Raw genomic sequence first — 57,671 nt, forward strand, 5'->3', positions numbered from 1 at the left:
CTCTTGAGTGAACACTAACTGTAATTCAAATTGTTCATTATTTTTACGTTTCACTTTTGAAATGACAATCTTAGAGCCTTTGAGGTTCTTAATGTTTTCAACAACTTGAACAATACCAAATCCTTGAATTTTGATATGGTGTGCTGATTTTATTTCAATTTGACCGTTACTTGGTAATGAAACTGTCTTGAATGATGCTCTGTTACGTAAGAAATTCAATGAACCTTTACGATACCAAGAACGATTTTGGCGATTATTACTATGTTCATTGTTTTTATATGCTAATTTTTCGTCAATTGTCATTAAAGAAGCTTTATACAAAACTCGTCGATATTGTCCAAAATTAGTAAGCATTGTTTTTAATAGTTCATCGGCAGCTTGCGAATGTAAGCCAAGTTTAGGACTCCATTTTAACAATCCTTTATGTTGAGCAAACTTAACTTTAATAGCATTCAAAATATAACGTTTCTGGATAACGGTTGCTACAAATTTACGATTTAAATGTTTGTAACCGTAGGTTGCCTCAAGATACTTGTTAGCAAAATTCCATAATTCATTTTGAACATTAATACTTTGTTGATGATAATCAGTTAATTCTGGAGTTTCAACTAAACGAAATCGCCTTACGTATACTGATGTAGTTGTTTTAGACAATTTCATTTAGTAAGCTCCTTCTGGTATATAATTAGCTAATTATATCATGAGGTGGATTTACTATGATTGTTCATGAACGTGACTATGTATACAATTTTAACTTCCATCTTGTTTGGGTTACAAAATATCGTAGACCAATTTTTGTTAATCCAAAGTTAGTTCAAGATATGAAAGATGCATTATCGTATTTAGCAAATGAACACGATATTGAAATTCAAAAAATGGAAGTTATGCCAGATCACGTTCATTTACTTGTTTCTTTTAAGCCAAAGTATGCATCTTTCGAAATAGTACAAACACTAAAAGGTTCCAGTGCAAAACTTTGGTTCACAGCTCATCCAGAAACAAAGAAGCTGTTATGGGGTGGGCATCTGTGGTCACCAAGTTATTACATTGGAACACTAGGAGAAATGTCAAAATCAGTTGTAGAAAATTATATTGAAAGCCAGCGTTCTGAAGCTAGTTTAGCTAGATACGATAAGAAGAAACGTTAACTACTAGAAATTGACCTACGGTCTTTGGGTGGCTTTCATCTCGGCACTAAAGTACCGAGTTTTCAGCCTAATTGTGAACGAAGATTTGCATCGACACGTAATAAAATCTTAGGTTCTTTTGTGTCCAGAGATGTAACATGCAAGGTATCCTATATTAAAAAGAGGTAACTGGACTTGTTTTGAGAATACATTGAACCTTTAAGTGAAATTCGCGTGATATTTGATATTTGAATATCAATATATTCAAATTGCTGATATCCAAGCTTACTATTATACACATGGACATTCGGCGCATACAATTAGACCTGTAAAGAAAGCACAATATACAAAATTCTTTGGGGGTAAAATTATGACAGCCGATATTACTAGTGACATGGAATTCAGCCCTTCCTTTGACTACATTGATAATGGGGTCGAACATGGCGTACTAAGTCCATTCGAAACAAAAGAAGTAATCCTGAAAAAGGGTACTCAGATTGCTGAAGGTTTCAAACCACTTTCAGCCGATATCAGAATGTTAAAAGATATTCCCGTTGTTCTACGTGACGGAATAACTATTTATACTGATGTATATCTACCAGTTTCCACAGTAACGGCCCCAGCATTAATTGCATGGAGCCCTTATGGTAAAAGTGCTGGAACTGCACCCCGCTACAAAAATCTATTTAATATGTTGGGCATGGGGAATCATTGGAATTCTGGCTTAACGAAATTTGAGGCACCAGATCCAGCCTACTGGACTCAACATGGTTATGCGGTCGTTAATCCAGACATGCGTGGGATTGCCCATAGTGAAGGAAACACCACCATGCTCGGAACCCAAGAGGCGCAAGATGGTTATGACTTGATTGAATGGATTGCTACTCAAGACTGGTCTAATGGAAAAACTGCTCTGACGGGAACGTCGTATCTGGCATTTTCACAATGGTACATTGCGGCCGAAATGCCACCACACTTAACAGCTATCAATCCAACTGAAGGGCTGGCAGACGGTTACCGTGATTTAGCCTTTATTGGTGGAATTCCGGATAAGAACTTCATTGAACGGTTGGCAGTCAACCATGTGAGTGCAACAGGCGCTCAACGTGAAGACTTAACTAAGGAAATGGATACTAATCCACTTGCAAACGCTGCTATTTGGCAAGATAAGGTTGCAGACCCAAGTAAAATCACCGTGCCAGCCTTTGTGATTGCAAGCTATTCAAATACACTACACACAATGGGAACGTTCCGTTCATGGCGCTCATTGGGTTCGAAAGAAAAGTGGCTTAGAATTCATGATCGTCAAGAATGGCCATATTATTATGACGAAGCTAATGTTGAAGAGCTTCGGAGATTCTTTGATCACTATTTATTAGAAAAGGACAACGACTGGGAGCAGACTCCAACAGTCCGTTATTCGCTAATCGGATTCCAGGGGACCAATCAGACCGATATCCCATCAGAAAGTTTTCCACCTAAAAATGTGGAGAATAAGAAATTCTATCTAAACCCGATTTTCAGAACTCTGCAAGATCAGCCTGAAGAACGTGATATTCCAGTTAAATATGCGACAAATGTCGTTCCTGGTCGGACGTCTTTCCAGATGACATTTACAGAAGACACTCAACTTGTCGGCTATCCCAAAGCCAAGCTCTTTATGGAAGTAGAGGGCTATGACGATATGGATGTTTTCGTTTGGTTGCAAAAACTGGACTCATTCGGCAACGTTTTGAGCGAGTTTGTCGTACCAAACCATGGTGCGGCATTGCAAGACTTCACGCAAGAAGGGGCTTCAGCCTTAAGATATAAAGGAGCTTGGGGACGTCTGCGTGCTTCAATGCGCCATCTAGATGATCAACTTTCGACCGATGAGATTCCAGCGTATACATTCGATCGAGTTGAAAAGCTTGCGGAAAAGGAGCTTGCGGAGCTCGAGATTGTCCTTAGTCCAATCGGATTGACCTACAAAGCAGGTGAAACGCTCCGTATTATGATTAGCTCAAAAAACGAGCTAGGTTCAGTCATGCCTGGAACGCCTGGGGCAACACCTGACAATCAAGGAACGCATATTTTACACACCGGTGGGGAATACGCTTCATACATTCAACTTCCACTATTGGGGAAGTAGTCTGACTATCATTTGCCAAGAAAAAGCTTTATAGTTTAAATACTATAAAGCTTTTTTGTGGAGGGGCTATGAATCTAAGTACACTGAACTATTTTGTCCAAATTGCAACCGTTGGTAATCTAACAAAAGTGGCCGAACAACTATTTATTTCCCAGCCAACATTAAGTCGCCATATGAAAGAACTAGAGCAGGAAGTTGGAAGGCAGCTTTTTATCCGACAAAGCCATTCATTAAAATTATCAAACGATGGTCAAATTTTCCTGAAAGAGGCCATTAATGTTCTACAAGCCGTTGATACATTGGAGCATGTTTTTGATTCGAAAGAAGCCGTCCTGAATAAAGTTGAATATCTACGAATTGGTTATCTTGAGAACTTTAATATGCAAAACATGTATGACTTTTTGGGCAAATACAAAGCAAATAATGAAAATATCCAAATCGTCCTCACTCCTGATACCCCCGCAAATCTGAGCAAGGGACTAGAGAATGGGGAGTATGATGTGATATTCTCACTTTATCCATATATTAGGCAATATCCAAACTTTGAAAATAAAAAATTCATTGAAAATCATTTGCAAATTGCCTTGCCGAAAAATCATCCGCTCAGCCAGCACCAACATTTATCTTTTTCAGAACTTGCCAACGAAACCTTTATCTTACTTGATCGAAATCGGTCGCCAATTATTGTTGACTATGTTTTAAATAAGGGTATCGAAAACGGTTTTAATCTGAACGCCAATTACTATGTTAAGAGCTTGAGTGAGGGGCTATCAATGACAGCACTTGGTAACGGCTTAGCATTTTTGTATTCGGCAATGAACCAAGGCGAGCTGGCTAGTAAGTTTAATATCAAAATTGTCGATTTAGTCGATGCGAATGAAAGCCAGGACATCCATGTTGCAATTAATAGCGAAAGTTCGAATCCCGAGATTCAGAATTTCTTTAAACAACTAACCGTCGAATACAGCAACTAATTTATTATTTTAAGATGTCCCTTAGTTTGAAGGCGTATAAATGAATATACACATAGAAACACCCTAAATCTAGTTTAGAAGGAGGCTATATCATGACTAAAAAGGATAGAAAAAGCTCCTCCGGGCATAAGCGCAAGTCCCATAATGTGTTTCACGCGTGTCTACTGCTTTTAAGTATCCTAACTACCTTGAGCATATTCTCTTTGAAGAAGCGCCTGCAGTATTTGGAATTTCAAGATATTGATAATATAAAGAACAACCACTAGTTGTGGCCATCTTTACCTATCACAACAACATAGAGAAGCCACCTAGACCATAGGCGGCTTTTTATTTTATCGTCCGATTATTTCCATATGAGGTAACCAACAATTGTGGAATGCCTTCTCTCAATTCTTTATTTAGTATAAGTTTCCCCTTATAACTTACCTATTCACATAGTTTGGAAAAGAGTTCAAGAATTTCAAAAATAGGTTCGCTTGATTAGTATAGATGTTCTTCACAAAAATTTCACAAAAAAGGCACATTATAACGTTGACAATTCAATCGTGTGCGATATACTTTACTTATCAACTAATCGTTAACGGTGTTAAGTTGATGTAAGGCTTACAAGATTTTTGTCACATATAAGGGAGAATTATAATGGATAAGCAAGTAGTATTAGAGGACGCAGCTCAGGATTTCAGTAACGCCAACAAACCACACCCACGCATCTATGAGTTGGCTCCAAAGGATGGTCGCGCATTATTGGAAGAAGTACAATCTTCACCAGTTAATAAATATAATGTGGACATTGAAGATACGACATTTTCTGCTGGGGAGTGGGGAAATGTTCCAGTTCGTTTCATTCGTCCAGCCGGAAATTATAGTAAACTTCCGGTGATCTTTTACATTCATGGGGCTGGTTGGGTATTTGGTAGTGCGAAAACGCACGACAAGCTAGTTCGTGAATTGGCAGTCCGCACAAACTCAGTCGTAGTCTTCCCAGAATACACACTTTCTCCAGAAGCAAAATATCCAACCGCTATCGAACAAAATTATGCGGTCTTACAACAATTAGCAGACGTTGCTGCAGCAAAGAATCTTGATATTGAACGTCTAACCGTCGCTGGGGACTCAGTTGGTGGTAACATGGCAACTGTTATGACAATTATGACCAAGCAACGTCAAGGTCTCCCAATTTTGCAACAACTATTATATTACCCAGTAACGAATGCTGAATTCGATACTGAATCATATAACCAATTTGCAGAGAATTATTTCTTGACTAAAGAGGGAATGCAGTGGTTCTGGGATCAATATACAACTGACCCTAAGGAACGTGCAGAAATCACAGCATCACCACTACGAGCTTCAATTGATGAGCTGAAGGGCTTGCCAGCCGCAATGATCTTAAACGGTGAAGCTGATGTCCTACGTGACGAAGGCGAAGCATACGCTAACAAATTGCGTGAGGCTGATGTCGAAGTTACTCAACTCCAATTCCAAGGTATGATTCATGATTTTGTCATGGTTAACTCATTGGATCAAACAAAGGCAACTCGAGCAGCTATGGACGTTTCGACTTCATGGGTAATGAAGGGGAATCATAAGTAATCGAATTTTTATAAGTCCGTTAGCATAATAATATATTGGTCAGCTATTTTATAAATAAAAGGGAACGCACCTGCTGAATTGCAGTTGCGTTCCTTTTTTATGATGTGACAAATATCTCCATTCACACCACTTTGCTAATGGCCATTAACCCATTAGGAAAAATGCAGCAATATCTTTGTACAAAGGTTCACCACTCATTACAATCTGTCTGCAGAGGAACAGGGACAATTGGTTGGTGCTTATCTGAATTTCAACTAGGATTTCAAAAAACAGTTGTCATGAAAATTCAATAATACGTGCCGAAATATATTGTGTATAACCCTCGCAAAAAGAGATTCACACAAGAAAATTCTACAAGAATTCTTTTATTTATTCTGAAACATCCGGTACACATTTCACAAGTGTGTACACTTTTAATAGGACATAAGCCATTAAACTGTCTAGTAATGAATGCGCCAATCGTTACCTTAACGCTTTCTTAAATTTCCAATTCAAATATATAATGGGAATTCACAAGATATATCTATAGGATTTAACTCATTACGTGCAATCCTGTTAGTAAAATTAATATGTCCTAAAAACAGGACATTATTCACAAGACTTGTGAATAAAATAATTTTCAAGAGATTTTAAACTCATAAATTATGATACTATTTTCACGTAATAAATTTTATGATAAAGGTGTGAATAAAAGTGAATAAAAAAATTATCGCTTCGTTACTTATTTCCGGAATGTTGCTTGTTGGTGGTACTACTGCCAGTGCAACAAGCGTGCCTCAATCCACGACTTGGGTCAGTCAGACCATTGGAAAGTCATATGACTTTGATGGAGCTTTGGGTTATCAGTGTTTTGATTATGTAAATCAATATGCGCATGATTTATTTGGAACCTCTTTTCCAGGTGAAGGCGCCATTGACCTACTAACTACTGGGAACAGAAACGGCTTTAGAGTCATCCGTGCCGGTAATGGTACCCCACAACCTGGTGATATCTTTATCTTATCAACACCGGGTAATCCAAATGGTCACACTGGAGTTGTAATTTCCTCAGACTCAACGGGAATGATAGTTGCAGACCAAAATTATAATGGCAGGAGTTATGTAAGCCAACACCGGATCAACTATCAAGAACCATGGAGTCAATTAGTTGGTTGGGTTCGGCCACCGTTCGAAGCGAGTGGATGGACGACTATTAATGGGCAACAAGTATATATTAACTCTGACGGTCAGTATGCAACAGGCGAGCAGAAGATTGACGGACAATATTATTATTTTGATCCAAATTCACATTCAATTGTAAAAGGGTTTTTAACCTTACCTGATGGGCGGAAAGTATATTATGACGATCAAGGTCATATGGTTCATGGTGAGGCGCTTATTGATGGCAACTTCTATTTGTTCGAAAAATATAATGGCGGCATGCAGACTGGTCTACAGGATTTAACAACCTACGGCGCAAATAAAACGGTCTATTATGATCCCAAGACTGGACATATGCTTTATGGTGATATTATGATCGATGGAGTCATGCATACATTTGAAGGCGGGTCTGGTAAATTAATTGACGGAAATTGGCGAACCGTTGACGGACATCAAAGATATTTGCAAACAGATGGACAATATGCCTCTGGCGAACAAATAATCAACGGGAAGACTTATTATTTCGATGTCAATACACATGACTTGATTCTGGGTCTTACAACGTTGCCAGATGGACGAAAAGTGTACCTTGACGACCAAGGACAAGTATCTCATGGAGAAGTTAAAATTGGACAGTATTTCTATTTGTTTGATGCTCAAACTGGTGAGATGAAAACAGGACTACAGGACTTAACTTCTTATGGTGCGAACAAGACTGTCTATTATGATCCCGAGACTGGACATATGCTCTATGGTGATCAGATCATCGATGGTAAAACTTATTCATTCGAAGCAGGAACTGGAAAGTTAATTGCTAACGTATGGCGGACCGTTGGCAAAAACAAGCAATATCTTGGTGCTGATGGTCAATTGGCTTCTGGTGAACAATCAATCGACGGCAAGACATATTATTTTGATCCAAGCACACATAATTTAATGACTGGTCTTATCACACTAGCCAATGGTCAGAAGATTTATGCTGATGAACAAGGACAAGTAGCGCATGGAGAAGTTAAGATTGGGCAGTATTACTATTTGTTTGATGCTCAAACTGGTGAGATGAAAACAGGATTACAGGATTTAACTTCTTATGGTGCGAACAAGACTGTCTATTATGATCCCGAGACTGGACATATGCTCTATGGTGATCAGCTCATCGATGGTAAAACTTATTCATTCGAAGCAGGAACTGGAAAGTTAATTGCTAACGTATGGCGGACCGTTGGTGAAAACAAACAATATCTTGGTGCCGATGGTCAATTAGCTTCTGGTGAACAATCAATCGACGGCAAGACATATTATTTTGATCCAAGCACACATAATTTAATGACTGGTCTTATCACGTTAGCTAATGGTCAGAAGATTTATGCTGATGAACAAGGACAAGTAGCGCATGGAGAAGTTAAGATTGGGCAGTATTACTATTTGTTTGATGCTCAAACTGGTGAGATGAAAACAGGATTACAGGATTTAACTTCTTATGGTGCGAACAAGACTGTCTATTATGATCCCGAGACTGGACATATGCTCTATGGAAAACAAGTTATTGATGGCAAAACATATAATTTTGATAGTAACACTGGTGCCATGATCCCTGATGATATCCAACAACCGCAAAAGGACATTCAAGTTGGCGATGTTGTTTCGTTTAAGGGCGTATACAAAGTAACCAACGTGAGCGGTAACCTAGTTGGAAGTTCACAAATCTCTGGAGGCGATGTCGAGAGCTGGAATTATCTTGACCCAACACCTTTGACTGAAACCAATCAGGATGGACAAACTGCTGGTGACCAAGTTTTGCTAAAAGGGGATTACTTTATTTTGCCAGGCAGTTATAAAGTTGAAAAGATTGATATAGCAAGCAAAGGTGTATATATAACGGTAGGTAATCGAGGTGTTTGGCTGGATGGAGCGATTGCAACATTAAACTAATCATTGGGCTTTAGCCTGAAAGATTTGATTCAATTCGAAAGCATGCTTAAATTGTTTTTAACGATCATCCATTAGTTCAAGAGCAGAGGCACAATGTGCACCAGCAACAAAGATTAGAATCGATGGCAAAGAATCAGGATAATTAATTATTTAGATAACAATTAATATAAGATTGTGAGTATCGTAAAGGCAAAAAGCGCTGCTAACAGACCATTGGACAGATTATTATTAATAAAAACACGTCTCTACAAATATCTAGAGACGTGTTTTTACTATACCTTTTGTTTGGAGTCTTTGTGATAATATTTTTAATATCCAAGGTATTCATTAACATTTATACTTTAATGTTAATGAATACCTATAACAAATCGCCCAAGTCAGTAGCCAGAGTCCATGGCCTTGATCGTGACAGAATTTTACGTTCCACAAAATTGTACGAGAAATCCAATTCAAGTTTGAGGATACTAAATGACCATTCACTATCTTATGTAGAATAACAAAGAGTGCAGAATAAGAACAAGTTCGACTGCCGAAATCTAAAATAGGGGAAGTAAGGTAAGGACTGATTCACTACCGACACCGACTCATTTTACTATTTACATAATGTGTACTCCAACAGTTATGCAATTTCATTGGCATGTCCTGTCCACGCAGTAAAAAACAAATAAGTAGCGTGACAATTCAATATTGCACAATACAAGGTCAGCCATCCCAAAATCACTTTATTTTTACAATCCACTCTTTATTATGTTCCACAAAGTATCAAATCTATCCTGATAATCACTATCGAGCCACGTTTCTTTAAATGTTGGCAGACTAAATATTGCAAACGCTGATAGAATTGCTTCTGCTCTTTTTAACGAAGGATCATTGAAATCCATAATTCGATCAATCTCTTGGTAGGCTGGTTGAAGTACTTTTCTTAAAACCTTTGGATGATTATCAACATATTTAGTATTCAGTGTAAACATGGTTCGATCATTAATATAGGTATTTTTTTTCAAATTAGCAAATTGATATAACCAGCTATGTAATGTATCAACACGCGAATTAGTTTTATTGTCAAATTTTATTTTATCGATAATTTCTTCTTTAAACCAAGCGCTACTTACTTCCTCCCAGAGTACTTGCTTACTCTCAAAATATTTATATATTGCAGCATGTGTAACTCCAAGCCCATTAGCGATTTGAGACAAAGAAACTTCAGAGTTTTTTGTCTCGATAATAATTTCTTGTGCGGTTTTCAAGATAATTTTTCTAGATATCTTTTCCATAAGTAATACCTCCGGGGTTCACTATTATATTAACATAGTTATTTACAAAAATTTGATTTTGTTACTTAAATAGAGTATGTTAACACTAGTTACAAAAACATCTTTTTGTTACTCAGGAGGAATATATGAAAGCTGCGCAATTACATGCATATAATAAATCAGCAACACTTTTTGTTAATAATGTAGAAATACCCAACATTTCTCAAGATGAGGTCCTCATTAAAGTTAAGTCGGCGGCCGTAAACCCATTGGAAAACCTTATTGCTAGCGGTAGTTTGAAACTTATGAATCACTATGCCTTGCCGGTCACTCTTGGTAATGAAATAGCAGGTGAAATAGTTAAAGTTGGAAAAAATGTCCTAGATTTCAATGTCGGCGATTTCATTTATTCTCGTCTACCTGCTACAACAATGGGCGGTTTTGCTGAGTATATTGCTGTTAAGAGTGCAGCAATTGGTATGCTACCAAAAAACCTAGATTTTAAAAGTGGTGCATCAGCCCCATTAGGTGCTTTAACAGCTTATCAAATACTGTATGAGGAACTAAGTGTCCAGGCGGGGCAAAGCATCTTTATTCCAGGAATTTCTGGATCATTTGGCCAAATGGCTCTACCAATTGCAAAATCACTTGGTTTAACTGTATATGGGAGCGGTAATTCAAGGGATCGAGAACGCCTTCTCGAGTTAGGCATTGATAAATACTTAGATTATAAAACAGAAAATTATTGGGAGACTCTAACCGATGTTGATTTTGTAATTGATACCTTAGGACCAAGAGAATATAGTAATGAATTAAGTATTATTAAGCCAGGTGGTAAAATTGTGTCGCTTATTGATGGGCCAAACAAACTTTTTGCTGTGACACATCATTTCTCATTCTGGAAAACATTTCTATTCTCCATTGCTGGTATGAAATTTGATAAGCAGGCAAAGGCGAAAAATATTCAATATCGTTTTATCTTTGTCCGAAGTGATGGAAATCAATTAGAAGATATCACAAAGATCATTGAAACTAATAACATAGTTCCCATTTATGATCAAAAGACCTTCACAATAGATGAAATAAACAAGGCCATTACCTATATGAATAGTGGCAAGGCACACGGTAAAGTATTGATAAATTTTGAATAAAAACATCAAAGCACAAGAAGGCAGAGAGGATATTTTCTCTGCCTTTTTGTGTTTTCTTAATTATCAATTAAATCATTTCAATTTCCTGATTAACGAAATATAAAAACTCCTCATGAAGTGATGATAAAAATTGAGTGTGTTTCCACAATAAAGCTGCATGAGAAGGTATTTGAGGATTTACAGGGATAAATTTAACTGTATTTCCAACAGGTAAACCTTCAATCCCAAGCAATAATATTTCTTTGTTAAAGGCGGGATATAAACTTGCATTCCCGATTAAATTAAAATTCATCCGTATGTTGAGATCCTCTGTTGGCTTATTTGTGATGAGACTAAGGTAATCCAGCCATATTGGGCTTCGTGATGTAACAATCGGATAATTGGCAATTTCTTCACCAATAATTTCATCTTTAGTTGCAAGATCATGCTCTTTATTAAGATATATTCCTCTTGTATCAGTACTCTTCAAATCAATGAAATCATACTGTCCTTTTAAATTGAAATCTAGAGCAAACAGGAAATCAATTAATCCTTGATCGAGACTTTCTAACATATCATTTAAACTGCCCGAGATGAGCTGAATCGTCACATCTGGATATTGATCCTGTAACTTGCTAATACCCTTTAAAACTGTTGTAAAGAGCGACGTTTCAGCAGCTCCAATCGTAATCTGCCCAGCAATAATATTCCTTTGCTTCAAATTTTTACTAGTCTTCTCCGTCAGGTTCAAAATACTTTCAGCCTGTTTAGCAAGATATATTCCTTCGCCAGTAAGTTGCAACGGTTTTTTTGATCGATCAAGCAATTGCACTCCCAGTTCATCTTCTAAAGCTCGTATTTGTCTTGAAAGAGCTGGCTGGGTTAAATTCAATTTTCTTGCCGCCGCAGTAAGAGTGCCTGTAGTAGCTACTTCAAAAAAATATTTCAACATTCTAATTTCCATGAATCATTACCTCAGGTAATAGTCTACTATAACAACAAATGAATTGTAATAAGGAGTGGACTGTATTAAATTATAGACAATTAAAGGAAGGGGGACGATCGAATGATACACAACGAAGAAATCGAAAGATTCTCAACAGCCGATGACTTTTATGTTTCACCCTATTATCGAGATGGAACAACATTGGGTACACCCACTTGGATCTGGTCAGTAGTCGTCGAAAAAGAAATTTATATTAGAGCTTGGAACGGCCAAAACTCAAGGTGGTTTAAATCTGCGATAAATCAAGGTAAAGGTCAGATCCAAATCGATGGTCATAAATATGATGCAATCTTTAAGCATATACCCGTTATAGAGAATGCCAATCTGATTAAAAAGATTGATAATGCCTATAAAAATAAGTATCAAGACAGTGTGTATATGCCACCAATGATTTCTGAATCACCCCGTAATGCGACCGTCAGAGTGGATATTCAAAGATAGGAGACATTATGAACAATAAAGTAACAGCCGGACACGATCAGCTTGGATCGTTTGCTCCAAAATTTGCGGAGTTGAATGATACCGTACTTTTTGGAGAAATTTGGGCTAGGGAAGCAGAATTTTCTGCTAGAGATAGGAGTCTTATCACAATATCTGCACTTATTGCAGAGGGTGCTTTCGAGCAACTTTCTTTTCATATTCAAAAAGGAAAGGATAACGGGCTGACGGCTCAAGATATCTCAGAAGTTATAACTCATTTAGCATTTTATGTCGGTTGGCCCAAAGCGTGGTCTGCCTTTAATGTTGCAAAGAAGATCTTTGATGAAAAAGAGGGAAATAATGACTAAGTACGATGAGATCCAAAACGGGACTACTTTTGGCCCAGGTGTACCTAATCCATATGGACAATTCTTCACCGGAAATACGCTTTTAAACGGACTGATTTCATCGCCTGATGATTCTTTGTCTGTTGGTGTAGTAACTTTTGAACCAGGCTCACGAAATAATTGGCATATTCATCATAGTGGGTACCAAATATTACTAGTAACGGGCGGGGAAGGCTGGTATCAAGAAGAGGGAAAATCGGCGATCTCTTTAAAAAAGGGCGATAAAATTCTAACAAATAATGGTATAAAGCATTGGCACGGAGCCAAGAATGATAGTTGGTTTGAGCATATTGCAATTACAACCGGAACGCCTGAATGGTTAGAAGCTGTTACTGACAGTATTTACAATAATCTATAAAAAAGAACGGGATAAAATTATGACAATTCAAGATAAGGTAGTAGTAATTACCGGGGCATCATCAGGTATCGGTGAGGCAACTGCAAAATTATTAGCTAGTAAGGGAGCAAAGCTTGTTCTAGGTGCTCGTCGGGAAGATAAACTGGTTAGATTGACAGATGAGATTCGCAACGCTGGTGGTCAAGCAATTTATGCAATTACTGATGTTACAAAACCAGAGGACAATGAGAATTTAGTTAATTTGGCTAAAAGCGAGTTTGGCAAGTTTGATGTCATTTTCCTTAATGCCGGTTTGATGCCAAGTTCGAATCTATCAGAATTAAAGGTTGACGAATGGAATCAAATGGTCGATGTGAATTTAAAGGGCGTGTTGAACGGAATAGCAGCAGCCTTACCATCCTTCATTGGACAGAAAAGCGGCCAAGTTATCGCCACATCATCTGTTGCTGGGTTGAAAGCCTATCCTGGTGGCGCCGTTTACGGTGCGACCAAGTGGGCGGTTCGTGATTTAATGGAAACTCTACGTATGGAATCAGCACTCGAAGGAAATAACATTCGTACTGCAACTATCTACCCAGCTGCAGTCAATACTGAGTTATTAGATACGATTACGTCCAAGGAAGCTGCCGAAGGCATGAATGCAGTGTACGATCAATATGGCATCTCAGCGGATAGAATCGCAAATGTCATCGCTTTTGCGATTGACCAGCCAGAGGATACAAATGTCAGCGAATTTACCGTTGGTCCAACAGCACAACCTTGGTAGACTATTCTTACCGTTAAGTAATGTAAATATATTGTTGATCTTTTTCTCAGAAGCCGAATACAACTTTATGTGTTTTGAAACTACCTCTGCGTGAAGTTGACCACTAAGTGTTTTCTGCCACTAATTTAACAGCAGAATCAAAAGCAGAGAAAATCGGCCTTTTAATAGAACGATTTTCCCTGCTTTTTTTGTTAGATAGGAGCTCACTATCAGAATTTTTGCATCCTGAACATCACGTTGCACTTGTTAATTAATATCTTCTAAGCTACTGCCACAATTATTTCCTTGACTCCCAGATCCAGAGGGAAAGAGACATTAAACGATTCATCTAAGACTATTTTGATGATAATAGGCAAAAGGGATAGAAAATTAGCAGGTTCATCTACATACACCCTTAACCAGTGAGTTAAATGGCAACGTACATTCATTTAAAACAAACGGTAGAGCTAAAACGATCGAATGTTAAGTATTTTTATGCTGAACAAGGGAAAACGTTTATTCTTTGTTGTCTTTTACAGATCAAACAAATGGTTTTTAGTTTGCTTATGCAGAACAGACGACTTAGTTGTATTAAAACAAATCTTGTTCACTTAATTGAACATATTAGAATTGAAAGATCCTCATCAAATAAATCAATATAAAGGCTATATGCATTCCTTAATATTGTTTTAGCTTTTAAAAGCCTTAAACATTGATTTATAGGGATTTGTAACAGTTGCAATATTACTTAAATAAATTTTTAAATAAGTATTGACATTTGCCCTGACGTATTTAAAAATGAAATTTTAAACGTTGACAAAGTATTGGGGAACCACTCTATCGGAATCAAATAAATTTAAATTGAATTTGACCATAAATTTTTGAGTTTTTCAAAATGTATGAGAGTGAACAAAGTATAAAATGAGGGTGTCATGATAATTATTGATTTGTTAAAGAATATGTTTATCTTTATAGTTGTATTTTATCCCATAATTGGAGGCCTGTTATTTATATTCTTGAGTTTTTTCTATTGGCTATTTATGGAAAAAATAGATAAACCCCAATATTTGAAAGAGGAGCCACCGTTTATTTCAATACTTGTTGCGGCACATAACGAGGAACTTACAATAGAGTCAACGATAAATCATTTAGAAAGAAGAATGAATTATCCAACGGACAAGTATGAAGTAATTGTTGTTGATGACGGATCGACAGATCGTACTAAGGATATCTTATTACGCTTGCAAAAATTATATGCAAATCGATTACGAGTGATTAAGATCGTTAATAATCGTGGTAAAGCGGCGGGACTGAATATAGCTCTTGGGTTTGCCAAAGGAGAGTTTGTTCTTTCAAATGACGCCGATTCAAAGCCAGAAATTGATGCTCTCTGGAAATATATGTACTATTTTGAACGTAAAGGTGGCAAAAAATTAGGTGCGGTTACAGGAAATATGTTACCCATTAATAAGACAACCATCGTTTCTGAGGCCCAACAAAATGAGTTGAATTCAATCATCGGACTAATAAAGAGGGCACAACTTTCTTTTGGCGGATTATTTGCATTTTCTGGAGCAAATACAATGTATCGTAAGCAGGCCGTATTGGACGTTGGTGGATGGCAAGCAGAGCAACCAACGGAGGATATTGCAATTTCATGGGATATGCAGATTGCAGGATGGAAAGCTTTTTTCGCCCCACATATTCGCTTCTACATGGACGTACCAGAAACACTTAGGGACCTGATTAAGCAAAGAAAACGTTGGACATCTGGGGGGCTATATGTTTTATTAACAAAGTCGTTTTCTGTTTTCCGATCACCAAGGAGAAATTTTGCGTTAATTCCTATTATTATTGATTACGCTCTCAGTATTGTTTGGTCATTCTTTTTCTGGATAAGCTTACTTGTATATGTAATTATTCAAATTACCTGCTTACTCAACAATGATTGGTCCATATTTACTTCTAACTTATATTTTGCGAGCATGATAGTAATAATTGAGATCATTGTTGGATTAGTTCAATTAATGATGGCATCGTACTTTAATGACGGTGGTAAATCATTAAAATATATTATATTTGCGCCTTGGTACATATTAATATATTGGATGGTTAATGCGTATACAGTCCTAACTGAAACCATTCCGACAATTAAGAAAATAATTGAAGGTGAAAACGGCGGCGTCTGGACCTCACCAAAGAGATCGAAAGACAGGGGCTTAGAACAATAGAGGGGGGGAGAAATGAGTAAGCCAGATTATATAACACACTCTTTTAGTGAATCGGATATAACAATCGATTGGTTTTTCGCAAATAATGGTTCCGACCCTAAAAGGAAGATCAAACAATTCTTGTTGATTTTGGTCGGTTGGCTAATGGTCTTGCTGCCAATTTTTGTAGTAGTTATTATTAAATATACATCTGTGCTTCCGAGCACTGGAGGTCATCACACTAGACTTTTGCTAAAGTATGACCTCAAGCAAGCCATACTCTACTTTAGTTTATTTATCATTTATCTTTTTATACTCTTAGCAGTAAATCTCTACCATATCAAGGGAAGCGGTGGTCGCGCAGAAATTAATTATGGTTTGTTGGAGCGGCACTTATATTTGGCGGAAAAACTATATACTTCAAAGTATGGTTTCGAAACATTGCGAAAAGACCAACAATACATTGAGATAGCCGATTACGCTGATATAAGCACATTTGAGTTGCGTCAAAGATTTAATTATTTTTTGGAGGATGACGATGCTATCTGAAAAAGATAACTTTATTGTGCAGGACATGATAACTCGCGAAGAGAATATGAAAAGAAGACAAAACGTTATTGAAAACATGATACATAAGCGAAAAGTTTTCAAGCGGCGCTTATTATTCTACCTGACGTTGTCAACGACTATAATATTATTCATTGCTTTTGAGCATTTAATTGAGTACGAAAAAATTAGTCTTTTCCGAATAATGGAAGTTAATTTCTTAATCGCGATAGTCTTATTCGTAATTTCTTTGGCCTTTTGGCAAAAACTGATAAAATTTTATCCATTAAAAGCGATTGTGAAAGGGTATGATAATCGATTACGTATTAAAAATGCTGGAACGCTATTAGCTTCAAAGAGATGGTTACAATTTTATTATTCTGGAAAAGAAATATCTGCGCAAATCCCTCAGATTTTACATTATTTGCAGGTAAACGAGAATTTGAATTCCATAGACGAAGCTCTTGCATACATTAATGAGCATACCTTACCGGAATCCGACCGTGAAATAAAAATTAAAATGGAGAGTTTTCAAAAGTTTGTTTCTAAAACGAACGAAATGATCCTAAGTACTGCAAATGAAGACGGTCAACCTTCCATCAGGAAAATGCGATTTATAGTTTTAGATAAAGCTAATGTTTGGTATTTCGGGACGGCTCCTAATACTCCGAAGGTGAGCGAATTAGACTTGCATAAAGCTGCAATTTACACAATGCCCACAGCCGAGGGGATGGCGATATCTAGTAACCGTTTAAAAATATGCAAAACTGAATATAACCTTAATGATTTAAAGGAATATTATGAGGAGCAGGTCCCCGGTTTTATGGATAGCCTTTCAGAGAAGGACCGCGAGAGCGAGCTTATATATAAGATCGAATTGCAAAGCGTCCGTTTAGATAGCTGGACGCAACATGAGGAAATTTCTTTTTATTGATGACCATGAATCTGAACTGTTCTTACAAGCTTATTGCTCTTTTGTTGGCAGTAAACTGAATCCATAAAGGTTAGTTCTATTCTTGATAATCATTCACATAGTTTGTAACGAAGTGCATTTTATTCTGATAGTTGAAACAGAGATATAACAGGGCTATACAATGGCCTGTTATATCTCTGTTTTTTTATCCCAACAACTAATTTCTCACTCATATCCTCATCAATACAAATTAAAAAGACTTCTGCTAACTAAACTATCAACATCCTAATTAATTTAAACGAAATAAGGCGAAAATCATCAGCAAAATCAAAAAGATTGAAAGGTTTTAAAAGTATGTTGGGTAGAGACAATAACAAATTCAAAAATGGAATTTTGATTTAACAAGTAATTAAAAATGATGGAGACCATAATTCACAAAACTGCACTGTTTCTGTACTAAAAGCAAAGAATGCGAATTACTTGTTAGACGGCGTAAGGTAGCGAAGAAGATTTTCTTTCCAAGATAAGGTACGATATGAAAACCCTTAAAATAATAGTTAAATTAGCCTAAGTAAAAAGACAGTAGGCCCGTTCAAAGGACTTAACATCATTTTAAAAATTCACTAATTAAAAGTTAGCATTACTCATTGGAATTGATTATACTAAACATGATAATTCAAATTAGAGGGGAGTTTGAGATGATGACAGCACGTAAGCGAAACATTGTTATTACTTTGGGATCTTTTTCATTTATTACAGCAATCGCTGGAACTAGTGTTACTCTGGCTTTGCCAAGAATCGGGACGACGTTCCACGTCGGCTCGGCCGTAGCAACGCTGGCTTTGCAAGTTGGTTTGATTACGGCAATCATATTTCTAGTTTTGTTTGGGCATAGTGGGGACATCTTTTCCAAGAGTCTGGTTTTTAAATACGGTGGATGGATCTTCACAGCTGGAACATTATTCACAGGCCTGGCGCCAAGTTTCGCGCTACTTTTGGGTGGTCGAGTGATCCAGGCGATTGGGATTGCTATGATTATGGCCAACACCATGGGAATTATCAACGAGTTCTTTGATGATCAAGAACGTGCAGCAGTGTTAGCATATAATTCGATGTTTATCTCGGTTGGTGCAATAATGGGACCCGCACTTGGTGGAATTATTACATCTGTGCTTTCATGGCGCTGGACCTTTTTAATTTTTGTACCATTTTCCTTAGTAACGATGTGGCTAGGTGACCACAATTTGCCGACACTAAAATTAAATCGGCAAATTGTAATAAAAGAGATCAAAGCTAGTAATTGGTTGGGACAAGCGCTTTTCACGGTTGGTATCATTACAATCTTTATGAGTCAATTTATGAGCCTACCCGGATTGTCACAAATTGAAAATTACTTCTTCTGGTTGGTTCTTGGTGGCATCATTACACTTAGTTCGTTTGTCCAAGATTCACGGGCCAAGTCTCCATGGATTGCTCCCATAATCTTGAAGAACAGAACTTTTATGGCGTCCGTATTTGTACTTTTTATAATGATGTTTGTAAATTCGATATCAAATATTCTACTTCCATTTTATTTCCAAGACTTCTTAGGTTTCTCGGCCGGTAAGAGTGGTTTGTTGGTTGCAACACAGTCATTGGTGGTGATGAGCATGTCACCATTTATTGGACGTTTTGCCAATAATAAGCAACGGCGATTACGTTTAACAGCGATAGGCTTGACTATTTTAACGCTTGCTCAAATTGGCTATATTTTGTACGACGGCACACCGAACGTTCTGCTATTGGGCTTGCCAATTGTCGCAAATGGAATTGGTATGGGACTAGCTATGACGCCCAACAATGCTTTGACGATGTCCTTTGTGGGCAATCAATTAGCAGGTGTTGGCGGATCAATGAACTCACTGTTCAGAAACTTGGGGATTGCCCTCGGAACTAGTTTTGCAACATCAATGCTGTATACACAATTACCAGGTGTAAAAGTGATTTCATCAAGTTTGGGAAGGCTTTATTTGTCGGCAAGTGCGAACGTTTTCATTATCGGTATGATTATGGCGGCGTTTGGGATTATTTTAAACTTCGTTCGTCCTAAGGATTAAAAAAAAACGACTAAGATAGATTCTTGATCTTAGTCGTTTTTTTAATTAATTTTATTTTTTGAATGATGCATCAATTTCTTGAAAACGTTGAAAGATATTAATTTGGTCTTGATAATGTTGAACAACTGTAGCGGCAACATTGATGCCAAGTGGTAGATGCAAGGGCAGCGTCGCATAATGATTTTGGACCTGATCAATTAAGAATGCAATTGCTTTCGTCGGGTTACCAGTACTGTGATTACTGCTTTGAGCGTTTAACCTGGCCTTCTTTGCAAGTTCTTTGTAATCAGAGATTGTCGTTGTAACAACTTTCGCAGATGGAGTTTGTTCATTTGCGCGTAAGCCAGCCGCCTCTACAATGAGCACCTTGATCCCGAATGGGCTAACTTCTTGGGCCAAGGCACTACTGTAGCCTTCCACTGCGAATTTAGAAGCATTGTAGACCGAAAGCGTGGGCGCCGATATTAAACCACCAATCGAAGATTGATTGATGATTAGTCCAGTATGATTCTTCCGCATAATTGGTAGAACTGCCTGTGTGAGGTTAATACCGGCCCAAAGATTGACTTCAAAAATGGCTCTTGCCTCATTAAGATCACTTTCTTCAAAGCTACCAAAATAGGCGAGTGATGCATTATTTACCAGTACATCAACACTGCCAAATGTTTTCACGGCTGCATCGACGGCCGTTTTGATTTCACGAGTATTCGTAACATCCAAACTAAGTGTTAGAATTCGTGCAGATTCCTCCTGACTAAGATAGGATAGATCTGCCATTTCCCGAGCAGTTGCAACAATATTTACATTATTTTGTGAGAGCAACTGTTGAACAAGTTCCTTTCCCAGACCACGCGATGCACCAGTTATGAACCAAGTTTTGTTCGCCATATGATTTACCTCCTGATTTTGATACACATTATACAACGATCGAGGTTTATTGGCATAAACAATTAAATTGCTTGGCGAACCAACTACTTTTGTCTTGGTTTAGTTTAAATTAAGTATTGACCTTATTAAAAGTAAGCGATAACATGATGTTGTAGAAATGGTTATTGCAAATTCGAGAGGGGAAATCATTATGACTTCAGAAGTACGTCGTAATCCGGAGACGGATCGTTTGTTAACTGCAGATAATAGCGTTTTCTTATTAATTGACTACCAACCATTGCAGGTTAGTGGAGTGAACTCGATGAACCGAGCGGAATTAATTCAGCGAACGGAAGCTACTATTAATTTGATCAAGAGCTTTGGAATACCGATTATTACTTCAACGGTTAATGTTGAAAATGGTCGAAATAAAGATCTTGTGCCGGGAATAAAGAAATTGCTGAAGGATGTTCCTTCATTTGACCGAACGAGTATCAATGCCTGGGAAGATACGGAATTTAAGCAAGCAGTCAAAGAAACTGGGCGTAAGAAATTAATAATTGGTGCTTTGTGGACTGAGGCATGCCTAACCTTCCCAACACTGGATGCCTTGGCTGAGGGGTTTGAGGTATATCCGGTTGTTGACATTGTCGGAGGGACTTCGAAATTGGCTCATGAAACAGCTCTACGTCGAGTTGAACAGGCCGGTGCTCAGTTAACCACGTTCGCTCAACTGGCATTGGAGCTACAACGAGACTGGTCGCATACAGAGACAGTCGACGAGTTCGTTCATTCAATGTATGAGGGCGGGTTGTTCTTGGAACTAGAGTAATTATTGTAGGAGAGGGGTATAAAAATGAAGATCGCATTTATTGGAATTGGCGACATGGGTCTTGAAATGGTGCCTCATTTGGTTAAGGGGCAGCACGATGTAATCATTTGGGATCGTAATTCAGAAAATTTGGCGAAAATAATTGATCCAGAGATCAAGATTGCAAAATCGTTGGCAGAGGCTGTTGAAAACGCGGAGCTGGTGATTACTTCCGTCATGGCAGTTGATGTCGATGATTTACATCTTGGTGTCGAGGGCAATCAGGGTATAATCGAGCATCTAAAGTCAGGCAGTACGTTGGTTGTGACGTCAACGTTAAATCCTGAAAAGATATTTGCCATTCGGGATGCTCTGCCAGCTGAGGTTAATCTCCTTGACGTACCCGTAATAGGAGGTGTCAAATACGCACGTGAGGCGAAGCTAACATTGTTAGCAGGAGGCGATCGTGATGTGGTTGAGCGATTTACGCCAGTCTTGAATTTATTTGGGACAACCAAGTATGTTGGCAAACTAGGCGACGGCGCTAAGCTCAAATTAATCACAAATGTATCAATTATGGCGGCGGAAGCTGGCTTGCGTGAGACATTGGACTTAGCTGATCAATATGAAATTGATTATGGCCTGGTACTGGAGTTAATTCAAATGGGTCCATTGAAACCAGTGATTGTTCGGGCTCTTGATGAAACCAATCCACGACCATTGGAGAAATCAGTTGATGACATGGATGAGCTGCTTACAGCAACGGAACCTTTGATTGACTTGCCAATGGTCGAAGCAGCACGGACACGGCTGCGTAAGGCGGTTGATGATGCAGGAGGAACTGCGAAGTTTATCGATATCACTAATAAGGTCACAGCACTGCCTCGTTTTAAAAACCGGTAATTGTTCGTGATCAGGTTTATAAATATTGAGATGAACTCCTATAATAAGAATATGGACAGGTTTAGTCCGTTTCTGTTGCCCAGTACCGATTTAATAAGTATATGAAACAAGAAGGACGTAGAGATAAAGTATCTCTGCGTTCTTTTTATAAACATGAGATTCTTTCTATTATTAATGACTTCAAATTATTATGAAAAATGTGAAGTTAGACTAAAGCCAATCATGAAAATGAGAAACAACACTTATTGATTTGTAACTATACTGTTTAAAATTCCGTTCTGGCTTGTTTTAAAACTTAATTCACCAGCTTGAAACTAATAAAAGCGTGAAAGATCATGTGTGATTCTGATGTAGCTGAGAGAAGTTCGTAAAATAATGCTGATTGATTCAAAAGCCCTTTACACATTTTGTTGGGTCTTAATCCAATAAAAACCGTTGCTAGTCATAAAATTGGTCAACAAGCTAACACTAATGGTAGCCTTGTCATGCTGCATCTTAAAAAGTGTTGAGGTAAATGATGGTGACTAAAAATCCGTATTTGATAATCATTAAGCTACGAATAATCTTTTATATTGCCATGAATAAAAGGATTAACAATATTTCTCGACAAGACATTGTTGAGGACGGTTTTCAACTATATTCAATCGACGTGAGTCAAACTTCGGATAATTTGCCTATGAACTAAAGAAAAGGTATCATTATACTTGTATATACAAGTATAAATTTAGGAGCTCTAGTAATGAAATTTGTTGATGAAGAGACAAAATCCCAGCTATTTTTCGAGAAGCATGGTGACGGACGACATAAGTTAATGGTCATCCATGGTTATGGTATGGATCACAGAAGTATGGAATGGGCCGTTCAAATGGCTTTGGGCGATCAAGATAATGTACAAATAATTTACGTTGATCTGCCCGGAATGGGGAAGAGTACCGATGTTGAGCTTAGCCTAAATGCTGACAAAGTAGTTGATATTCTATTAAGATTACTTGATTATATTGCTGATGGCGATTCAACTGTAGATCTGCTAGGGTTTTCGTATGGTGGTTACCTTGTACAAGGAATGCTCAGTAAGGCGTCAGAACGAATCGGTCAATTTATGTTATTAGCACCTGCATACTATGGAGACTTCTCACAAAGGTCATTACCAGAACAGGTAAACTTCGACTTGGAAATAACTGATCCAATTCATACGCAGGAATATGGAGATCATTACTTACAACTTACAGGAATTCCAAGTTTAAATGGGTATTCAAAATTTGCGGAGAATGTGCAAGTCGGTTTTAACGATGCCAATAATGAATATCTTGACGTCTATTCCAAAACCGGTTATGTATTCAAAGATGAACATAGAGTTCATCATACATTGGTAGATAATAAAGGCATTATTGTACTTTCGATGGCGGATCATATCGTTGGATACAAAGATATTTTAAGCGCGGCAAGTAACTATCCTGAGACTGACTACATTCTCCTGAGAAATGCTGGACATATAATTCATGTTGATGTGGCCGATAAGGTAGTCCAGATTATTCAGAGCTTTTTCAATTACTAAACATTTCAATCAGAATTATTACAAAATAAAAGGCGAGTAAACTAAATGTTTTACTCGCTTTTTATATGTACTGAACAAAATTTTTTGGGAATCATTTCAGCACTTAAAAACAACATGTGTTTCATTGCATTACAGTGGGGTCACTTAACTCAATTAAATCGGCGATTCTTGTTGTTAGCTCAATCAATTCTTTTCTTTCTTCAGCGCCACCAATCATTTCATCGACTTTTTGAAACAGAGTGTCATAACACTCGTATGCCATTTTAAGCATATCATCGGAGCTTGAAGTTAGAGCTATGGACACCTTTCTTCCAGAATGTCTCTTCTCGACTAGGCCCTTTGCCTCAAGTGTACTAACAAATCTCGACATAGTGGATACTGAATAACTTAATAACTCAGAAAGATCAGTGAGCGTAACGGACTCATCGTCGTTTTCATTAATAGTCATAAGTATATAGGAATATACAGGCGCCATACCTGTTGGTAAATAGATTCTGTTAGCAATTTTTTCAGTGTATCTTGCTAGACGATTTGTTGCAAAGTATGTACAAACATCCTTTGAAAAGTTCATGATCTTAAGTTCCTCTCTGCGTTATTCATATATTTTAGCGATTCACATACCTGATTACATAAACTGTATATTACCATGTTTTAGCTCGTAAAGAACTGCATAATTATTAACCGCGTCAGGACGCTCGTTGATACTATATAGTTTTGCCAGTCCTTTTTTGGTGTGTTGGTCTTTGATTTCTTTGAATAATTAAAATACCCAGAATCAATAAATTTTGATTCTGGGTATTTTTTAGATCTTTAAGAAAAGGGTTTATGAGGTTTTGTGCGCATTCGTGTAAATTTAATTTTTATCTTCGCGTAACTTTTCCAGTACATCCATCACCATTTCAATTTTAATCGTTGATGAATTTAAAATATTTTGGGTATGAAGCAAATCTTCTCTAATCTGATTAGCTACTTTTTCTCCATTATCAGTTAACGATAAATGAAAAGTTCGTTTATCACCTGGATCTTGATGAGTGATAACGTAGCCTAATTTTTCAAAATGATTAATTGCTCGAGTAATTGTTGTTTGATGAACGAATATAATTCTTTTGAAATCCTTTTGACTAATCCCCGGATTGTCCTGAACCTTTAGCAGGTAAAAATAGTTAGTAGCGTTAATATTTGGATTACGAAAATTCGAATTAAGCTTTTGGTTGAGCGCATCATTAAGCATATGAATATTCGCAATTAGATCAAGGTCTGGCATAATGTTCTCCTTCGTACTTAGACTATTTTAGATTTATCTGAGAAAAATGTAAAATCAGTTAAATATATACATGCGCACGCATTCAAATTGAAGTATAATAATTTTGGAGGTTGAGTTATGAGAAAATGGGTTGTTGTTTTGACGCTGGGAATCTTTTTTTTCATGGTAATTGTTGATGGCACAATCGTAAATATTGCAATTCCAGAAATCTCGAGAGATATGGGTGTTCCAACGTTTTCAGTCACTCGGTTAGTATTGATATACTTATTAGTTATTTCTACTTTTTTGTTGTTCTTTGGACAATTAGCGGATCAGAAAGGCAAGGTGAGAATATTTCAAATTGGAGCTTTTATTTTTACCGTGGGCTCCTTAATATCCGGTTATACAGTAAATTTTGAGACTATAATCATCGGAAGAATCGTTCAAGCTTTAGGCGCCAGTATGACAATGGCTACCAGCTACGCAATTGTTACTGACACATTTCCAGTGGAAAAGCTTGGTCGTGCACTGGCAGTTGAATCATTATTTATATCATTAGGTGCATTAGCTGGTCCAGGATTAGGTGGATTAGTGTTGAAATACTTACCATGGGGCTATATCTTTTGGATGAATATACCAATTGGTGTAATAGCGTTAGTACTTTCATTTTTTGCCTTTAAAAATGACTATAAACGAACCAATGCTAAACTTGATTTTCGAGGACTAAGTACATTAATTTTAATTGGAACCACATTCTATTTATTTGACTCCTTGCTCTCAAGTAATAGGTTACTTAGCTTAACAACTTTTGTAGTAATGATAATTTTAATTCAATATTTCTATAAATCTGAAAAAGTTTCTAAAGTGCCTCTTTGGAATTTTGATCTTTTTACAACTAAAGGGGTAGGAAACAATTTAATTGCTAGCTTTGCCTTTTATATAGGCTCGTATTTTTATCCCCTCTTAGCACCGTTGTATTTACAAATAGTTTTAAGAATCAATGTTTCAACTACTGGTCTATTTCTAATGGTCATGCCCATAGTCACGCTATTAGTTAGTCCATATATAGGCTTTTTGACAGATAAATATGACAAAACACTCTTAATGCAAATAGGTTTGGCAACCATTAGTGCCACAACAGTTGGCCTTATCGTAACAAATAAAGCTGAAAAAGCTTCATTATTTTTTGTTATTTGGTCAGCTGTAATGGCAATTGGAACAGCGATGTTCACTAATCCCAATAATACGATGATCATGGCTCGAGCAAAAAACGAAGTGAGAGGGGTGACGGGTGCAACGAATTCTATGATGCGTGAATTAGGAATGATGTTAGGCAGTTTTTTGGGACCAGAAATTTTCTATAAAACTATTTCTATCTTGGAACATAAATCCACACAGAACTTAACAGATATCCCCAACAACTTCATTATATTAGGACAAACTACTGCTTATTTTGTAACATTGTTGATCTTTTTTATTGTTTTAATCTTTGTAAGAAGAGACAGAAAGATATCTTGAAGGAGATTATTATGAGTTTGGACAGAATTATTAATACACTACCAATGCCAAAAGAATTTTTTGAAGTTGCCTCTAGTACTGAGACACGTAACCGAGTTAACGTAGACATTATACGTTATCAACCAAATAACAAAATTTCACCAAACAATGAACATATTACTATCGTTATGGATAGTGGTGAAAATCTTATTAGTTATAATAACTATTCGTTCAAAGAAGGTGGGAATCTACCTGATGATCAAAGTGCAATTGAAACTGCGGTAAATATCTTGAATCAAATTCTGCCTGATTATTCTAAGTATTTATCATATATGCGCACAGATTATCAGTATCGGAGTTATACAAACGTTGAAGGAAAACAAGTTGAAATTCCAGTTATGTGGATTAAATTTGCTCACAACAATGGAACATATAACTGGGTTACACTAGGTCCAAATTCGGCCATCATTGAAATTGAAATTGAATCCGAGTGGGATTATATGCACGGACGTCGCTCTACTGAAATGTGGAATAACGATGATTGGGTTTTAGCTCGAAGAGGGGAAGGTCCACAGCTACAGGCACCTAGTGCATTGGCTTAAAGCGGATGGGAGCATTGATATGTCTACAGACCATGATGAGAATTCGGAACAGTTACTTGCTCGTTCAAGTGAATTAAATGATTACCTACAACGACTCGAAAACAGCGAGTATATATCGGTAAAGTATAAAGGCTACAGTTCCGCAGGATTGACATTAGCTGAGGTAATGGAAGAAATAGAAAATGTTCAAGTAGAATTAGAGAAAATCTCTAATGAGTTAGATAATCAGAAATACTGGAGTTAAAAAATCAAATTATTTTTAAATATTATTGATTAAATTTCAGTTTAGAGGGGCTGAATCGTGGTGTACCTCGGTTATATTTCATACTGAAATTTAATCAAAAAATCGCAAGTAAGATATTGTTTATGAGGTGTACCCAAAAAGTTAAACTAAAATAGTTTATATGTTTTCCCGTTTGAAATAAATTTCAAACGGTTTTTTGTTGTCTTGATTGTTTTATCGGAATTAGGAGTTCTTGTGCTTAAGCTTGCATCATCTGATGAAGAAAATGTTTATATATCGGATAGAGGAGTCAACTTAACCGGCCTATTATGGAGCAGTTATTCTGACATTTGAGACGGAAATATAAAGACGCTACAGAATAGCACTTTATATCTCCCTCTTTTATTTTAACAAATACACTAAATTTCATATTTTGTCTGTATCTCATTAATATGTATAAAGAAGCTTTTTAACTAAACAATTTAACAGTGAGTTGCTGTTAAATGATTATTTTCACAATATTTATGGTATTATTTTCTAAGGAAAGAATGAAAGAGTGCAAATTAGGAGAGAGCTTATGAAAAAGATTCCAGTATGGGGCTGGGCAATTCTAATTCTAGTAGTAATTGGTGGTGTAATTGGAGGGAAGACTTACATGGACAATCAGGCGTTTCAAAAGGAAATGATCAAAGTAGCTCATAGTGATGAAGCGAAACGTATTTATGAAGATGATTTAAAAGATATTGACCCAAATGCTTTAACTGAAAAAGGGGTCATTCGCTCGTATAAGATCGATACTGATAAAATCGAACATAATCCAATGGGCGGCATTACTGTTGTCTTGGTTATAAATGATGATGCAACTCTAACCGAAATAGTTGGATTAGACAAAGATAATGGTAAGCTTGAATATTCAAACGGTGGTACTTCAGCCGAGCTTTACGATTTAACTAAGAATGTAAAGAGATAATAAGTATGCTAACCGATAAAGAGAATGTTGAACTCGCTAGAGTTGAATACCAAAATATTAAGAAAAACGGGGCCGTTAAAATAAATGTTGATGGCAAACCTACAACCATTGGCTTTGTTGTTGACAAAATTGATGATGCAACTGGTCAGCAGGCGTATGTTGTTGCTGATAGCCAACTTCCTTCAAACCCCACAAACGAACAGCTTAATGCAATTAAACAGACAACGATACTATATCGTGGTTCTAGTTTCAATGTTTCCTTAGATGCTGCTAATGATTGGCTAGGTAATGATGCACCTATGGCTGGTCAGATTGCTGCAAATATGTTCGGAAATGGTGGCAAAGTTTCTAATAAGCCAACACCACAATTACTTGCAGCTGCAAGGACGTTACATAGCACTATGGATAAGTATCCGAATGCTTCCGTTTTTGTTTACGGTCAATCATTAGGTAGTATGAGCGGTCAATATGCAATTGCTGATCTTTCTGCTGAAGAGCAAAAACGATTGATTGTCGCGTATTTGTATGAAGGTCCGAATATCTTCCCAATCTTGACTAAAAAGCAACAGGACAATGCAAAAGCTCTTAATAAACTTAATAAGGCTTTTAACTTCATTGATACAAAAGACGTGGTCACTATGGGATCTTACGGTAGAGGAATCTCAGGATCTGTTGGTAATAAAGTCTTTCTTGATTCTAAACGGATCAAGAATCCCGTAGATCAACATATGTGGGGCGGATATCAATATGACAAGTCTGGAAATATCATTGTTAAAACAAAGTATGTTTCAGACTATGCTAAGCAAGTTACTCAAGCTGAGATATCCAGAATTGAAGATTTACGGAAGAAAATGACCAAAAGTAGTGGCGGGCTGAGCTCAAGTGAGAAATTGTTTCTCGATGCAATGGAAGCTCGCAGCGTGGTAAAAGGTATGCAACTAATTGTTGATACCGAGTTAGGCAACTTGAAGAAGAAATATTCGAATGCAATTACCGCGGCTGAGAATTTATGGCGTGATACCAAACAACAGGCAGCAATAATTGGACAGCATATTTCATCCAGTGAACAATTATCAGCATTGTCACGTGGTGGTGCCACGGAACATAATATCAAGACTCAGCAAGTTAACGATTATCAAGATTCAATTACAGAAATAAAAGGTATTTCCGATGATTACGGAACTTTAGTCGGACAGATCACGGCTGCAATTGAATCTCAAGTAAGCACAGATGCAGAACTCGCACATGAGATTGAAGGGCTACTATGATGGTTGAAGTTGATAAGAATGCAATGGGAATCTTGGAAGAGCAGTTTCAATCCAACAAGAAGAATATTTCTCGTGCCCTAGAAGAGGTCAATGGCATAGGGCAGAATTTTAATCGAATGATTGAAGAATAGTATAATTTAATTAGAACTAGTCCATTAAATAGAGAATATAGTGATCTGGCAGATTTATCTTTGTTAAATCATACTTTTTCGAACTTACAAGATGCAGGCAAAGTTGAGATCAATCGCAATTTAAGTAACTTACAATCTATTCAAGACGAAAATAAGACATTATATTCAAAAGAAATTAGCAGATTAGAAGGGACATAATCATGGGAAAATCTTTGTCTGAAGTAATGGGTACGTCTGCGCAAAGTGGAAAGGCCCTAGATGAGAATCTTAAAAAGATGCAGATCTCTCATGAAAAGAGTCTAATTGCTGCATTCACTGCACCAACTGGAAAGCGTGCTGCAGAAAATGCAAAAACTAAAATGCAGAGCACTAAAACAACCACGCTCGATAAACTCACGACTGACTTGAAAAAGCACCGTGAGGATTTTAAAAATTCTGCTAAAGGTGTTTGGGCTGATGCAGCTTCCACAAAGATGGACACAATTAGTGATCGGTTTAAAAATATTTAAATATCGTTCGTAAAGGAGATGTATTATGGCTGAAAAAAGTGGTTTCTCTGATGAAGAAAAGTTAGCAATGAGTGAACGTGCCGCTGAACTTAGACGCGAACAAGAAGGCAAGCGAAGCAAAAAACAACCTGAAGCTGATGTCCTTGAGGCAATATCTCAAATGTCTAATGAAAGTGCTGAAATTGCCCTTAATATTCATAATCTTGTGACTGAACTAACACCACAACTTAGTGCAAAGACGTACTACGGTATGCCAGCCTATGCAAATAAAGATGGGAAGGTAGTACTATTCTTTCAATCGAAGGATAAATTTAAAACGCGCTATTCAACATTAGGGTTCAATGATCTGGCACAATTAGACGATGGTGACATGTGGCCGACTGCTTTTGGTATTTTAAATTGGTCAAAGAAAGTTGAATCTAAAATACGAGAATTGTTAGCTAAAGCAGTTCAATAATCTATGAGGCCTATAAATATTTAGATAAGGTGTGAAATTACTATGTTGGTAGTGCTATTTATTATATTCATTGGTTTAGTAGTCAAAATAATATTAGATGTGCTCGGTTATATCAACGTAAATCTCTCAATGGGTATCAACTTTCTAATAATACTATCAGTGATCGCATTTATATGTTACGCAGTGGCAAATTCTTAAAATGAATTGTACGGAATATTTTATATTAGTAACAACGAATTAATGATCAATTTAAAAATCTAGCAGTCATTCAAAAAAGGAATGGTCTAGATCACAAGAGAAATTCGTAGAGCTACAACCGGCGATCCCGATGAAAGTACGCCGACTAAGTTTCTAAAGTTTATGTACACCGCACGAGAGGCACAATATATTGTAGATAAACATATTAGGAATTCCGGCCGCAGAAGCTCCTTAAACAACTATAAAGTAAAGGTGCTTCAGAAAGAAATACACGAACGGCACTATACACCTGTCCAAGTTGTTGAACGACATCCAAAGCTCTTCAAGAATTCAGCACTCATTTACACATGGATTAATCGCAAAAAAATACCTAATGTCAGCTATTATGATTTGCCAATGCAAGGAAAACGGTTTAAACGCAGCATTAATAAGAATTTCATCAAAGATCAACGTGCTAAAAGCCAAAAGAGGAAATTGGCAGAACTATATAGCATCAATGATCGCCCCGATTCAATCAATGATCGCTCAGAGTTTGGTCATTGGGAGATGGATGGAGTAGAGGGGAAGAAGGTAGGTAGTAAAGCCCTCCTCATCACCCTTGTCGAACGAAAAACGCGTTTTCAGGTTGCCGTAAAGGCCAAATCTAAAAGTGCACTCGATGTCCTCTCTGCCCTTGAATCTGTTAATGAACGTTTTGGAAAATACATTAAATCTATTACTTGCGATAATGGCCATGAATTTACCAATTCAATCGTTACAGGATTTGTGCTCAATAATTTTGGATCACTATACATAGCAAATTCTTATGCACCGTATGAACGTGGCACAAACGAACGAACTAACAGAAATCTTCGAGCTCCATGGTATTTTCCTAAAGGCACGTCATTTGGAAACGTCACGCAAGAACGCATTGATGAAGTCACTTCGGAAATCAATGAGAAGCCGTTGACACATGTATTTTCTCATGGACGTAGTCCAATACGCGAATTCAGGAAACACATTCGTAAGATCAATCTACAATTAAACTAGTGGTAAAAGATGATGCTGTCAGACGCATTCTAAGGCCAAAAATAATATATTCGTGGATAGTTATAGGTGTTTGATGCTCTAAACAAAGCAAGAAAGACTGAACACATTGTTAATATATGTTAAAAGACCTAGGTATTCGATCGAGGTTTATTTGTGCAGGATTGAAAGTGCATGGACGGTCAGGTATAATGGTTCTTACAAGTAATTCAGGTGAATACATTACTCAAACATTTGAGTCTAATGTTGCGAGTCCATATTTTTTTACGAAAAGCCAATTGTCTTATGGATTTAAAAAACGCAAATACCTTTAGATAGGCGTTTGCGCAGGGTATTCGAAAATCTTTTAATATTTGTTGTAACTAATACTTGACAATACCCTTTATCTTCTAGTTTACATAATATATATTATCGAGAGTAATGGTTTTACAGTTACATAGTTAAACGAATCGACTGGAGCTTCATTGTTAAACTTGTGATCAGCTAGATTAAATGTAGCAGACTCAAAAGCTGTTAAATCGTACTCCTTGGGTTTCCAGCCGTCACCGCGTTCACTCCTAATCTCATTCAGTAATTTGTTCTGCTCATTGTTGTCAGTGATGTTATCTAGAAACGCCATTAGCTTCTTTACTCCGCCACCCTCACTGTATTTAAATGAGTGCCACAAATCTTTTGAAGGTGTAATTACTAATGAATGGTGATCATCAACAGTAAATTGGCCCTGATGACCCAATGGCTTTAAAGTGTGACCCATGTGTTCCAAATATTCGACAATTCCCACAAAGTTCTTAGTATTTCTATCAACGGGTTTCCCTTTATGATAGGTGTTCGAATTTGTTTGATCTTCAGCCATGCCTATATGCTCCTTAGTTATTTTTGTTGAATATAACTAAAATGAGTCGGATCACAAAAACATGGTAATTTATTGATTACTTGGACATATTTCAAAATTGTTGCTTTATGGACAATCCACCATTACAAAAAAAAACAGAGCTATCTAAAACTCTGTCTACTTTTCTAAATAATTTGAACTTATTTAATTCTTATTTACTTTTAAAATCCATAAGGGCCTCTGCTAGTATTAACTGCTTCGGATTTCCCAGGAAGGGTCTCATTTTCAGCTTCGGATGTATCAATATTAATCGTTTCTGTTTCTGTATCATACGGTGTAAGTTCTTCCAAAATTTGGCTCAACTCATCTTGATAATGATCTTCCACATCATCGGAATATCCTTCAAACACTGTTTGATCAATATCTTCAGTATTAAAATAATAAGTTTTATCAACATCCAAACCTATTGGATATAAACTTGCTGCATAGTCAAAGGTAATCGTTTTTGTTTCTTCTGAGTCGTTAAACATAAGACCACGACCTATAATGACTAATTTTAATCCCCCACCTTTTAAGGTGACGACACTGCCTAATGGTAAAAATCTACGTGACATTCTAAAACCCCATCTATTTTTATAAATTCAATATTTTTATTCTATTATTTGTATCTTCAAGGTTTTCCGCATCGACAAAATTATTGTACGAGGTAATATTAACCACCATTGAAAACATGAACATTGCAAATATTTGGAAAGATCCCAATGGCAAGAGAGCAACAACTAACATACAGAGCATTAGTAACCTCACTCCAATAGATGGGTTATAAATGCTTGCCTCTATATTCGGTTTAAAATCTTGTATTAACTTATTTTGTTTTTTTATCTGGGCATCTGTAAAAGAAGCGTATAAATTAGCTGCTAAAAAACCTAGTATTATTGCAGTGATCAACAAATATACATGGCCTAGACCGCTATATTCCAAAAAACCGGCGTTCAATAGTATACCCGCAATCATTGCTAATCCAACCCTAGTTCCACTACCGTTCTCACGCTCGTCAGAATTTGGAATGTAAATCCACTGCTTAGCAATTTCAGCATCTATAATTTGTCCTTTACGTGCCACGCTGACACCAGGTATTAGATTTAAAAAACCATACCAAGGCGAGCGTAACTTGAATAAAATATATTTATCCTCTTCAGTATGCGCTATAAAATATGACTCTTTAGCATCTTTGACTCTAAAAACCTCAACGGGCTGTTTCATTAAGCTCTCCTTGTACAAATGCGAAATACCACAAATTTGGTAAGGTTCTATTTAAATGTTGATACATTACTTTGTCCTGATAGATTCCGATAAACGTCCATTGGATCGCCAGAATACTTGTTTAAGAGTGCTTTTTGATCCTCTGAAAGTTGTGTGTTGTTAGTGATATACTCATCATTTAGCTCGGCTCGTTTCTTAAAGCCGTCGTTCTCAAACTTTTTCCACTTTTTCATCGGTACGTCTTCAAAAAACTTGTCAATCGCAACTTGCGCGCCAACATTCCCAAGAAAAGCTACTCCTGTCGATGCAAATCCCGTAAATGGCCCTCCAATTATACCTAGACCGTCAATAACAGTTCCGGTAATCTGACTAACACCCGTATGTACAACAGCTTGTCCAAAATCATGACTTGTTGTTAAATCATCATAAAATGTCAACCCAGAACCAATAATTGGGACGTATTTTGATGCCTTTCCTGCTTTTGCACCAACTTTACCAACCTGCTCTGCATATTTCGATACTTGAACTAACCTTCCATTTGAAGCAAGTGCCACGGCGGCCAGATACTCACTTGAATCCTCTAAAACCTTTGACCCTTTTTCTGCTAGTTTCTCTAAGAACTTCAAAGTTCCATCAGTAAGTGCACCCTTCTTTAAAGAATCATACAACTTATTGTTTTTTCGTGATGCATTCTTTTTGAGAACGTACTTCCCAGTACTGCTACTCACGATTGCACTATTGAGTGAGGTAACAGATTTCATCGCTGATTCAAGCTCTTGCAAACTATTTTGAAAAAGTCCTTGAATACCAGTAGAAAATTTATGTAACTTCGTCAATTTCTTATCAATTTTTGTGATTTCATCTTGATAACTTTTTGCCACAGAATCCATTTGCTTCGACATATCATTAAACATGCCAGCTCCAAGTTCCAAAATTGGAATTTTTTCAACTGCCTTTGCTGTTTGTTTGTAATTTTCTGATCGCTGTTTAGCAGAATCTCGCATCATGCTTTTTATTTTACGTTCCGCATTAAGTCGATCTTCGTCCAATAGACTCTCACCGCTAACAATAGCTTCCTGTGACTCGTATTTTGTTAAGTCAGTTTGTACGTTCTCTAACGCTTTAGAAACGTTGCCAATTGCTGGAATAATCAAATCTGTGAATAATCCTTTACCCGCTGTATAGGCAGCCCCTGATAAAGTTCGTCCATCAATGGCACTAACCAAATGTTCACTACCTGATTTCAAATCTGCAATAGCTTGGTTACTTTGCTGTAAAGTTTTCTTCAAGTTACTTTTCATTCCAGAAGAATCTGAACTTAAATATCTTAATCCCATGGTAGATCCCCTCGTTCTTTTTCCAGCTCATCAATCTCGTTCAATGTTTGCTTCTTTACTTGTGCAAAGTACTCCTCAACTCTTGCATTTTGCTCATGAATTATCTTTTCCACTTCTGCGACTTTTCTTGAATCCAGCGAAATTTCCTTATCAAGCGTTCTGTCCCAGCGTCGATCTCTTTCTTGCAATTCTCGTAAATTACCATAACCTGCATTTAGAGTATCAATGTAGCTTACATCAGATTGTCCAAGTGATTTACGAAGCTTTTGAAAATCTTCCAAATCGCGTTCTTTACGCATTATTTTAGATTTATACTCAGCTCTTTGTTCACTGCTAATATCATTTTTATCTGGCATATAGTCTACTCACCGAATTTAGAAGCTTGATCATTATCTCGGGCTTCTATGATTTTGGCTATTTGTGGAAACTTGTCAGCCTGTTTTTTTACACTACTTGTTAATTTATTTATATTATCCAGTAGTTTATTACTAACTTTCACACCAGTCTCCATACCCTTCAAATTGCTACTAGAAAGGCTGAAGTTACCAAACTTCTCTTCTGAAACTCTTTGTAGACTAGTGATTGAAGAATTAGCGGCATTCAAGTTTGAAGCAATTTTCCCCATTTATTTGTACACTCTCTTAACATCAGATTTGTGATTCAATTAACACAACCTTTAAAAGTATACAATATCATGAAATATAAATAAAGTTTCATTTTGGTTATATCGCTCGCAAATATTATCAATAAAAAAGCCAGGATACAACCTGGCAGAAATAACTTATTCAAATGTACGTTCAATTCTAATGTTGCAGTGTATTCTTCACCATCTTTTTTCTTGAATTTTAGCTTTTTAATTTCGCCTGATGTAACCAACACCTTCAATTGCTTCTCATTCAATTCCTTAGAGTATTGCTTACCCCAGGTTTTAACGATTTCCGCTCCAACCTTATTTTCCAACGAAATAAATGAGAACTTACTATTTTTACTTTTCCTGATACATATTTCGGCGCTATATTTGCCATAAGGCGCTGTGATCAAATTTGTAAACTTTTTAACTGGTGAGTTCGTTTCACGGAGCTTTTCAGATGTAATATTTCCGAACGTGCCATGCTTCTGTGGTAATGATTTCAAAATGCTATTCAGCAAATCAATTAAGGTAAGTCCTTCAGGCTTAGGAAATCATTCACCACGTTTAGCATCTCGATTGATATAGGTCTGTTTTGTTTTTTCAATTGTTGGCGCACTCTGGAAGAGTTACATCTTTGTTTTCAACGTTAGCGTACTTTGACCACTCTAAGTCATTAATTGCTTTACCTTTTGCCTTAAAAGCATTTCCAGAATTTTCAACTATTACCTCAATTTCACCATATAGTATCATTAGAGCAAACATCAGCAACGTACGTTTAAGAATCATCAAATACATGTCCTTAGCTTTTTATCCCAATTTCCAAACGCTCCGGCTGAAGGTATTTGAGAACTTGGAATATCGGCAGAGTAATCAACAGCCTTGTCGATCACATATTTCTTTCGAGGTTAATGGTGGTCGACTGGTATGTTACTCATACCCGCTAAAAGATTATAGAACTCATGTGTAGCTTCAAGACCGCCATCAATTGGCCGAAAATCCGCCAACTTCTTCGACACATCTAAATGTAACTTTATTACTCTCGTCCCTTCAAAGACATCATATCTCTATACGCCCAGCTAATTGCGTATGATCCTTTTATCAACGATTGATAACATATTATCAAAATCGTACACAACCGCCTCGCCATTTTTAATTTCTAGTTCACTAATTGATGAGTCGTCCAATTTTTCTAAATATTTTCTAAATGCCCGAATTGAATTTCCATGAGCAACGATCAGAATATTTTGATTCTTGCTCAACCTGTCTGAAATCTCATTGAACCATAATGGCAACACTCGATCAACGGTCATCATTAGCGACTCACCAAGTGGCAAATCTCCAAACTTGACATCTGCATAGCGTTGATCAAATAGCGGATATTCCTGACCTTCTACTTCGATTACTTGCTGGTATTCCGAGTCTAATGGCGGTTGAACGTCATATGAACGTCGCCAAGCTTTCACCTGTTTCTCACCCCACTGATTAACAGCTTCCAATTTATTCATCCCTTGTAATGAACCATAATGACGTTCATTTAAACGCCATGATTTTGTCACCGGAATATATTCCGCATTAATCCCTTGTAAAAGTAGATTTGTTGATTCAATCGCACGAGTGAGCATTGAGGTATAGGCGTAGTCAAAGTGAATTTGAGCATCTTTGAGCGACAAAGCGGTATCTTGTATTTCCAAACGTCCTCTATCCGACAGCGGAGTGTCGACCCAACCATTAAAGAGGTTAAGAGCATTCCAAGTACTTTCGCCATGCCTAACTAAAACTAATTTTGCCATGATTCTTACGCTCCTTTAACAAGTGTATCAGTCTCCGAGCTCTTCCTCGATCCGCATAAACTGGTTATATTTTTCAACGCGTTCACCACGGGCAATCGAACCTGACTTAATTTGTCCAACGTTCATTGCGACTGCGAAGTCTGCGATGAAAGAATCGACCGTTTCTCCTGAGCGATGCGAAAGCATGGTCTTATATCCGTTTGCCCGGGCAAGTTTAATCGTTTCGATGGTCTCGGTAACTGTTCCAATCTGATTTAATTTGATCAAGATGGCATTAGCGACCCCAGCCTTAATACCTTCTGTAAAGATTGCGGGATTAGTAACGAAAATATCATCGCCGACCAACTGAATGTTTTGACCCATCGTATCTGTTTGCTTTTTGAAACCAGCCCAGTCATGCTCTGAAAAACCATCTTCAATCGAAACAATCGCAGGATATTTTGCGACAAGTTTTGTATAATATTCCAATAGTTCTGCTGATGTTAAATCTTTATCTTCAAAATGGTATAAGGCACTATCGTCATCATAGAATTCACTTGATGCTGGGTCAATTGCGATTGCAATCTCCGCACCTGGTTGATATCCAGCATCACGAATTGACTGATAAAGCATCTCAATTGCGGCCTCGGTATTAGCTAACTTTGGTGCAAAGCCACCCTCATCACCAACTGCTGTTTCAAATCCTTGCTTGGCGAGATTCTTTTTTAGAGTGTGATAAACATTTGCAATTTTTTCAACGCCATCACGGAAACTAGTCCGCTTGACCGGCGTAATCAGAAATTCCTGAACATCAATTCCAGAATCAGCATGAACACCACCATTGATTACGTTGAAGAAAGGTTGCGGTAATTGTAAGTCAATTCCACCAAGGTAACGGTAAAGTGGAACATGTTTGCTATTGGCTGCTGCACGTGCCACGGCCATTGATACACCTAAAATCGCATTTGCACCTAAACGTTGTTTGTTATTTGTACCATCTAGTTCAATCATTTTCCCATCAATCATTGCCTGATTAAATGGCGATAAGTGGTGTAATGCTTCATTAATTGCAGTGTTGACATTATCTACGGCTTTCAGAACCCCTTTGCCTTGTAACCGTTCTGTTCCATCCCGTAGCTCAACGGCTTCTCGATCACCAGTTGATGCACCAGAAGGAACTGCTGCTCTTCCTAATACACCGTCTGTCAGGATCACGTCTACCTCAACTGTGGGGTTACCGCGTGAGTCAAAGATTTCACGAGCGTGGATGTTTTCAATAAGTACAATCATGATTTTCTCCTTATTATACAAAAAAGACACCTACTTAAAGACGCCACAATTAATGTGGTCTTTAAGTAGGTGTCGTCAGCAATTTGCAGTTTTAATAGGAAACACCATCCCTATGCGAAAAGAATAGCATAACTGAAAAAGAATGTCTACTATTACATTGAATTAGCTTAATGACCATCTTCTGGTACACATCTTAACTTCTCAACCGGCTATATTTGACCCTCCTTCCAGCAAGGTTTTGATTGAAATAATGGAATCATATAGTATAGAAAAAAGTCTAGAGTAGGTGTACTCCAGACTTCGTTAGCAAATAATAATTATTCAACTTCTAGTTCATTTTTGCGATATACATCAAGGTACGAATCATATTCGATGTAAAGCCATATTCGTTATCATACCAAGAGGCAGTTTGAACTAATTGCTTATCTCCAGCCGTAATTACCTTAGTCAAAGTTGGATCAAAGACTCCTCCGTGAGTATCACCAATAATATCGGAAGACACAATTTCGTCACCATTGTACCCAAATGATTCATCGGTATACTTCTTCATAGCCTCATTAATTTCAGCAGCTGTAACGTTCTTAGATAAGACAGTTGTCAATTCAGTAATTGACCCATCAATCACTGCAACACGTTGTGCATGACCATCTAGCTTACCCTCTACAGATGGAACTACTAAGCCAATGGCTTTGGCGGCTCCAGTAGAATGTGGAATAGTATTTGCCGATGCGGTACGATTTGATCGCATCTTATTGCCTTTTGGCCCGTCAAGAATCATTTGAGTTGACGTAAATGCGTGGATAGTAGTCATCAGTCCAAGTTCAACCCCAAACTCCTTGTCTAATGCGTCAACCATTGGGGCCAGCGACTGGGTCGTGCACGAACCTGCTGAAATGATTTGTTCACTACCATCTAGGCTATTCTGATTTACACCATAAACAACAGTAGGAATGTTACCTGCCGGTGCAGAAATCAGAACCTTTTTAACGCCTGCGTCGATATGAACTTGTGACTTCTCCTTTGAGGTGTAGAATCCTGTAGCTTCAAGCACTACCTCTACGCCATCATTCTTTACCCACTCTAAATCACCAGCATTTCGCTCTGCATATACAGTATAGTGTTTACCATCCACAATTAATCCAGTCTCATCAGCAGACACGTCGTTTTTTAATGTACCATGTGTAGTGTCGTACTTTAACAAGTATGCTAACATCGATGGATTTGTTAAGTCATTAATTGCCACAACTTCGATATCATTAGATATTTGTGATCCAGATTCTTGTAACTCAAGAATCCGACGAAAAGCTAATCGTCCAATTCGTCCGAAACCATTAATTCCCACTTTTACTGTCATAATGCACCCCTTTTTATTAGAAATTACCTAAATTCTAACGCTAACCATAAATAAGTGCAAATATAAGAATCAGCACCCATAAAATCTGCTGTAGCTACGAAAAAAATTCGCAAATAATTTTGATTCACTCTAGCTCCCCGGCGACAAGGTTACAACGAGCTCATGCGTATTTCGATCTACTTTTGCAGAGTATTCTACAAGACCCTTTGAAACATATAATTTGCCAGGATTATTCCTAGCATTTATGAAACTGGATATATATGACGGATTGCCCTTCCAGTGCATTCCAAATTCAAAGCCTTGAAAGGTTCCAGGATAGGTCGGGTTATACATATCCGTGACATTAAACTTAATTCGAGTAATTTCCTCATCCTTTGTATCAACGAAAAGCTTCAACCCATTGCCATCAATTAGTAGATGAGTACCATCTTCAGAAATTGATTCAGGAATCTGATAACTAATCGTGTTTACTCCGTTGTAGCTTCGTGCAACATCGCTATACTTCCCCAAAGTCGGCATTATTGAATCCTCCAAAACAAACTGTTTAACTTAGGCAAAATGATCATCAAAAAATGCTAGCGTAGCCTGCTGAGTATGTGCCATGTATATTTCTCCATGCCCATGACCACTCACAGTTTGGAATACACTTTCAATTGCTAAGTCCGTAAGCCTTTGTTGTAACTTTAGAACGCCATCCATTGGTACCAGTTCATCTAATGAATTTGCAATGAACATTGGCCCAGCCTTTGAATCAATCCGATTTAAAAGCGACGCTTCCTTAAGTAAATTCATGTCACCGTTTACATAATTTAGAACAAACCACTTATAGTATTCGTCATTACTTCCGACCTGATTTATTTCACCAACCGGTGTACCCGGTATTGGGGCTGTTGCATTCGACGCTTTAACTTTGGGATGGTTTTCAATCCAACTATCTAGGTCAACGATACCGGACCAAGAAGCAATTGGAATACCGGTGCGTAAACTTAACTCGATTGCCAAATTTCCACCTGAGGACATTCCGACCGCTCCGATCTTGTTGCGGTCAAACCTATAGTCTGAGTCTTTAATCCAGCCATATAGGTTAACTAAATCTTCAATTGCCGCAGGGTATACATAATCCGGGGCCAACCGGTAATTAGGTACAAAAACGATATAACCCGCCTCAGCAAACTCTGTCGCCCACTCGGTCTCTTCTTCCTTGTACCCTAACCACCAGCCACCACCATGGATATCAATAATTGCTCGACGTTGGTCAGAGATTTGGCTTGGATCTTGATACACATCCATTTTAAGACCAAACTTGTTGTTGTACTCAATATCTGTTTCTACTTTAATATTTGCCATAATACCCTCTCCTAAAGCATTAAAAGAATTGTTTACATGTTTGAGCACCTGTCCCGTTGCGCTTATGTAAACGCCTTAATTATAGGATTCTACTTTGAAAAAGTAAATGTTTTAAAAGTTATCTAGATCATAAAGGTACGTATTTGATAATTTATTCTGCCACTAATACGTCATAAGATTCCAACCGGATAAGATTACAGATTCGCCTTGATTCAGTATTTTCTTCAAATAACACTTCAAGGAATTCTGGGGTAAATTCTTCAACTGCAAGTTTATTTGAATTTCTTTTGAGAACATAATTAAGCCTCATATGTCAGATCTGATCCAACATATGAGGTCCAATTTATCCTGCTATATTCGCTTTAGCTTATTACTTTCAGCAATAGTTATCCAATATGATCGATAATTAATCTTTCTATCTCTTCAGTATTAAACTCTGTTAGCCAGTGACCAGCATCTATTTCAACAAACCTATATTGCCCTGACATATATTGCTCATTCCTTTCTACAGAGGCTCTACTGATTGCCAAATCTTGATTTCCCCAAATCAGTTCCGTGTTAGTTTCTATACCATCATACTCAATGTTATTTTTAGTCTGGAATAAAGCTCTATACCAATTAATCACGCCAGTTAGAACACCGGGTTGAGAAAACATCTTAATATATTTCTTAACTATGTCATCATTAAAGCCATTCCAAAGAGTTCTCAATACTTCAAAATCATTTGCGGCGACAACCTGCTCGGGCTTATCTGGCTCTTGAAAACGATGTACATATGCACCCTTTCCTTTTTGTGCTGGATCGTTTTCTAGCGACCATAGATACGCTGGCCAATTTGGAACAGACAGCGCCGTCCAAGATTTCACCTGCTTAGGATGTTTTGCGACAACTGTCCAACCGACCACAGCTCCGATATCGTGTCCCACCAAATGAAAACTCTGATATCCGAGGACTTTCGCCAATTCAGTTACGTCACTTGCTAGTTTCTCCATTGAATATTCACTTATGCCATTAGGGATTGCCCCCAACGAATACCCTCGTTGATCAAATGCTACAGCGTAATAGCCTTTATCAGCCAATTCCGACAATGTATGTTCCCACATTAATGAACTTTCTGGGAACCCATGAAGAAATATAACTAAATCACCATCATTTTGCTTTCCCGCTTCTCTTACAGTAAAATCTAAGTTGTTAATTTTCAAAGTTTTTATGTTTACGACTGACATATATATATGCTCCTATCTTTATTAATACAGAGTTTATCAGCCTAAATGAACAGTACACGGGACAAAAAAGGGATAATGTCTATCTATGCTAACAAGAGAAGAAGAAAAACAATTAATCTTTGATTCATTAAAAGACGCATTGCTAATTTTGATGGAATATAAAGATTTTTCAAAAATTACAATCCAGGAACTAGTCGATAAAGCTGGTGTCGCTCGATCAACATTCTATCGGCACTTCAGAAATAAATTAGATTTAGTTAGGTATTTAATCACCGATACGTTAATTAATTTTGACAAGATTTACGCACCAAAAACCATCTCTGAACGTTTTGAAGATTCATATATGCGTGAAGTTAGGCGATATGTGCGACAGTATCATAATCAAATTAAAAGTATTTATGTATCAGGATTATCCTATTTATATCTTGAGCAATTAAATTTACATCTGCTTAAGTGCAAGCCTCAGAGATTATCTATTGAAGAAAAGATCGAACTATATGGCCTAGCAGGAGCCCAATATAATATCATTTTTAATGGATTTATCAAAGAAGCATAAAATAAACCCCGATTAATCAGTAACTCACTGACTTAATCGGGGTTATTTTGTTATTCTTAAACTTTAATCTTCTATTTTATACATTCGCCTGCATATGTTCGAATTTATTAACTTAACAGTAGCTGGTAAAACTAGATCAACTATTAGAAATAATGTACATGGTAAATCGTAACACCTAAAAGAATATTACTATTGTCTCGAGCTCAATAGTTGCACCATTTGGTAAGTTATTCATAACCCTTCTCCTTCATGGTTATATGCGCCTGTTCACTAAGTATTCTTCCGCGAACAAATACTAGATAACTCGTAATTATCATGAGAACGCCCGTTGCAATTATGCTTATCCAAGCAACACTAGTAACTAACATCGTATTAGGCAATAGTTTTTGATCATAATACGAACCTTTCGTTAGTCCAATTAAGACCACAGATCCGAAGGCTAATGTAAAGTAATATCCAATTTTATAAAATGTTGTGGTTAGTCTATTCCCTTCTGGACTCTTAGTCCAACTTGGAGCAGACAGAGCGGACTTATTTAGCACAGCTAATATTTTTAAGTCAAAATCATATTTTGAAAAATTTAAAAAAATGCATAAAGCATTGATTGAACAAGAAGTAAAAATGCTGGAACCAAAAAGAAAGACACTGTTATTAAATCGTTGTTCTGCATGATCAAGGAAATGATAATCAAAGCTATTTCTTGAATTAAAAATCCAATCATTGTTAATATAATTATTTTCTTCATCAGTAATTCCACACTATCACAGGATGTTTCACTGTGCCCTTAAAATCAGCAAGCCAAGATATATTGAACATCTTTCACTTGTATACCGCCTAAAATTATAATTGATAGTAGCAGAGAATAATTGATAGACTCTTTCGCAACATAATATGGAAAAACAGTTCTACTGCTTAAAATCAAACACCAAAAGGCCCAGTTAACTACTTAATTTCGTCGGTTTCTCAGTGTTAATTTCTTGAACAAATTCAGTGTTTTCCTTCATTCATTTCCATTCTCCCTTTTTTTAAATTTTCTGTATTTATAATACACATACACGATACAAAAATCGAAGACAAAAATACCCGTAACCATAAAAATGTTATTCCAAATATTGTCATCATAGAAAATCGAATCAAAGTTTTTACCATCATAGTAAACCATTATTGTACTGCCTTTGGCAAAGTTACTATTTGTGGTTATTACCTGGTTACCTTTTTTACCATCGATCTCAATAAATATGTCCGTATTAAAATGGATCCCCGATTTAACTGTATTAATTCTTTCGGAAGACTGAACCACTACAGGAATCTCGTTCCATGTTGCCATACTATAAATGACTGTACTACCTAAAAAACCAAATAGAAAAAAGAATACTATCGCCATTGCTAAAAAGAAACTAGCTGCCTTTCCATGCTCACTTTCTATAGTTTTTAGTCCTGCATTAAGCCCTGCATTAAGTCGTGACTTCCAGGATTTCTCCATCTAATTTACCAACTTTCGTACTGTTCCGTCATACCAACTATCAAACCCGACATCCGCTTTAGTAGAAAATATTAATCCAGTTGTAAATCCCTAATGTACGTCCATCAATTGCTCACTACCTGAATTCAAACCCGTAATCGACCGATTGGCCTGTTTCAAGACTTTTTTAAATTGCTTTTCATTCCAGATGAATCGGAACTTGAATATCTTAATCCCATGGGTGCTCTCTCCGTGCTTTCTCTAATTCATCAATCTTATTCAGTGCTTGTTTTTTTTGATTAAAATATTGCTTAACCCGCTATTCTGAACACAAATCATTTTCACTGCCTCTGCGGCCCTGAAAATCAAGCGTAATCTGCTTATCAATTGTATTTAACCCAACGACGATTGCTTTCGTTCAACTCACGTAACCGACTATATGCCGTGTTTAAAGTATCATTGAGAGCAATATCCGACTGCTCAAAAGATCTTTGTTGCTTCAGAAAATCTTCTAGGTCACGTTCCCGATACCTAATCTTAGATTTATTCTCTTCTCTCACTATTAATATCTTTATTATCTAACATGATATTTACTTTCAAAGATTATCTAACATGATATTTACTTTCAAAGATTTGAGGTTTCTTTGTTATCACGAGTTTCAATAATTTTAGCAATTTGTGGAAACTTATCTGCCTTTTTTAACACTACTAGTTAATTTATTAATACCATTCATTAAGCTGATTACTAACTTTGGTAGCGTTTCCCATATCTATTAAATTACTATTCGATAAACTAAAGCTGCCAAACGTTTCTTCGGTGGTCCGTTGTAAACTACTTATCGATTAATTAGCAGCATCCAAATTTGATGCAATCTTCCCATTTATCAATACACTCTCTTAATTCCAATTTTGTGATTCAATTAACACAACCTTTAAAATCATACAATATCATCGGATATAAATAAAGTTATATTTTCGCAGTGAAAGCTATTTATATTTAAGATTTAAGAGACCTCATACCCGTTCTCGATTAATACAACCTATTCAACTCTAAAATCGGACATTATATTGACCATCATCATGTTTGCGATAGACCTCCTTCTGAAAATCTCACATCACTCTTATCATTAATTGGTTTTCGGCTCTTCAAATTAATTTTCAATCGAACCAATGAATTCTCACTTACAAAAGCTCCTATAATGCCCCTATTAATCGGAAGTATTTTCTTGCCGACTATTCCGGCAACAAATTCTGCATAAACAAAAAAACGAGCCTCCAAAACCAGGAAATCCGTTTCTAAACTTCAAAAATATCTTAGCTTATTTCAATTTAATTAAAAGATACGTGATTTAACAGTTGCTCAAGATCAATTCTCAATTCACGTATTTTATCTAAGTTTGTTGCAAAATTGTAATCGCTGAAATTAAAGTGCACGATAAACTTTCCATTTACCTGTTTCTTTATCATTAACGACGCACGTATCTGTTCATCCAAGGTATCTTCACTAACCTCTTCATCATAAAAATACCATAGAACCTCTCCAGAATTCATGGCATCTTTGTAAATTAAATCAACTATCTCTTTTTTCAAGTTCGCATCTAAACCAACAATGGGCCCATATTCCCCAATTGACGATAGAGACACTCCTTCATACCAAATATGCCGACTTGCACCATCATCCTTAGTAGCTGGGAACGTCTGATCAAATAATAATTTCATTAGTATGTACCTCTTTTTTAATGGCAGGTGGAAATGCGTAAAAATCCATGAATGGTTACTCCTCACCCTTTTTCAAAACGAATGTTCCAGGAAACTACTCTTCATCAACAACTGTTACCTCCGCCAAAGGCAAGAATTCGGCTAACTCCTGAACGTCACCTCTTTCAGTCAGAAAGTGGATATACTCTTCCTCTAATATTTTATCATCTTTAATTTGATCACTTTTCTCAACCAGATGAATAGATTCTGTGCCAGCCTCAATTGAGGTCATAAAATACCACTTTTTGAATTTCATATAAGCTAGCGTGACTTTAATCTCTTCTAACTTTTCCTTTAAGTTGTTCTCCTGTGCAAGTAGAATATCAAAGCGTTCTTGAAGTGAATTATCTCCGTCATCTTGTCGAAGGTTTACGAACTCAGAAATCTTAGCTACCGATAATCCTGACAGTTTTAGATACATGATCATTCGTAATAAGTGCATATCATTGGATGAAAACTTTCTTCTGCCAGCGTCATCACGACCAACAAACGGTAAAAGCCCCTCTTTATCGTAATAGCGTAAAGTTTCAACACTTACACCCAATTTTCGAGCAACTTGGCCGATCGAATAATAAGTTCTGTCCATATTTACACACTCCGCATTTTTAAAACTTCCAAATGGTATTATCTTTCATTAATTTACTTTACAGTAGACTTCGCCTTCTTTACAAGCCCATCCAACCAAGCCTGATGCCCATTAAGCATTGGATTTGGTTTTTCCTCAGCCATTTCAGTAGCCGGCTTACCGATTTGTGATTCCTGCGTTAACAGGCGAATTCTATCACCAGGTAACTGTTCAAGCAAAAAAGCATGATAAACGTCGAGTGCGGTCTCAGCATCCCCATTCTGCCATCCATGCCATGCAATACGAGCAACGCCATTAAGCGGCTCGGCAAGTTCCATAATCTGAGCGTCAATTGGGAAGCCAAATGTATCAAAGTGGAACTTGATGCCATGACTGAGCAATTTCTGATCACTAAAGTTTATGACAATATTTGCGGCGTTGTCATAATAACTTTCCCATTGACTTGTATCCACCAAGTTTGTCCAAACTTCCTCGATAGTTGTTCCACTTGTGATAACCTCATTTGAGACAAAATTATCAGTAGTACCTGGGAGATATTTTGTTGGCCAATTAATTTCATGTAACATATTTGCTTCCTCCAAGATTTTTGCTTATCTTTAATAAGATAACTTCATCTTAGAACCTCGTGTCGACTTGAGGTCAATACTTTTTATAAGTTAATTTTTAGAATTTGTGTCATTTTTCAATTCACAACGTTGATTCAGAAAACTTTTCTAGCTTACAAGAACATCCGATGCTCATATAAAATAAACAGCCGTAGGAATGATAAATCATTTCTCACAGCTGTTTATTTACAAACTCATCCTTGGCTATCATATAGTACGAACTATGTGTTGTCTCTTTATATCACACCTAAATATTGGAACATGATTAATAAACTAACTGTTAAAAGCCTACGGTTATAGCTTCCTTACTATCTTTCCCACTTTAAATCATTCATTGGTTAGAGTCCAACTTGACTATTCCGTTATTCGATCTATGCTCTACTATTGATGTATACAAACAGACGAGCCAAAAATATATATTATAAAACGCTAAATCTTTGTAAATAATTTTTCTTTGTCGTTCATATTGTCAACTGCGGCGGTTGCCCAAGCACCCTTTGCAGAGTTTTTAAATTCTTCCTCAAAGGACTTCAAACTACTTTTCACTTCGGAAATTACTTGTCCCTTTTTCGAATTCGTTTTACTTTGTAAATCCTTCATCGAAGTTTTTGCGGCCCCAGCTGTAATCATAGCAATCAAATTTTTCTCATGTGACATGGTCATTTTTTTCAAATTCTCATCGAGAGCTTTAGAGCTTTGCGCAGATTCCCCCGTTACTTCTGATAATGACTTTCCCATTATTTTTATTCCTCTTCAAAAGCCTTCAAGCTATTTTTGTAAATTGACTTATTCTCTTCTTGCATTGCTTGCAACGTTTTCACGTGACGGTTGATTTCCTTACTAGATTCATCCTGCAACAAAGAAAATGCTCGATTAAGCGCCCCTAAATCAACATTATCATTATTACGAATTAAGGCACTATGCCGAATCTGTTCATAAGATTCATCCACATAGTGTTTAAAACCAGCGCTGATTGCATCAATTTCCTCAAAACTTCTTGAAATAAACTTTTGGTTATTTGCGTATTGCTCCTCCAAGACAAGCATTGCCTGCTTTTCTTCACCCATCATGCTAACAACCCCGCAATTTCATTTGCTAAGTCAGTATCAGTCTGTACTTGTGCATCAATGGTCGTATTAATGTTTTTCACGATAGCTGTATACTCTTCAACGAGCGACTTAACTTGCATAATAGAATCTTGATAATCCTTAATTGGTTGAGTTTTTATGTTATTTTCAGTTGCTCCACCATTGGCCAACGCCGTCGTTTCTTCACCAGCTGATAAATGTTGACCAATGATTGAAGCTTGCGCCTTGGTATCTTGCCAAAGCTGATTGGTCTTCGTGATAGCATTCTTATATTCAAGCGTCAAATCACCAAATTTGCTCTCAACAATTAGTAGCATCCCTTTAGCAATGCTACGTGCCTCTAATTGATCTAATAAAATCTTTTCACCACTGCTCAAGCCACCACCATTGGCAGTCATTCGCTTTTTTAGATCAGCAATTATGTTCATATCATTCTTTGTAGTCTCTTCAGCTAATTTTGCAACATAATCCGATTTGACAATAATACTGCCATTTTCATTATATTGATAGCCACCCCACATATGCTGCTTACCAACATTGGCGGTCCACTTTGAATTGATGAAAACAGTATTTCCAACCGCATTCGATCCATTATTACGATAAGACTTCATTGTGACTATGTCATTGGTGTCGATGTAATTAAATGCCTTATTCAATTTATTTAATGCAGCTACATTTTTCTTTTGCCCGTCAGTTAGAACTGAATATATGTTAGGACCTTCGTATAAATAAGCTGATATTAAACGTTTCTGTTCCTTTGCAGATAAATCAGCAATTGCATACTGTCCGTCCATACTCCCAAGAGAATGACCATATACAGCAAATAAGGCATTCGGGTATTTATCCATGGCTTTGTGTAGCGTATTGGCTGAGGTAACTAATTGAGGTGTCCCTACGTTTGGAATTGTTAATTTTTTATTTGGTGGAAGTAATTTATTTATAGCGTTTCCACCAATTTGTTCAGCCATCGGGATATCATTTACAAGCCAATCATTAACTGCATCCAAGCTTGCATCCGTACTCGAACCACGATATATAACTGAAACGTTTTTTACAGAATCAAGTTGATCCTTTGAAGGATTTGCCGGCAATTTCTGATCTGCAATAATATACGCTTGCTGTCCTGAAGCATCATCAATCTTTTCTATAACATACCCAACTTGCTCTCTTTTCCCATTAACTCGAATAGCAACCGAATCTCCAACATCGTAACTTGCATATCCCTGCTGAGCGATCTTCTGATTTTCTAGATCTGTAGGCTGAGTCATTTTTGCGCACCTGTCTTCAACAAAGTGTCAAGTTTGCTAGAGTACCCTGCACCGTCGTCCACAAGCTTGCCATTTTTATCCTTATCTAAAATGAACAGGGCATATAATTTGGAGTCATTATTTATTGTTACTTTTACATTGATCCCCCCCATTTGGTTATGATTTATACTAGATTTTTCTATAGAATACTCTTTGATAATCCCGTTCTCGGTAAATGCGGTACTATCCAATTCTTTTAACTCTTGTTCATAAATAGACTTTGCTTCGGAACTTTCCGCCACCTTAATCATTATCGCTTGTTGTTCTTTATTGCTCATATATCTCTCCCCGAAAAAACCTCCGACCACAATCAATGCTGTAATAATCCAGACCCAAACTGGAACTCTTTTCATAAAATATCTCCAAAATTCTCCATATTATTGCTGAATGATATCATTTTCCTTACCTGCAGGTTCCAAATCATTTTTCAGTTGCAAACCAAAAAAGCAATGATCTAGAAGAGCACTGTCTTTTCATTGACTTCGAGAACATGTCGATTACCCAGCTTTAACAAGACCTACGTCAACTTCATCAATATAGACACGCTTTCTGTCTATTCGTGCGAAAGCACTAATTTATTTTTCTTTTCAAAAGCACATCAAGCCTACCAGAAAAGCCACCGCCATCATCGACAAGTTTACCGTCTGAATCTTTATTTAAGGTATAAAATACATATAGTTTTGAATCATTATTCACCCAAATTGTGACGTCAATCCCTCCCATCGGATTATGACCGACCTCATCTATATCAATTGTGTAAGTTTTAATAATACCATTTTCTTTAAAAGCGTTTTCATCCATTACTTTCAGCTTGGTTTCATAAATCACCTTGGCCTTGTCACTTTTAGCAATTTGGATCATCATTTTCTGTTGCTCTTGATTATTCATATATATTTCCAAAAAAATAAAACCGATAATCACAATCAACGCAGCAATAACCCAGCTCCAAACCGAAGCCTTCTTCATAATACTTCTCCCAAACTGCCTACTACATCCCATTTGACATACGTAGTATAGCTATTTATCTGGGAAACTTCCCCTCACAATCTCACCGAAAGCCAATCTACGACTAAATTAATCGCAAACTATCATTATCAGCAATAATAATAGTCATTTGTATTCCCAGTCCCTTCAAACAAATAGTTGTTTCAAACAATGGGCACATTGATCATAGCTCCACCTAGATCAATGGAATTAAATACATTGGCACTTATATCACCTTTAGCGACAATTGAACTATCACAACTCATTAATGATTCTGCATATCACTAAGCAGAATCTCCATTCCAAGATCTCAATCTCTTTTACGTCCTTTAGTTGCCCCTAAAGCCCCCATAGTCGAGAGTAAAGCAAATCCAGCAACAGAGAACATAGAACCCGCCTGCATCCCCGTCTCAGGCAAAACTCCTTGCTCAACGACCGTCAACTTCTGCACTACTGATTCTGATGGCGTTTCTACCTTGGGATCAACCGTTACTTTATAAGGGGTAACAGTGACTACTTGTGGTGTTGGTGTCTCTGCTTCTGGCAATTCGGTCACACTATAGCTGGTAACTTGTCCTTGAACTTTTTCTGGTTCCGTTGGTAATTGTTCATAATCAGGTAGTGCCACTTGCTCATTGGTATTTTGAAAATTGATGAATACATTTCCATGCGTATTGTAGACCCAATTATCATCAATCCTCAAAAACGCCAAATCGTCTGATTGTTGTCCTGGCACCAATGTAATTACGTTGTTCAAAGCAAACGTTTGACTAATATATCTTTCGAAAGATGTCTCACCATCATGTGCTACTGTGAATAATTCATTACCATTGCTGTCATAAACATGGAAATTGATGTTCTTATTCCTAGCCGTATTATGATTCAAATTCACATAACTATATTTGTAAAGTTCAATCCCCGTAACCGTGATTGTTTCAGTTCCATCACCATTAGATACAATATTGAAAATCACTCGTCCCGTTAATTCACCATTACCAATAACGGAAACACCATCATTCATATCATGCTTTAGCGTAAACTCCCCCGTTTGGGCGTTCACCTCAGCTGTCATCATCGTTTCATACTGACCACTCCCCATGTCTGTGTCAGTCCGTGCGGCCATGTTCGCATTAACGTTTAAACCATTTAAGTACTCGTTAAGTGCTTTATCATAAGCGGCTTGTTTATCAGCATTTTCCTTTTCAATACGCGTCTTTTCAGCTTGATACTGAATCATCTTGCTTTGATACGCATCCGTTAAATCTTTTAATTTTTCTGTGTCAGTATTTGTATTTGCAATCGCCTGATTCACTGCATCTTCGTACAATGCAATATTGTGTTGCATTGCATCCAATAACGCTTGCCCAGTTAGACCTGTCAAATCTTGATAGTCCGGCGCAACTATTTCATCAACATTGGTTGTATCTACACCAGCCTCCTTACTATCATCAACCTGTGTTTGCTGATCGTCCTTAGCATCATTCAAATCTTGTTCGCCTTGTGATAACGCGGCATCACGATCGGCAGTTGCCTGATCGTAAGCGTCCTGATTGGCTTGATTCAAGGAGTTAGCGGCATCTATAGCTGCTTGTTGTTTTGCTAGATCATCTTGCACCTGATCAGTTATTTCCTTGTAATTATCATCATTCAAATGCAATTCTGTTTCTTCATTTTGGTTAACAATAACTCCATTATCTTCCGCATTCGAAACACTCGTGTCGACTTGCGATTGACGATCATCAATGATTTGCTTTCCTTCATCAGGCGTTGTTGCAGTAACCGTTGTCGAAACTTGACTACTTACCTCTTGCGCAGAAGTAGTGCTCTGTAGTTCATTGGCACTAGCATTTGTACCGGCCTGAATTGCGACTACCCCAGCTACCACGGTTGCACTAATTGCCCATTTTTTACCATTTTTATACATCTTAAAACGTTGTAAATCTTCCATAAAAATCTCTATCCCCTATTCCCAAATAGATCATTTTTCAAAAAAATGACCAAACTAAAAGACAATTATTAAGTCCGTATGCTTAATAACCGCCATAAATTATATTTATAAAACCCTTAGAATATATTTCATAGTGGCTTCTGCTAATAACAACTATCATCAAATTGGAAATGTAAACTAATTCATAAATATTCCAAAGTCGTTTTTGACTATTGTTAACAACCTGCATCACCAATGCACCCAGTTCTTACTGGTTCGACAGTTCTTTTTTGCTCAGTCAAATTGAGTATGTAATTGTAATCTAGTATCAAACCATACTTCATTTTACAAAGACATCTATTCTTGTAATCTAAAACAAGATTCCAAACACCCGTCCATTGATCAGAAACCAGAGCAACCTAAAGACAAAGAATCTCTACTCATTAATCACTAAGTGCCTTTCACCACAACTCGTGCACTTGAAATTAATTAAGTCAAAATCTTAGGCATTTTTTCTATGTCATGCTATCATCTAATTGTTGAGGTTATTTGATTAGCTGACGTTTCTTCTGATTGAAGACTATAAGGTTATCAAAGAACTGGAAGCGACTAGTAACAGCTAGCCGCTTTTTTTATGTCCAACCTGATAGGATACTACCTCGTATCTTGATACTTGATCTGAATATTAAAATTCTCTCAGAGATTAAACAAGTAATATCAATTACCTGCTTACTTCAATTTATCCGTAATCAAAAATTTTAATTCAATATAAATTCATCTTTGGTATTTATTTCACTAGGGAAAAGATTGATTATTCATCTATTTGTTTAGCAAAAGGCTGTCTCAAAAGTATAAAATTTATCCCCATAATAAATTTCATTCTCATCTTTTTAAACCTCGGAATTAATTAACGAATATTTATGATTATACATGCTAATATAAAGGAAATCAATAAATATGTGTTATGATGAACACTTTTGACCGTTCCGACTAAATATATAATTCTATCCCTAACACCTGTCAAAACATCTTCCCCATGCCTCCTTATCTATTTATCAAGAAAATCGAATTATTTGTGACAAGCATAGTTAAATCCTCGGAAGAATCCTACATAAATATTCTTCCTGATTACCCTATGGCAAAACCTAACAGCCTTTGATTCGCTAATGTTAAAAAACGATAATTTATATTCAAGAAAAAATAGCAAGGATTCCAACTGAAGATGGAATCCTTGCTATTTTATTATCTAATCACTCACAGTGATTAGACTGAACCTTAACTTCAAATCAAAGCAATAATTAAGATCCTACTTAACCAATTGAACTGCTGGCGTCCCAAATACATCAGAATCGCCACCTTCCATTGAACGATTATTCCACACATCGTTAATGTTATGCCAACCACTAGTTGTACCCAATGGATCACTTACATAGACATTCCCGTTTGAATATTGTGACAGAACAATTTCATGTGTAACCCCACTTCCCCATGACCATGGGATAAATGGAGCTTGAACAGCAATCAACACTGGACGCCCATTTTCTAATGAGTTTTGAATGTCGCTTGCACTGTGTAATCCATTAACACTCATACCATAGTGATTTGCCACATCCTTCAACGTGGCTTGATCTGCACCGCTACCATACTTGTCAAAACCAGAATACGTATGTCCATACCATGCCGTATCCAAAGGTGTCACCGTATTACCATAGCCAGTTGAAACCATCGCAATGCTTGCCATTACACAGGCAGAAGAGGCCATTGAATATCCACCAAAATAAATATTTCCCCAACGTCCATCTTTCTGTGAATAGTAGGTAGGTGTAAAGTATAAGGCTCCAGTATTGTTATCAAAACGATAGGTAACACCATTAATAGTTTTGTCTCCGTGAACCATTGAGCCATCATTTTCATAATACACAGTTTTACTTTCACCATAACTATGCAAATCTTGGAAGCCAGTCTGCATTGCCCCCGAATACCGTTCAAACAAATAATACTTTCCGCTAATGTATTGTTGGCCATAAACCATTTCACCATAGCTATTGTAATAACCAATCTTGCTACCAAGATTCACAAAAGCATCGGTTTGCATAACACCATTATTGTCAAAGTAGTAGAAGTAATTACCGATATGCGTCTCGCCAATCGTTGGCATGCCTTGGTCATCATAATAATAGTGTTGGCCATCAATTGTCTGCCAACCACGGGCGTCTGTACTCTCAAGCGCACCTGTAGTCTCGTTAAAGTGATAGTTAAATCCGTTAATTACTTGATCACCAAATACTTGTTGCCCCGTGGTTGGATCATAATAAACCGTCTGTTTTTGACCATTGACACTGATTCGCAGAAAGCCTGTCTGCATATCTCCGTTTTGGTCATCAAATGAGTAATGTGCACCATCAATTTCCTGCTGGCCATAAAGCATTCGCCCTTGATCGCTATAGTAAACTTTCCGACCGTCAGATAGACTAATAAAACCTGTCTGCATAGTATGTGTTGTCGAATCAAAATAATACCAATACCCATCATCTTTTAATTCGCCTGACTTTAAAGACCCATCCGCGTTAACATAAACTTTACCATTGGTTGACGTCGACCACCCAGTAAGCAACTTTCCATTAGTCCATCCGTCACCATTATAGAAATTATAAGTAACACCGCCTACAACGACACTATCATGAACCATTGCACCGCCATTATTTGGATCGAGATAGACTAACTTATCTTGACCGTAATCCTTCAAACTTTGGAATCCGGTTAATAAAGCTCCTTCATTGTGACTAAATACGTAATATTGACCATTAATGTATTGTTGTCCATATAATGCCACTCCATTTTTATCGTAATACATCGTCTTGTTGACACCAATGGACTCCAAATTGACGAAACCAGTTTGCATTACTCCGCTATCATCGAAGAAATACCATTTCCCATCAATGTGTTGTTGACCTTTTGATGCTACGCCATTGCTCTGGACATAATACTTTTTGCCATTTTCAGTTTGCCAACCAGAAACCAGGCCACCATTGTGCCAACCACCATTGGTGTCGAAATGATAAGTAACACCGTCAACTGTGACACTATCATGAACCATTGCACCGCCATTATTTGGGTCGAGATAGACAACTTTATCCTGTCCATAGCTCTTCAAGTCTTGGAAACCAGTTAACAAGGCACCTTCATTACGGCTGAATACATAATATTGACCATTAATATATTGTTGTCCGTATAATGCCGCTCCATCTTTATCATAATACATCGTCTTATTAACGCCAATGGATGATAAATTGACGAAGCCAGTTTGCATTACTCCGTTATCATCAAAGAAATACCACTTGCCATTGATGTATTGCTGACCTTTTGATACTGCACCGTTATTTTGAATATAGTATTTTTCGCCATCTTTAGTTTGCCAACCAGAAATCAATCCACCATTATGCCAACCGCCATTGGTGTCAAAATGATAACTAATACCGTCGACTATGATGCTATCATGAACCATTGCGCCGCCGTTGTTTGGATCGAGATAGACAACCTTATCCTGACCATAGCTTTTCAGGTCTTGGAAACCAGTTAATAGTGCACCTTCATTATGACTAAACACATAATATTGGCCGTTGATGTACTGTTGACCATATACAGCTTTCCCATCTTGATCAAAATACATGGTTTTATTTGGGCCATAAGCCGACAAATCTTGGAATCCAGTTTGCATTACACCGTTATTATCAAACAGTCGCCAGCCACCATCGATATACTTTTGCCCCTTGACTAATGATCCGTCCGAATTAACGTAGACCTTACCAGCATTCGAACTTGCCCAACCGCTTTGTAATGCACCACTATACTGATCAATTTGATACGTTACGCCATCAACAACTGTGTCTCCATGAGCCATTGCTCCCGTTGTTGGATCGAAATAGCAAACTTTATCTTGACCATATGATTGCATACTCTGGAATCCGGTTTCCATCGCTCCAGTATCTTTGTTGAAAAGATAGAACTTCCCATCTATATCTTGTTGTCCTGTGGCCTTGACATTATCTTTATAATAATATTTTGCTCCACTCTCTGTCACCCAACCATTTTTCTGTTCATTTACGTC

The 57,671-nt window shown here is 37.1% G+C and carries 58 protein-coding genes, 1 pseudogene and 1 riboswitch (1 of these 60 running past the window's edge); of the genes and pseudogenes, 27 read left to right on the forward strand and 32 right to left on the reverse strand.

The window, feature by feature from the left end; all coding sequences use genetic code 11:
* Positions 1-660: pseudogene (locus tag ESZ50_RS10810) on the reverse strand (RNA-guided endonuclease TnpB family protein); the annotation flags it as partial.
* Between the two features lie 56 nt (positions 661-716).
* Between ESZ50_RS10810 and tnpA the strand changes: the two are divergent.
* The 5 genes from tnpA to ESZ50_RS10835 all read left to right on the forward strand — a co-directional run bounded on the left by tnpA (position 717) and on the right by ESZ50_RS10835 (position 8,897).
* Positions 717-1,148 (forward strand): IS200/IS605 family transposase, encoded by a 432-nt coding sequence (tnpA, locus tag ESZ50_RS10815; RefSeq protein ID WP_148623866.1) that lies wholly within the window; start codon positions 717-719, stop codon positions 1,146-1,148.
* 349 nt (positions 1,149-1,497) lie between these two features.
* A complete protein-coding gene (locus ESZ50_RS10820; RefSeq protein WP_148623868.1) occupies positions 1,498-3,258 on the forward strand; it encodes a CocE/NonD family hydrolase in 1,761 nt (586 codons plus the stop codon).
* Between the two features lie 68 nt (positions 3,259-3,326).
* Positions 3,327-4,232, forward strand: a complete 906-nt coding sequence (locus tag ESZ50_RS10825; protein WP_148623870.1) for a LysR family transcriptional regulator — start codon at positions 3,327-3,329, stop codon at positions 4,230-4,232.
* A 639-nt stretch (positions 4,233-4,871) separates the two neighbouring features.
* On the forward strand, positions 4,872-5,825 hold the full coding sequence (locus tag ESZ50_RS10830) for an alpha/beta hydrolase (protein WP_148623872.1): 954 nt from the start codon (positions 4,872-4,874) through the stop codon (positions 5,823-5,825).
* A 693-nt stretch (positions 5,826-6,518) separates the two neighbouring features.
* Positions 6,519-8,897, forward strand: a complete 2,379-nt coding sequence (locus tag ESZ50_RS10835; protein ID WP_148623874.1) for a CHAP domain-containing protein — start codon at positions 6,519-6,521, stop codon at positions 8,895-8,897.
* Positions 8,898-9,625: 728 nt separating this feature from the next.
* Here ESZ50_RS10835 and ESZ50_RS10840 read toward each other — a convergent pair.
* Positions 9,626-10,171 carry a TetR/AcrR family transcriptional regulator gene (locus ESZ50_RS10840; RefSeq protein ID WP_148623876.1) on the reverse strand — a complete coding sequence of 182 codons (546 nt, stop codon included), beginning with the start codon at positions 10,169-10,171 and terminating at the stop codon, positions 9,626-9,628.
* Between the two features lie 125 nt (positions 10,172-10,296).
* Here ESZ50_RS10840 and ESZ50_RS10845 point away from each other — a divergent pair, with 125 nt between their 5' ends.
* A complete protein-coding gene (locus ESZ50_RS10845; RefSeq protein WP_148623878.1) occupies positions 10,297-11,301 on the forward strand; it encodes an NADP-dependent oxidoreductase in 1,005 nt (334 codons plus the stop codon).
* 67 nt (positions 11,302-11,368) lie between these two features.
* On the opposite strand, the gene ESZ50_RS10850 is transcribed toward ESZ50_RS10845, so the two are convergent.
* The gene (locus ESZ50_RS10850) at positions 11,369-12,244 is read right to left on the reverse strand and encodes a LysR family transcriptional regulator (RefSeq protein WP_148623880.1); all 876 of its coding nucleotides are present in this window, start codon (positions 12,242-12,244) and stop codon (positions 11,369-11,371) included.
* Positions 12,245-12,346: 102 nt separating this feature from the next.
* Between ESZ50_RS10850 and ESZ50_RS10855 the strand changes: the two genes are divergently transcribed.
* The 8 genes from ESZ50_RS10855 to ESZ50_RS10890 all read left to right on the forward strand — a co-directional run bounded on the left by ESZ50_RS10855 (position 12,347) and on the right by ESZ50_RS10890 (position 19,981).
* On the forward strand, positions 12,347-12,727 hold the full coding sequence (locus tag ESZ50_RS10855) for a DUF2255 family protein (protein WP_148623882.1): 381 nt from the start codon (positions 12,347-12,349) through the stop codon (positions 12,725-12,727).
* 8 nt (positions 12,728-12,735) lie between these two features.
* Positions 12,736-13,074: a carboxymuconolactone decarboxylase family protein gene (locus ESZ50_RS10860; RefSeq protein WP_148623884.1), complete on the forward strand. Its 339-nt coding sequence runs from the start codon at positions 12,736-12,738 to the stop codon at positions 13,072-13,074.
* Positions 13,067-13,471 carry a cupin domain-containing protein gene (locus tag ESZ50_RS10865; RefSeq protein WP_148623886.1) on the forward strand — a complete coding sequence of 135 codons (405 nt, stop codon included), beginning with the start codon at positions 13,067-13,069 and terminating at the stop codon, positions 13,469-13,471. The genes ESZ50_RS10860 and ESZ50_RS10865 overlap by 8 nt, the downstream gene beginning before the upstream one ends.
* 19 nt (positions 13,472-13,490) lie before the next feature.
* The gene (locus ESZ50_RS10870) at positions 13,491-14,237 is read left to right on the forward strand and encodes an SDR family oxidoreductase (protein WP_148623888.1); all 747 of its coding nucleotides are present in this window, start codon (positions 13,491-13,493) and stop codon (positions 14,235-14,237) included.
* A 911-nt stretch (positions 14,238-15,148) separates the two neighbouring features.
* Positions 15,149-16,447 (forward strand): glycosyltransferase family 2 protein, encoded by a 1,299-nt coding sequence (locus ESZ50_RS10875; protein ID WP_148623890.1) that lies wholly within the window; start codon positions 15,149-15,151, stop codon positions 16,445-16,447.
* 12 nt (positions 16,448-16,459) lie between these two features.
* Positions 16,460-16,975: a hypothetical protein gene (locus ESZ50_RS10880; RefSeq protein WP_148623892.1), complete on the forward strand. Its 516-nt coding sequence runs from the start codon at positions 16,460-16,462 to the stop codon at positions 16,973-16,975.
* Entirely contained in the window at positions 16,965-17,906 is a 942-nt protein-coding gene (locus ESZ50_RS10885; protein ID WP_148623894.1) for a pyridoxamine 5'-phosphate oxidase family protein, read from the forward strand. Before ESZ50_RS10880 ends, ESZ50_RS10885 begins: the two co-directional genes overlap by 11 nt.
* 677 nt (positions 17,907-18,583) lie before the next feature.
* Positions 18,584-19,981, forward strand: a complete 1,398-nt coding sequence (locus ESZ50_RS10890) for an MFS transporter (RefSeq protein ID WP_148623896.1) — start codon at positions 18,584-18,586, stop codon at positions 19,979-19,981.
* A gap of 51 nt (positions 19,982-20,032) precedes the next feature.
* Here ESZ50_RS10890 and ESZ50_RS10895 read toward each other — a convergent pair whose 3' ends face one another.
* On the reverse strand, positions 20,033-20,869 hold the full coding sequence (locus ESZ50_RS10895) for an SDR family NAD(P)-dependent oxidoreductase (protein ID WP_148623898.1): 837 nt from the start codon (positions 20,867-20,869) through the stop codon (positions 20,033-20,035).
* A gap of 190 nt (positions 20,870-21,059) precedes the next feature.
* Here ESZ50_RS10895 and ESZ50_RS10900 point away from each other — a divergent pair, with 190 nt between their 5' ends.
* From ESZ50_RS10900 to ESZ50_RS10910, 3 genes are all read left to right on the forward strand, one after another.
* The gene (locus ESZ50_RS10900) at positions 21,060-21,680 is read left to right on the forward strand and encodes an isochorismatase family protein (protein ID WP_148623900.1); all 621 of its coding nucleotides are present in this window, start codon (positions 21,060-21,062) and stop codon (positions 21,678-21,680) included.
* A 24-nt stretch (positions 21,681-21,704) separates the two neighbouring features.
* On the forward strand, positions 21,705-22,562 hold the full coding sequence (locus ESZ50_RS10905; RefSeq protein ID WP_148623901.1) for an NAD(P)-dependent oxidoreductase: 858 nt from the start codon (positions 21,705-21,707) through the stop codon (positions 22,560-22,562).
* Between the two features lie 739 nt (positions 22,563-23,301).
* Positions 23,302-24,117, forward strand: coding sequence for an alpha/beta fold hydrolase (locus ESZ50_RS10910; protein WP_148623903.1), 816 nt, complete (start codon positions 23,302-23,304; stop codon positions 24,115-24,117).
* A gap of 121 nt (positions 24,118-24,238) precedes the next feature.
* Here the strand turns inward: ESZ50_RS10910 and ESZ50_RS10915 are convergent, their stop codons facing one another.
* Together ESZ50_RS10915 and ESZ50_RS10920 are read right to left on the reverse strand one after the other, a co-directional pair.
* Positions 24,239-24,688, reverse strand: a complete 450-nt coding sequence (locus tag ESZ50_RS10915; RefSeq protein WP_148623905.1) for a MarR family winged helix-turn-helix transcriptional regulator — start codon at positions 24,686-24,688, stop codon at positions 24,239-24,241.
* Positions 24,689-24,970: 282 nt separating this feature from the next.
* The gene (locus ESZ50_RS10920) at positions 24,971-25,381 is read right to left on the reverse strand and encodes a MarR family winged helix-turn-helix transcriptional regulator (RefSeq protein WP_148623907.1); all 411 of its coding nucleotides are present in this window, start codon (positions 25,379-25,381) and stop codon (positions 24,971-24,973) included.
* A gap of 117 nt (positions 25,382-25,498) precedes the next feature.
* On the opposite strand from ESZ50_RS10920, the gene ESZ50_RS10925 reads away from it, so the two are divergent.
* The 9 genes from ESZ50_RS10925 to ESZ50_RS10960 all read left to right on the forward strand — a co-directional run bounded on the left by ESZ50_RS10925 (position 25,499) and on the right by ESZ50_RS10960 (position 32,244).
* Positions 25,499-26,878: an MFS transporter gene (locus tag ESZ50_RS10925; RefSeq protein ID WP_148623908.1), complete on the forward strand. Its 1,380-nt coding sequence runs from the start codon at positions 25,499-25,501 to the stop codon at positions 26,876-26,878.
* Positions 26,875-27,459, forward strand: coding sequence for a hypothetical protein (locus ESZ50_RS10930; protein ID WP_425473117.1), 585 nt, complete (start codon positions 26,875-26,877; stop codon positions 27,457-27,459). The genes ESZ50_RS10925 and ESZ50_RS10930 overlap by 4 nt, the downstream gene beginning before the upstream one ends.
* Before the next feature lie 19 nt (positions 27,460-27,478).
* Complete coding sequence (locus ESZ50_RS10935; protein WP_148623912.1) at positions 27,479-27,703, forward strand: hypothetical protein; 225 nt, start codon at positions 27,479-27,481, stop codon at positions 27,701-27,703.
* A 556-nt stretch (positions 27,704-28,259) separates the two neighbouring features.
* The gene (locus ESZ50_RS10940; RefSeq protein WP_148623914.1) at positions 28,260-28,652 is read left to right on the forward strand and encodes a DUF1310 family protein; all 393 of its coding nucleotides are present in this window, start codon (positions 28,260-28,262) and stop codon (positions 28,650-28,652) included.
* A gap of 5 nt (positions 28,653-28,657) precedes the next feature.
* Positions 28,658-29,920 (forward strand): hypothetical protein, encoded by a 1,263-nt coding sequence (locus tag ESZ50_RS10945; protein WP_148623915.1) that lies wholly within the window; start codon positions 28,658-28,660, stop codon positions 29,918-29,920.
* Positions 29,917-30,051 carry a hypothetical protein gene (locus ESZ50_RS11950; RefSeq protein WP_281282899.1) on the forward strand — a complete coding sequence of 45 codons (135 nt, stop codon included), beginning with the start codon at positions 29,917-29,919 and terminating at the stop codon, positions 30,049-30,051. Before ESZ50_RS10945 ends, ESZ50_RS11950 begins: the two co-directional genes overlap by 4 nt.
* 200 nt (positions 30,052-30,251) lie before the next feature.
* The gene (locus tag ESZ50_RS10950; RefSeq protein WP_148623917.1) at positions 30,252-30,560 is read left to right on the forward strand and encodes a hypothetical protein; all 309 of its coding nucleotides are present in this window, start codon (positions 30,252-30,254) and stop codon (positions 30,558-30,560) included.
* Between the two features lie 25 nt (positions 30,561-30,585).
* Complete coding sequence (locus ESZ50_RS10955) at positions 30,586-31,017, forward strand: hypothetical protein (protein ID WP_148623919.1); 432 nt, start codon at positions 30,586-30,588, stop codon at positions 31,015-31,017.
* A 300-nt stretch (positions 31,018-31,317) separates the two neighbouring features.
* Positions 31,318-32,244 carry an IS30 family transposase gene (locus ESZ50_RS10960; RefSeq protein ID WP_246111554.1) on the forward strand — a complete coding sequence of 309 codons (927 nt, stop codon included), beginning with the start codon at positions 31,318-31,320 and terminating at the stop codon, positions 32,242-32,244.
* 391 nt (positions 32,245-32,635) lie between these two features.
* On the opposite strand, the gene ESZ50_RS10965 is transcribed toward ESZ50_RS10960, so the two are convergent.
* The 14 genes from ESZ50_RS10965 to ESZ50_RS11030 all read right to left on the reverse strand — a co-directional run bounded on the left by ESZ50_RS10965 (position 32,636) and on the right by ESZ50_RS11030 (position 43,290).
* Positions 32,636-33,094, reverse strand: a complete 459-nt coding sequence (locus ESZ50_RS10965; protein WP_148623922.1) for a restriction endonuclease subunit S domain-containing protein — start codon at positions 33,092-33,094, stop codon at positions 32,636-32,638.
* Positions 33,095-33,294: 200 nt separating this feature from the next.
* The gene (locus ESZ50_RS10970) at positions 33,295-33,687 is read right to left on the reverse strand and encodes a DUF4176 domain-containing protein (protein WP_148623923.1); all 393 of its coding nucleotides are present in this window, start codon (positions 33,685-33,687) and stop codon (positions 33,295-33,297) included.
* A 19-nt stretch (positions 33,688-33,706) separates the two neighbouring features.
* Positions 33,707-34,336, reverse strand: a complete 630-nt coding sequence (locus ESZ50_RS10975) for a hypothetical protein (RefSeq protein ID WP_148623925.1) — start codon at positions 34,334-34,336, stop codon at positions 33,707-33,709.
* A 47-nt stretch (positions 34,337-34,383) separates the two neighbouring features.
* Entirely contained in the window at positions 34,384-35,673 is a 1,290-nt protein-coding gene (locus ESZ50_RS10980) for a hypothetical protein (protein WP_148623926.1), read from the reverse strand.
* A complete protein-coding gene (locus tag ESZ50_RS10985; RefSeq protein WP_187387633.1) occupies positions 35,664-36,029 on the reverse strand; it encodes a hypothetical protein in 366 nt (121 codons plus the stop codon). The genes ESZ50_RS10980 and ESZ50_RS10985 overlap by 10 nt, the downstream gene beginning before the upstream one ends.
* A 5-nt stretch (positions 36,030-36,034) precedes the next feature.
* On the reverse strand, positions 36,035-36,298 hold the full coding sequence (locus tag ESZ50_RS10990) for a hypothetical protein (protein ID WP_148623930.1): 264 nt from the start codon (positions 36,296-36,298) through the stop codon (positions 36,035-36,037).
* Positions 36,299-36,333: 35 nt separating this feature from the next.
* Positions 36,334-36,807, reverse strand: a complete 474-nt coding sequence (locus ESZ50_RS10995) for a hypothetical protein (RefSeq protein ID WP_148623932.1) — start codon at positions 36,805-36,807, stop codon at positions 36,334-36,336.
* 97 nt (positions 36,808-36,904) lie between these two features.
* Positions 36,905-37,090, reverse strand: a complete 186-nt coding sequence (locus tag ESZ50_RS11000) for a hypothetical protein (protein ID WP_148623934.1) — start codon at positions 37,088-37,090, stop codon at positions 36,905-36,907.
* Between the two features lie 290 nt (positions 37,091-37,380).
* Positions 37,381-38,094, reverse strand: a complete 714-nt coding sequence (locus tag ESZ50_RS11005) for a 2,3-bisphosphoglycerate-dependent phosphoglycerate mutase (RefSeq protein WP_148623936.1) — start codon at positions 38,092-38,094, stop codon at positions 37,381-37,383.
* Positions 38,095-38,121: 27 nt separating this feature from the next.
* A complete protein-coding gene (gene eno / locus ESZ50_RS11010) occupies positions 38,122-39,363 on the reverse strand; it encodes a phosphopyruvate hydratase (RefSeq protein WP_148623938.1) in 1,242 nt (413 codons plus the stop codon).
* Between the two features lie 59 nt (positions 39,364-39,422).
* Positions 39,423-39,484: riboswitch (Fluoride riboswitch) on the reverse strand.
* Between the two features lie 207 nt (positions 39,485-39,691).
* Positions 39,692-40,717 (reverse strand): type I glyceraldehyde-3-phosphate dehydrogenase, encoded by a 1,026-nt coding sequence (gene gap / locus ESZ50_RS11015; RefSeq protein WP_148623940.1) that lies wholly within the window; start codon positions 40,715-40,717, stop codon positions 39,692-39,694.
* A 129-nt stretch (positions 40,718-40,846) separates the two neighbouring features.
* Entirely contained in the window at positions 40,847-41,236 is a 390-nt protein-coding gene (locus tag ESZ50_RS11020; RefSeq protein ID WP_148623942.1) for a hypothetical protein, read from the reverse strand.
* 30 nt (positions 41,237-41,266) lie between these two features.
* Complete coding sequence (locus ESZ50_RS11025) at positions 41,267-42,064, reverse strand: alpha/beta hydrolase (RefSeq protein ID WP_148623943.1); 798 nt, start codon at positions 42,062-42,064, stop codon at positions 41,267-41,269.
* 386 nt (positions 42,065-42,450) lie between these two features.
* Positions 42,451-43,290 (reverse strand): alpha/beta fold hydrolase, encoded by an 840-nt coding sequence (locus tag ESZ50_RS11030; protein ID WP_148623945.1) that lies wholly within the window; start codon positions 43,288-43,290, stop codon positions 42,451-42,453.
* 85 nt (positions 43,291-43,375) lie between these two features.
* Here ESZ50_RS11030 and ESZ50_RS11035 point away from each other — a divergent pair, with 85 nt between their 5' ends.
* Positions 43,376-43,846, forward strand: coding sequence for a TetR/AcrR family transcriptional regulator (locus tag ESZ50_RS11035; RefSeq protein ID WP_148623946.1), 471 nt, complete (start codon positions 43,376-43,378; stop codon positions 43,844-43,846).
* A 1,000-nt stretch (positions 43,847-44,846) separates the two neighbouring features.
* On the opposite strand, the gene ESZ50_RS11040 is transcribed toward ESZ50_RS11035, so the two are convergent.
* The 12 genes from ESZ50_RS11040 to ESZ50_RS11090 all read right to left on the reverse strand — a co-directional run.
* Positions 44,847-45,329, reverse strand: a complete 483-nt coding sequence (locus tag ESZ50_RS11040) for a hypothetical protein (RefSeq protein ID WP_148623948.1) — start codon at positions 45,327-45,329, stop codon at positions 44,847-44,849.
* Between the two features lie 362 nt (positions 45,330-45,691).
* The gene (locus tag ESZ50_RS11780) at positions 45,692-45,868 is read right to left on the reverse strand and encodes a hypothetical protein (RefSeq protein ID WP_187387634.1); all 177 of its coding nucleotides are present in this window, start codon (positions 45,866-45,868) and stop codon (positions 45,692-45,694) included.
* A 769-nt stretch (positions 45,869-46,637) separates the two neighbouring features.
* Positions 46,638-47,027 (reverse strand): hypothetical protein, encoded by a 390-nt coding sequence (locus ESZ50_RS11045; RefSeq protein WP_148623950.1) that lies wholly within the window; start codon positions 47,025-47,027, stop codon positions 46,638-46,640.
* A 94-nt stretch (positions 47,028-47,121) separates the two neighbouring features.
* Positions 47,122-47,652 carry a MerR family transcriptional regulator gene (locus ESZ50_RS11050; protein WP_148623952.1) on the reverse strand — a complete coding sequence of 177 codons (531 nt, stop codon included), beginning with the start codon at positions 47,650-47,652 and terminating at the stop codon, positions 47,122-47,124.
* Positions 47,653-47,705: 53 nt separating this feature from the next.
* Positions 47,706-48,218, reverse strand: a complete 513-nt coding sequence (locus tag ESZ50_RS11055) for an SRPBCC family protein (RefSeq protein WP_148623954.1) — start codon at positions 48,216-48,218, stop codon at positions 47,706-47,708.
* 468 nt (positions 48,219-48,686) lie between these two features.
* The gene (locus tag ESZ50_RS11060; RefSeq protein ID WP_148623955.1) at positions 48,687-48,995 is read right to left on the reverse strand and encodes a hypothetical protein; all 309 of its coding nucleotides are present in this window, start codon (positions 48,993-48,995) and stop codon (positions 48,687-48,689) included.
* A gap of 5 nt (positions 48,996-49,000) precedes the next feature.
* Complete coding sequence (locus ESZ50_RS11065) at positions 49,001-49,327, reverse strand: hypothetical protein (RefSeq protein ID WP_148623957.1); 327 nt, start codon at positions 49,325-49,327, stop codon at positions 49,001-49,003.
* Positions 49,324-50,613, reverse strand: a complete 1,290-nt coding sequence (locus ESZ50_RS11070) for an alpha/beta hydrolase family protein (protein ID WP_148623959.1) — start codon at positions 50,611-50,613, stop codon at positions 49,324-49,326. Before ESZ50_RS11070 ends, ESZ50_RS11065 begins: the two co-directional genes overlap by 4 nt.
* Positions 50,610-51,005, reverse strand: coding sequence for a DUF1310 family protein (locus tag ESZ50_RS11075; RefSeq protein ID WP_148623960.1), 396 nt, complete (start codon positions 51,003-51,005; stop codon positions 50,610-50,612). Before ESZ50_RS11075 ends, ESZ50_RS11070 begins: the two co-directional genes overlap by 4 nt.
* Before the next feature lie 217 nt (positions 51,006-51,222).
* Positions 51,223-51,618 carry a DUF1310 family protein gene (locus tag ESZ50_RS11080; protein ID WP_187387635.1) on the reverse strand — a complete coding sequence of 132 codons (396 nt, stop codon included), beginning with the start codon at positions 51,616-51,618 and terminating at the stop codon, positions 51,223-51,225.
* Positions 51,619-51,946: 328 nt separating this feature from the next.
* Positions 51,947-53,584, reverse strand: coding sequence for an LPXTG cell wall anchor domain-containing protein (locus tag ESZ50_RS11085; RefSeq protein ID WP_148623964.1), 1,638 nt, complete (start codon positions 53,582-53,584; stop codon positions 51,947-51,949).
* Between the two features lie 1,285 nt (positions 53,585-54,869).
* Positions 54,870-57,671, reverse strand: partial view of a C39 family peptidase gene (locus ESZ50_RS11090; RefSeq protein WP_148623965.1) — the 3' portion only. Its footprint extends 198 nt past the window's final position; 2,802 of the gene's 3,000 nt are visible here — the last part of the coding sequence; its start codon lies off the right edge, out of view — the gene reads right to left on this strand; the stop codon is at positions 54,870-54,872.

Source organism: Weissella muntiaci, from assembly GCF_008107635.1.
Classification (GTDB): domain Bacteria; phylum Bacillota; class Bacilli; order Lactobacillales; family Lactobacillaceae; genus Weissella; species Weissella muntiaci.

Bases quoted from the DNA above. Each gene is read 5' to 3' on its own strand.
- tnpA (WP_148623866.1), top strand. From the start codon at position 717: ATGATTGTTCATGAACGTGACTATGTATACAATTTTAACTTCCATCTT.
- ESZ50_RS10820 (WP_148623868.1), top strand. From the start codon at position 1,498: ATGACAGCCGATATTACTAGTGACATGGAATTCAGCCCTTCCTTTGAC.
- ESZ50_RS10825 (WP_148623870.1), top strand. From the start codon at position 3,327: ATGAATCTAAGTACACTGAACTATTTTGTCCAAATTGCAACCGTTGGT.
- ESZ50_RS10830 (WP_148623872.1), top strand. From the start codon at position 4,872: ATGGATAAGCAAGTAGTATTAGAGGACGCAGCTCAGGATTTCAGTAAC.
- ESZ50_RS10840 (WP_148623876.1), bottom strand. From the start codon at position 10,171: ATGGAAAAGATATCTAGAAAAATTATCTTGAAAACCGCACAAGAAATT.
- ESZ50_RS10845 (WP_148623878.1), top strand. From the start codon at position 10,297: ATGAAAGCTGCGCAATTACATGCATATAATAAATCAGCAACACTTTTT.
- ESZ50_RS10850 (WP_148623880.1), bottom strand. From the start codon at position 12,244: ATGGAAATTAGAATGTTGAAATATTTTTTTGAAGTAGCTACTACAGGC.
- ESZ50_RS10855 (WP_148623882.1), top strand. From the start codon at position 12,347: ATGATACACAACGAAGAAATCGAAAGATTCTCAACAGCCGATGACTTT.
- ESZ50_RS10860 (WP_148623884.1), top strand. From the start codon at position 12,736: ATGAACAATAAAGTAACAGCCGGACACGATCAGCTTGGATCGTTTGCT.
- ESZ50_RS10865 (WP_148623886.1), top strand. From the start codon at position 13,067: ATGACTAAGTACGATGAGATCCAAAACGGGACTACTTTTGGCCCAGGT.
- ESZ50_RS10870 (WP_148623888.1), top strand. From the start codon at position 13,491: ATGACAATTCAAGATAAGGTAGTAGTAATTACCGGGGCATCATCAGGT.
- ESZ50_RS10875 (WP_148623890.1), top strand. From the start codon at position 15,149: ATGATAATTATTGATTTGTTAAAGAATATGTTTATCTTTATAGTTGTA.
- ESZ50_RS10880 (WP_148623892.1), top strand. From the start codon at position 16,460: ATGAGTAAGCCAGATTATATAACACACTCTTTTAGTGAATCGGATATA.
- ESZ50_RS10885 (WP_148623894.1), top strand. From the start codon at position 16,965: ATGCTATCTGAAAAAGATAACTTTATTGTGCAGGACATGATAACTCGC.
- ESZ50_RS10890 (WP_148623896.1), top strand. From the start codon at position 18,584: ATGATGACAGCACGTAAGCGAAACATTGTTATTACTTTGGGATCTTTT.
- ESZ50_RS10895 (WP_148623898.1), bottom strand. From the start codon at position 20,869: ATGGCGAACAAAACTTGGTTCATAACTGGTGCATCGCGTGGTCTGGGA.
- ESZ50_RS10900 (WP_148623900.1), top strand. From the start codon at position 21,060: ATGACTTCAGAAGTACGTCGTAATCCGGAGACGGATCGTTTGTTAACT.
- ESZ50_RS10905 (WP_148623901.1), top strand. From the start codon at position 21,705: ATGAAGATCGCATTTATTGGAATTGGCGACATGGGTCTTGAAATGGTG.
- ESZ50_RS10910 (WP_148623903.1), top strand. From the start codon at position 23,302: ATGAAATTTGTTGATGAAGAGACAAAATCCCAGCTATTTTTCGAGAAG.
- ESZ50_RS10915 (WP_148623905.1), bottom strand. From the start codon at position 24,688: ATGAACTTTTCAAAGGATGTTTGTACATACTTTGCAACAAATCGTCTA.
- ESZ50_RS10920 (WP_148623907.1), bottom strand. From the start codon at position 25,381: ATGCCAGACCTTGATCTAATTGCGAATATTCATATGCTTAATGATGCG.
- ESZ50_RS10925 (WP_148623908.1), top strand. From the start codon at position 25,499: ATGAGAAAATGGGTTGTTGTTTTGACGCTGGGAATCTTTTTTTTCATG.
- ESZ50_RS10935 (WP_148623912.1), top strand. From the start codon at position 27,479: ATGTCTACAGACCATGATGAGAATTCGGAACAGTTACTTGCTCGTTCA.
- ESZ50_RS10940 (WP_148623914.1), top strand. From the start codon at position 28,260: ATGAAAAAGATTCCAGTATGGGGCTGGGCAATTCTAATTCTAGTAGTA.
- ESZ50_RS10945 (WP_148623915.1), top strand. From the start codon at position 28,658: ATGCTAACCGATAAAGAGAATGTTGAACTCGCTAGAGTTGAATACCAA.
- ESZ50_RS11950 (WP_281282899.1), top strand. From the start codon at position 29,917: ATGATGGTTGAAGTTGATAAGAATGCAATGGGAATCTTGGAAGAGCAG.
- ESZ50_RS10950 (WP_148623917.1), top strand. From the start codon at position 30,252: ATGGGAAAATCTTTGTCTGAAGTAATGGGTACGTCTGCGCAAAGTGGA.
- ESZ50_RS10955 (WP_148623919.1), top strand. From the start codon at position 30,586: ATGGCTGAAAAAAGTGGTTTCTCTGATGAAGAAAAGTTAGCAATGAGT.
- ESZ50_RS10965 (WP_148623922.1), bottom strand. From the start codon at position 33,094: ATGGCTGAAGATCAAACAAATTCGAACACCTATCATAAAGGGAAACCC.
- ESZ50_RS10970 (WP_148623923.1), bottom strand. From the start codon at position 33,687: ATGTCACGTAGATTTTTACCATTAGGCAGTGTCGTCACCTTAAAAGGT.
- ESZ50_RS10975 (WP_148623925.1), bottom strand. From the start codon at position 34,336: ATGAAACAGCCCGTTGAGGTTTTTAGAGTCAAAGATGCTAAAGAGTCA.
- ESZ50_RS10980 (WP_148623926.1), bottom strand. From the start codon at position 35,673: ATGGGATTAAGATATTTAAGTTCAGATTCTTCTGGAATGAAAAGTAAC.
- ESZ50_RS10985 (WP_187387633.1), bottom strand. From the start codon at position 36,029: ATGCCAGATAAAAATGATATTAGCAGTGAACAAAGAGCTGAGTATAAA.
- ESZ50_RS10990 (WP_148623930.1), bottom strand. From the start codon at position 36,298: ATGGGGAAAATTGCTTCAAACTTGAATGCCGCTAATTCTTCAATCACT.
- ESZ50_RS11000 (WP_148623934.1), bottom strand. From the start codon at position 37,090: ATGATTCTTAAACGTACGTTGCTGATGTTTGCTCTAATGATACTATAT.
- ESZ50_RS11005 (WP_148623936.1), bottom strand. From the start codon at position 38,094: ATGGCAAAATTAGTTTTAGTTAGGCATGGCGAAAGTACTTGGAATGCT.
- eno (WP_148623938.1), bottom strand. From the start codon at position 39,363: ATGATTGTACTTATTGAAAACATCCACGCTCGTGAAATCTTTGACTCA.
- gap (WP_148623940.1), bottom strand. From the start codon at position 40,717: ATGACAGTAAAAGTGGGAATTAATGGTTTCGGACGAATTGGACGATTA.
- ESZ50_RS11020 (WP_148623942.1), bottom strand. From the start codon at position 41,236: ATGCCGACTTTGGGGAAGTATAGCGATGTTGCACGAAGCTACAACGGA.
- ESZ50_RS11025 (WP_148623943.1), bottom strand. From the start codon at position 42,064: ATGGCAAATATTAAAGTAGAAACAGATATTGAGTACAACAACAAGTTT.
- ESZ50_RS11030 (WP_148623945.1), bottom strand. From the start codon at position 43,290: ATGTCAGTCGTAAACATAAAAACTTTGAAAATTAACAACTTAGATTTT.
- ESZ50_RS11035 (WP_148623946.1), top strand. From the start codon at position 43,376: ATGCTAACAAGAGAAGAAGAAAAACAATTAATCTTTGATTCATTAAAA.
- ESZ50_RS11040 (WP_148623948.1), bottom strand. From the start codon at position 45,329: ATGGAGAAATCCTGGAAGTCACGACTTAATGCAGGGCTTAATGCAGGA.
- ESZ50_RS11045 (WP_148623950.1), bottom strand. From the start codon at position 47,027: ATGAAATTATTATTTGATCAGACGTTCCCAGCTACTAAGGATGATGGT.
- ESZ50_RS11050 (WP_148623952.1), bottom strand. From the start codon at position 47,652: ATGGACAGAACTTATTATTCGATCGGCCAAGTTGCTCGAAAATTGGGT.
- ESZ50_RS11055 (WP_148623954.1), bottom strand. From the start codon at position 48,218: ATGTTACATGAAATTAATTGGCCAACAAAATATCTCCCAGGTACTACT.
- ESZ50_RS11060 (WP_148623955.1), bottom strand. From the start codon at position 48,995: ATGGGAAAGTCATTATCAGAAGTAACGGGGGAATCTGCGCAAAGCTCT.
- ESZ50_RS11065 (WP_148623957.1), bottom strand. From the start codon at position 49,327: ATGATGGGTGAAGAAAAGCAGGCAATGCTTGTCTTGGAGGAGCAATAC.
- ESZ50_RS11070 (WP_148623959.1), bottom strand. From the start codon at position 50,613: ATGACTCAGCCTACAGATCTAGAAAATCAGAAGATCGCTCAGCAGGGA.
- ESZ50_RS11075 (WP_148623960.1), bottom strand. From the start codon at position 51,005: ATGAAAAGAGTTCCAGTTTGGGTCTGGATTATTACAGCATTGATTGTG.
- ESZ50_RS11080 (WP_187387635.1), bottom strand. From the start codon at position 51,618: ATGAAGAAGGCTTCGGTTTGGAGCTGGGTTATTGCTGCGTTGATTGTG.
- ESZ50_RS11085 (WP_148623964.1), bottom strand. From the start codon at position 53,584: ATGGAAGATTTACAACGTTTTAAGATGTATAAAAATGGTAAAAAATGG.